This is a genomic window from Novosphingobium sp. Chol11, assembly GCF_900218065.1.
Lineage (GTDB): Bacteria > Pseudomonadota > Alphaproteobacteria > Sphingomonadales > Sphingomonadaceae > Sphingobium > Sphingobium agri.
Genome location: NZ_OBMU01000001.1, coordinates 2380785 through 2433735 on the forward strand (window position 1 = coordinate 2380785; position 52951 = coordinate 2433735).

General features: G+C 61.1%; 45 protein-coding genes and 2 tRNA genes. 19 read left to right on the top strand and 28 right to left on the bottom strand.

Features of this window, described 5'->3' with window-relative positions; genetic code table 11:
- Positions 1-331: 331 nt before the first annotated feature.
- From aroC to NCHOL11_RS11875, 4 genes are read right to left on the bottom strand one after another with little or no spacing between them, the layout of a single operon-like run.
- Positions 332-1405 (bottom strand): chorismate synthase, encoded by a 1074-nt coding sequence (aroC, locus tag NCHOL11_RS11860; protein WP_097092481.1) that lies wholly within the window; start codon positions 1403-1405, stop codon positions 332-334.
- A gap of 22 nt (positions 1406-1427) precedes the next feature.
- On the bottom strand, positions 1428-2237 hold the full coding sequence (gene fabI / locus NCHOL11_RS11865) for an enoyl-ACP reductase FabI (protein WP_097092482.1): 810 nt from the start codon (positions 2235-2237) through the stop codon (positions 1428-1430).
- Entirely contained in the window at positions 2234-3205 is a 972-nt protein-coding gene (locus NCHOL11_RS11870; RefSeq protein WP_097092483.1) for a YihY/virulence factor BrkB family protein, read from the bottom strand. The genes fabI and NCHOL11_RS11870 overlap by 4 nt, the downstream gene beginning before the upstream one ends.
- A 15-nt stretch (positions 3206-3220) precedes the next feature.
- A complete protein-coding gene (locus NCHOL11_RS11875; RefSeq protein WP_097092484.1) occupies positions 3221-4147 on the bottom strand; it encodes a DnaJ C-terminal domain-containing protein in 927 nt (308 codons plus the stop codon).
- A 118-nt stretch (positions 4148-4265) separates the two neighbouring features.
- Here NCHOL11_RS11875 and pdxH point away from each other — a divergent pair, with 118 nt between their 5' ends.
- From pdxH to NCHOL11_RS11890, 3 genes are all read left to right on the top strand, one after another.
- Positions 4266-4841: a pyridoxamine 5'-phosphate oxidase gene (gene pdxH / locus NCHOL11_RS11880; protein WP_097092485.1), complete on the top strand. Its 576-nt coding sequence runs from the start codon at positions 4266-4268 to the stop codon at positions 4839-4841.
- A 135-nt stretch (positions 4842-4976) separates the two neighbouring features.
- A complete protein-coding gene (locus NCHOL11_RS11885; protein WP_097092486.1) occupies positions 4977-6308 on the top strand; it encodes a dicarboxylate/amino acid:cation symporter in 1332 nt (443 codons plus the stop codon).
- A 166-nt stretch (positions 6309-6474) separates the two neighbouring features.
- Positions 6475-7791, top strand: a complete 1317-nt coding sequence (locus tag NCHOL11_RS11890) for a dicarboxylate/amino acid:cation symporter (RefSeq protein WP_255254780.1) — start codon at positions 6475-6477, stop codon at positions 7789-7791.
- Here NCHOL11_RS11890 and NCHOL11_RS11895 read toward each other — a convergent pair.
- The 6 genes from NCHOL11_RS11895 to NCHOL11_RS11920 all read right to left on the bottom strand — a co-directional run bounded on the left by NCHOL11_RS11895 (position 7754) and on the right by NCHOL11_RS11920 (position 14197).
- A complete protein-coding gene (locus NCHOL11_RS11895) occupies positions 7754-8323 on the bottom strand; it encodes an NADPH-dependent FMN reductase (protein WP_097092488.1) in 570 nt (189 codons plus the stop codon). The two genes, NCHOL11_RS11890 and NCHOL11_RS11895, sit on opposite strands and share 38 nt — an antisense overlap.
- Positions 8324-8508: 185 nt before the next feature.
- Positions 8509-8691 carry a hypothetical protein gene (locus tag NCHOL11_RS11900; protein ID WP_021245469.1) on the bottom strand — a complete coding sequence of 61 codons (183 nt, stop codon included), beginning with the start codon at positions 8689-8691 and terminating at the stop codon, positions 8509-8511.
- Positions 8692-8696: 5 nt separating this feature from the next.
- A complete protein-coding gene (locus NCHOL11_RS11905) occupies positions 8697-9986 on the bottom strand; it encodes an adenylosuccinate synthase (RefSeq protein WP_097092489.1) in 1290 nt (429 codons plus the stop codon).
- Positions 9987-10117: 131 nt separating this feature from the next.
- Entirely contained in the window at positions 10118-11248 is a 1131-nt protein-coding gene (locus NCHOL11_RS11910; protein WP_097092490.1) for an ATP phosphoribosyltransferase regulatory subunit, read from the bottom strand.
- 87 nt (positions 11249-11335) lie between these two features.
- On the bottom strand, positions 11336-12916 hold the full coding sequence (serA, locus tag NCHOL11_RS11915) for a phosphoglycerate dehydrogenase (protein WP_097092491.1): 1581 nt from the start codon (positions 12914-12916) through the stop codon (positions 11336-11338).
- A gap of 120 nt (positions 12917-13036) precedes the next feature.
- Positions 13037-14197 (bottom strand): phosphoserine transaminase, encoded by a 1161-nt coding sequence (locus NCHOL11_RS11920; RefSeq protein WP_097092492.1) that lies wholly within the window; start codon positions 14195-14197, stop codon positions 13037-13039.
- A gap of 175 nt (positions 14198-14372) precedes the next feature.
- On the opposite strand from NCHOL11_RS11920, the gene NCHOL11_RS11925 reads away from it, so the two are divergent.
- The 6 genes from NCHOL11_RS11925 to NCHOL11_RS11950 all read left to right on the top strand — a co-directional run bounded on the left by NCHOL11_RS11925 (position 14373) and on the right by NCHOL11_RS11950 (position 19998).
- Positions 14373-15080 carry an extensin family protein gene (locus tag NCHOL11_RS11925; RefSeq protein ID WP_097092919.1) on the top strand — a complete coding sequence of 236 codons (708 nt, stop codon included), beginning with the start codon at positions 14373-14375 and terminating at the stop codon, positions 15078-15080.
- 19 nt (positions 15081-15099) lie between these two features.
- On the top strand, positions 15100-15975 hold the full coding sequence (locus NCHOL11_RS11930) for an LOG family protein (RefSeq protein ID WP_097092493.1): 876 nt from the start codon (positions 15100-15102) through the stop codon (positions 15973-15975).
- A gap of 212 nt (positions 15976-16187) precedes the next feature.
- Positions 16188-16859, top strand: a complete 672-nt coding sequence (locus NCHOL11_RS11935) for a pyrimidine 5'-nucleotidase (protein ID WP_097092494.1) — start codon at positions 16188-16190, stop codon at positions 16857-16859.
- A complete protein-coding gene (gene dapD / locus NCHOL11_RS11940; protein WP_097092495.1) occupies positions 16856-17707 on the top strand; it encodes a 2,3,4,5-tetrahydropyridine-2,6-dicarboxylate N-succinyltransferase in 852 nt (283 codons plus the stop codon). The genes NCHOL11_RS11935 and dapD overlap by 4 nt, the downstream gene beginning before the upstream one ends.
- 141 nt (positions 17708-17848) lie before the next feature.
- Positions 17849-19708, top strand: a complete 1860-nt coding sequence (locus tag NCHOL11_RS11945; RefSeq protein WP_097092496.1) for an ABCB family ABC transporter ATP-binding protein/permease — start codon at positions 17849-17851, stop codon at positions 19706-19708.
- Positions 19709-19719: 11 nt separating this feature from the next.
- On the top strand, positions 19720-19998 hold the full coding sequence (locus tag NCHOL11_RS11950) for a hypothetical protein (protein ID WP_097092497.1): 279 nt from the start codon (positions 19720-19722) through the stop codon (positions 19996-19998).
- Positions 19999-20050: 52 nt separating this feature from the next.
- On the opposite strand, the gene NCHOL11_RS11955 is transcribed toward NCHOL11_RS11950, so the two are convergent.
- The 3 genes from NCHOL11_RS11955 to NCHOL11_RS11965 all read right to left on the bottom strand — a co-directional run bounded on the left by NCHOL11_RS11955 (position 20051) and on the right by NCHOL11_RS11965 (position 23289).
- Entirely contained in the window at positions 20051-20662 is a 612-nt protein-coding gene (locus NCHOL11_RS11955) for a hypothetical protein (RefSeq protein ID WP_097092498.1), read from the bottom strand.
- An 89-nt stretch (positions 20663-20751) separates the two neighbouring features.
- Positions 20752-21150 (bottom strand): acyl-CoA thioesterase, encoded by a 399-nt coding sequence (locus NCHOL11_RS11960; protein WP_097092499.1) that lies wholly within the window; start codon positions 21148-21150, stop codon positions 20752-20754.
- Between the two features lie 78 nt (positions 21151-21228).
- Positions 21229-23289, bottom strand: a complete 2061-nt coding sequence (locus NCHOL11_RS11965; RefSeq protein WP_097092500.1) for a S9 family peptidase — start codon at positions 23287-23289, stop codon at positions 21229-21231.
- Between the two features lie 106 nt (positions 23290-23395).
- Between NCHOL11_RS11965 and NCHOL11_RS11970 the strand changes: the two genes are divergently transcribed.
- Positions 23396-25177: an aminopeptidase P family protein gene (locus NCHOL11_RS11970; RefSeq protein ID WP_097092920.1), complete on the top strand. Its 1782-nt coding sequence runs from the start codon at positions 23396-23398 to the stop codon at positions 25175-25177.
- A gap of 8 nt (positions 25178-25185) precedes the next feature.
- Here NCHOL11_RS11970 and NCHOL11_RS18205 read toward each other — a convergent pair whose 3' ends face one another.
- Positions 25186-25359 (bottom strand): hypothetical protein, encoded by a 174-nt coding sequence (locus NCHOL11_RS18205; protein WP_217991068.1) that lies wholly within the window; start codon positions 25357-25359, stop codon positions 25186-25188.
- An 86-nt stretch (positions 25360-25445) separates the two neighbouring features.
- Here NCHOL11_RS18205 and NCHOL11_RS11975 point away from each other — a divergent pair.
- Together NCHOL11_RS11975 and NCHOL11_RS11980 are read left to right on the top strand one after the other, a co-directional pair.
- Positions 25446-25520: transfer RNA gene (locus NCHOL11_RS11975), tRNA-Thr, on the top strand.
- Between the two features lie 112 nt (positions 25521-25632).
- A complete protein-coding gene (locus NCHOL11_RS11980) occupies positions 25633-26613 on the top strand; it encodes a GGDEF domain-containing protein (RefSeq protein WP_097092501.1) in 981 nt (326 codons plus the stop codon).
- Between the two features lie 48 nt (positions 26614-26661).
- Here NCHOL11_RS11980 and NCHOL11_RS11985 read toward each other — a convergent pair whose 3' ends face one another.
- From NCHOL11_RS11985 to paoA, 5 genes are all read right to left on the bottom strand, one after another.
- Positions 26662-27423, bottom strand: coding sequence for a Crp/Fnr family transcriptional regulator (locus NCHOL11_RS11985; protein ID WP_097092502.1), 762 nt, complete (start codon positions 27421-27423; stop codon positions 26662-26664).
- Positions 27424-27504: 81 nt separating this feature from the next.
- Positions 27505-29517 (bottom strand): TonB-dependent receptor, encoded by a 2013-nt coding sequence (locus NCHOL11_RS11990; RefSeq protein WP_097092921.1) that lies wholly within the window; start codon positions 29515-29517, stop codon positions 27505-27507.
- 56 nt (positions 29518-29573) lie between these two features.
- On the bottom strand, positions 29574-31790 hold the full coding sequence (gene paoC, locus NCHOL11_RS11995) for an aldehyde oxidoreductase molybdenum-binding subunit PaoC (RefSeq protein ID WP_097092503.1): 2217 nt from the start codon (positions 31788-31790) through the stop codon (positions 29574-29576).
- The gene (locus tag NCHOL11_RS12000; RefSeq protein WP_097092504.1) at positions 31787-32737 is read right to left on the bottom strand and encodes an FAD binding domain-containing protein; all 951 of its coding nucleotides are present in this window, start codon (positions 32735-32737) and stop codon (positions 31787-31789) included. The genes paoC and NCHOL11_RS12000 overlap by 4 nt, the downstream gene beginning before the upstream one ends.
- Positions 32734-33369 carry an aldehyde dehydrogenase iron-sulfur subunit PaoA gene (paoA, locus tag NCHOL11_RS12005; RefSeq protein WP_097092922.1) on the bottom strand — a complete coding sequence of 212 codons (636 nt, stop codon included), beginning with the start codon at positions 33367-33369 and terminating at the stop codon, positions 32734-32736. The genes NCHOL11_RS12000 and paoA overlap by 4 nt, the downstream gene beginning before the upstream one ends.
- A 249-nt stretch (positions 33370-33618) precedes the next feature.
- On the opposite strand from paoA, the gene NCHOL11_RS12010 reads away from it, so the two are divergent.
- A tRNA-Gly gene (locus NCHOL11_RS12010) sits at positions 33619-33693 on the top strand.
- Positions 33694-33783: 90 nt separating this feature from the next.
- Here NCHOL11_RS12010 and NCHOL11_RS12015 read toward each other — a convergent pair.
- The gene (locus NCHOL11_RS12015; RefSeq protein ID WP_097092505.1) at positions 33784-34065 is read right to left on the bottom strand and encodes a hypothetical protein; all 282 of its coding nucleotides are present in this window, start codon (positions 34063-34065) and stop codon (positions 33784-33786) included.
- A gap of 48 nt (positions 34066-34113) precedes the next feature.
- Positions 34114-35433: an Hsp70 family protein gene (locus NCHOL11_RS12020; RefSeq protein WP_097092506.1), complete on the bottom strand. Its 1320-nt coding sequence runs from the start codon at positions 35431-35433 to the stop codon at positions 34114-34116.
- A 161-nt stretch (positions 35434-35594) separates the two neighbouring features.
- On the opposite strand from NCHOL11_RS12020, the gene NCHOL11_RS12025 reads away from it, so the two are divergent.
- The gene (locus NCHOL11_RS12025) at positions 35595-36050 is read left to right on the top strand and encodes a YaiI/YqxD family protein (RefSeq protein ID WP_097092923.1); all 456 of its coding nucleotides are present in this window, start codon (positions 35595-35597) and stop codon (positions 36048-36050) included.
- Between the two features lie 58 nt (positions 36051-36108).
- On the opposite strand, the gene NCHOL11_RS12030 is transcribed toward NCHOL11_RS12025, so the two are convergent.
- The 5 genes from NCHOL11_RS12030 to NCHOL11_RS12050 all read right to left on the bottom strand — a co-directional run bounded on the left by NCHOL11_RS12030 (position 36109) and on the right by NCHOL11_RS12050 (position 42441).
- Positions 36109-36492, bottom strand: coding sequence for a hypothetical protein (locus NCHOL11_RS12030; RefSeq protein ID WP_097092507.1), 384 nt, complete (start codon positions 36490-36492; stop codon positions 36109-36111).
- 86 nt (positions 36493-36578) lie between these two features.
- Complete coding sequence (locus NCHOL11_RS12035) at positions 36579-37205, bottom strand: glutathione S-transferase family protein (protein WP_097092508.1); 627 nt, start codon at positions 37203-37205, stop codon at positions 36579-36581.
- A gap of 321 nt (positions 37206-37526) precedes the next feature.
- Positions 37527-39074 (bottom strand): hypothetical protein, encoded by a 1548-nt coding sequence (locus NCHOL11_RS12040; RefSeq protein WP_141397855.1) that lies wholly within the window; start codon positions 39072-39074, stop codon positions 37527-37529.
- A 240-nt stretch (positions 39075-39314) separates the two neighbouring features.
- Positions 39315-40373, bottom strand: coding sequence for a hypothetical protein (locus tag NCHOL11_RS12045; protein ID WP_097092510.1), 1059 nt, complete (start codon positions 40371-40373; stop codon positions 39315-39317).
- Between the two features lie 85 nt (positions 40374-40458).
- Positions 40459-42441, bottom strand: a complete 1983-nt coding sequence (locus tag NCHOL11_RS12050) for a flavin-containing monooxygenase (RefSeq protein WP_097092511.1) — start codon at positions 42439-42441, stop codon at positions 40459-40461.
- Between the two features lie 122 nt (positions 42442-42563).
- Here NCHOL11_RS12050 and NCHOL11_RS12055 point away from each other — a divergent pair, with 122 nt between their 5' ends.
- Positions 42564-43190, top strand: a complete 627-nt coding sequence (locus tag NCHOL11_RS12055; RefSeq protein WP_097092512.1) for a TetR/AcrR family transcriptional regulator — start codon at positions 42564-42566, stop codon at positions 43188-43190.
- 570 nt (positions 43191-43760) lie between these two features.
- Here the strand turns inward: NCHOL11_RS12055 and NCHOL11_RS12060 are convergent.
- Entirely contained in the window at positions 43761-46535 is a 2775-nt protein-coding gene (locus NCHOL11_RS12060; protein WP_097092513.1) for an NACHT domain-containing protein, read from the bottom strand.
- A gap of 109 nt (positions 46536-46644) precedes the next feature.
- Between NCHOL11_RS12060 and NCHOL11_RS12065 the strand changes: the two genes are divergently transcribed.
- The 4 genes from NCHOL11_RS12065 (at position 46645) to NCHOL11_RS12080 (ending at position 50877) form a co-directional block, all read left to right on the top strand.
- Positions 46645-47301 carry a recombinase family protein gene (locus NCHOL11_RS12065; RefSeq protein ID WP_255254781.1) on the top strand — a complete coding sequence of 219 codons (657 nt, stop codon included), beginning with the start codon at positions 46645-46647 and terminating at the stop codon, positions 47299-47301.
- Positions 47302-47935: 634 nt separating this feature from the next.
- Entirely contained in the window at positions 47936-49027 is a 1092-nt protein-coding gene (locus NCHOL11_RS12070) for an NADH:flavin oxidoreductase (RefSeq protein WP_097092514.1), read from the top strand.
- Between the two features lie 224 nt (positions 49028-49251).
- Positions 49252-50142 carry a DMT family transporter gene (locus NCHOL11_RS12075; protein ID WP_097092515.1) on the top strand — a complete coding sequence of 297 codons (891 nt, stop codon included), beginning with the start codon at positions 49252-49254 and terminating at the stop codon, positions 50140-50142.
- Positions 50143-50523: 381 nt separating this feature from the next.
- Entirely contained in the window at positions 50524-50877 is a 354-nt protein-coding gene (locus NCHOL11_RS12080) for a hypothetical protein (RefSeq protein WP_097092516.1), read from the top strand.
- 1674 nt (positions 50878-52551) lie between these two features.
- Here the strand turns inward: NCHOL11_RS12080 and NCHOL11_RS18210 are convergent.
- The coding region (locus tag NCHOL11_RS18210) for a hypothetical protein (protein ID WP_176502240.1) at positions 52552-52951 on the bottom strand (400 nt) is incomplete at its 5' end.

Sequence of the window (52951 nt, forward strand, 5' to 3'; positions counted from 1 at the left end):
CCTTCGCTGGCATGACGATGAGCAGGGGTGGAGACGATTGCCCGTCAGGCATGTCAAATCGCTGGCGTGGCCGCCGCATTGGGCGATGGAGCCAGCTTTACTGACTTGAGGTACAAACGAAATGGGCCAGCCACATGCATGGCTGGCCCGTGTTCGCGGCTTGAGGGGACGTTTTGACCGTCAGGCCATGCTCTGCATGGTGACGCTCCCCAGGCTTACGCACTGCCGCTCGCCCTCCCGCGGGCGATCGATGGTGCAATGTTAAAGCAGATTTACTGAGTCGTCTCGCCTTTAGATGGCTTTCAACGGGAAATGCGCTCGGTTCAGCCGGTTAGACGCTGCCACATTGCGCGCGGTGGAGCAGTTTCTGGTCGGCCAGCACCAGCGCCATCATGGCTTCCACTACCGGCACGCCGCGAATGCCGACGCAGGGATCGTGACGGCCCTTGGTGATGATGTCCGATGCCTCACCCTCCCGAGTGACGGTTTCCACTGGGATGAGAATCGAGCTGGTCGGCTTGAAGGCGACGCGCAGCTTGACGGGCTGGCCGGTCGAGATGCCTCCCGCGATCCCGCCCGCGTGATTGGCGAGGAAGGCAGGACCATCTTCGCCGGGCCGCATGGGATCGGCATTTTCCTCACCGCGCAGCCGGGCTGCCGCGAAGCCATCGCCGATTTCGACGCCCTTGACCGCGTTGATGCTCATCATGGCGGCGGCCAGTTCGCTGTCGAGCTTGGCATAAAGCGGCGCGCCCCAGCCCGCAGGTACGCCGGAGGCCACGCATTCCACCACGGCCCCCAAGGATGAGCCGTCCTTGCGCGCGTCGTCCACCAGTTGCTCCCAACGCTGTGCAGCTTCCCGGTCAGGGCAGAAGAAGGGATTGTTGCCGATCTCCGCAGCGTCGAACCGGGCGTAGTCGATCGCGTCGCCGCCGATTTCGCTGACATAGGCGAAGATGTCGACTTCCGGCAGCACCAGGCGGGCGACAGCGCCAGCCGCGACGCGGGACGCGGTCTCGCGCGCCGACGAACGGCCGCCGCCGCGATAGTCGCGAAATCCATATTTGGCGTCATAGGCATAGTCGGCATGGCCGGGGCGATACGCCTTGGCGACATCCGAATAATCCTTTGACCGCTGGTCGGTATTTTCGATCATCAGGCTGATCGGCGTGCCCGTGGTGCGGCCTTCGAACACGCCCGACAGGATGCGCACTTCGTCAGGCTCACGGCGCTGGGTCGTGAATTTGGAAGTGCCGGGCTTGCGCTTGTCGAGGAACGGCTGGATGTCGGCTTCGCTCAATGGCAGCCCGGGAGGACAGCCGTCCACGACCGCGCCGATGGCTGGGCCGTGGCTTTCACCCCAGGTGGAAAAGCGGAAGACGCGGCCGAATGTGTTGAAGCTCATGCCCTGCCTTTTGGTCCGCGGATCAGCCCTTGTCGAGTGCGATGTCGGGGGCGTCTTCGGCCTTCATGCCAATGACGTTGTAGCCCGCGTCGACATGGTGAACTTCGCCCGTCACGCCCGACGCGAGGTCGGACAGCAGATAAAGCGCAGCGCCGCCGACATCTTCGATCGTCACGTTGCGGCGGAGCGGGCTGTTCAGTTCGTTCCACTTCATGATGTAGCGGAAGTCGCCGATGCCGCTGGCGGCCAATGTCTTGATGGGCCCGGCCGAGATCGCGTTGACGCGGATATTTTCGGGGCCCAAATCCATCGCCAGATATTTGACGCTGGTTTCCAGCGCCGCCTTGGCAACGCCCATGACGTTATAGTGAGGGATGACCTTTTCCGCGCCATAATAGGAAAGGGTGAGCAGGCTGCCGCCCTCCGCCATCAATTCGCGCGCGCGTTTCGCGACGGCGACGAAGCTGTAGGCCGAGATGTTCATCGTCATCAGGAAATTTTCGAGGCTGGTGTCGACATATTTGCCGCGCAGCTCATTCTTGTCGGAAAAGCCGATCGCGTGCACGACGAAGTCGAGCTTGCCCCAGCGCGCCTTCACCTCGTCGAAAGCCGTGTCGAGCTTTGCCATGTCCGACACGTCGCAATCGAGCAGGAAGTCCGATCCCAGTTCCTGCGCAAGCGGCCGCACGCGCTTTGCCAGCGCTTCGCCCTGATAGGAAAAGGCAAGCTCCGCCCCCTGTGCGCGCAGTGCCTTTGAAATGCCCCATGCAAGCGACTTGTCATTGGCGAGGCCCATGATGAGACCCCGCTTCCCCGCCATCAAGCCCGTCATTCTGATGTCCCGTTCCCTTTGCTGTCTGCGGCGGCCTGCTCCAGTTCCTCTTCGGGAAATTCAGCAAGCGCCGCATTGAGTTCCGCGCCAATTACCACGCCAAGGCCGACGAGGAAGAAAAAAATCAGCGTGATCATCACACCGGCCAAGCTGCCATAGGTGCGATCATAGCCGCCAAGCAGCGAAAGCGTGGGCGGCAGCAGCATGGTGACGCCATACCACCATAATGCCGTGGCAACCGCGCCGGGCCATTTGGGGAAGCGTTTGTCCTTGTAGGCGCTCGGCGTCAGGGAGAAATAAAGATAGTAGAGGGCAAAGCACAGGATCAGCATCGGCAGCACGCGGGTGAGGCTGACGATCTGGATCGCCTGGTCGGCAAAGGGCAGGATCTGGTGCAGGAACTGGTCTATGCCTGTGATGATGATCTGAAGCGAGAAGGCGAACATCACGGCGAAGACGCTGACCAGGGTGATGCCGATGGCGGTCAGGCGGTAATGCCAGAAGGGGCGCGTGCTTTTCGTGCCATAGGCGCGGCGCAGGATGTCGCGGATCGTTTCAATGAGGCTGCCGACCGTCCAGAGGCCCACGAGGCCGCCGAGCCAGAGCAGCGGTCCGGTGCGGGCGTTGAGCACGTCGATGATCGGTTGCTTGACGACGCTCGCCACGCCAGGCGGCACCGTTTCGAGGAATGCGCCCACTGCCGCGAGCCCGTCCTGCGACCGGCCGAAGATGCTGGCAACCGCCGCCGCCACGATGAAGAAGGGGAACAGCGTCATCAGCGAGAGATAGGCAAGGTTGCCCGCATGGATGAAGCCGTCGCTGTAGGTGCCGACGGCCACGCGCTTCATGATTTCGAAGGCATGGCTGCCGGGCCGAACCTTGGCCATGCCCCGGTCGAAGCGGGCACGGGCGTCATGGGCAAGCTTTTTACGACGCGATTCAGGCGAATAGGGTGAAGGCTGCGGCATCCCTCCCCTAACGTCCTAGACGCCGAGATGGGCGCGAACGGCCCGGCTGTCCTGCCAGCCTTCGACGAAGGACTTGAGCGCCGCATCGTCGCCGGGCAAGTCGATGAGCAGACGGACGAGCTGATCACCCCGCTCGCCGCCCTTGTGCGTGAAGCCCTTGCCGCGCAGACGCAGTGTCTTGCCCGAGGTCGTACCAGCCGGGATGCCAAGCATCACGGGGCCGTCGACGGTCGGCACCTTCACCTTGCCACCCTTCACCGCTTCGTCGAGCGAGATGGGAAGATCGAGAAGGACATTGTCGCCATCGCGGGTGAAGAAGGGATGCGGTTTGATTTCGATCGTGACGATCGCGTCCCCCGCCCCGGCCGGGCCTGCCTGGCCCTTGCCCGACAGGCGCATCTGCGTGCCGCTTTCGACGCCCGCGGGGAGCTTCAGGTCAATGGTCTTTCCGTCCTGAAGCGTGATGCGCTGCGGGGCAAGCGTGGCGGCGTCGACGAAGGCGACGGCGAGCCGGTAAGAGACGTTCGCGCCCTTCTGCGGCGGCGCGCCCCGGCCGAAACCGCCAAAGCCGCCGCCGCGCTGGCGCGCGCCGCCACCACCGAACAGTCCTTCGAAGATATCGCCAAAGTCGCCGCCTTCGCTGAACTCGAAGCCGCCGCCCGCGCCGGGGCGGCCGCGAAAGCCGCCACCATTGCCGCCAAAGCCGAACGGCGCGGTCGGATTGCCGTCGCCGTCTATTTCGCCCCGGTCGAAACGGGCGCGCTTGTCCTTGTCCGACAAAAGATCGTAGGCGCTGGTGACGGCCGAGAATTTCTCCGCCGCTTTTGGGTTATCCTGGTTCCGGTCCGGGTGAAGCTCCTTCGCGAGCTTGCGATAGGCCGACTTGATCTCTGCCTCGCTCGCGCCGCGCGCGACGCCAAGTGTGGAGTAGGGATCCGCCATTGCCGATTGTCTATCCTTGTTCGTGAAAGCTGATTTGCAGCATATGTGGCGAAACTGTCACGATCGTTCAAGCGGCGCGACCATCGACATCGGCCAAATCGAGCCCTAGACCAGCGGCATGACCGATCCCTTCACCCTGTTCGACCAATGGTATGGCGAGGCCCGCGAGGCCGAGATCAACGACAGCAACGCGATGGCGGTGGCGACCGCCGACGCGCGCGGGCGGCCTTCGGTGCGGATGGTGCTGCTGAAAGGGCACGGGCCGGACGGCTTTGTCTTCTACACCAATTTCGAAGGACGCAAGGCCGAGGAGTTGCTTGCCAATCCGCATGCGGCCCTGCTGTTCCATTGGAAAAGCCTGCGGCGGCAGATCCGGATCGAGGGGCCGACGGAAACGGTGGAAGAAGCCGCCGCCGACGCCTATTTCGCGACGCGCAGCCGCGACAGCCAACTGGGGGCATGGGCGTCGGATCAATCAAGGCCCCTGCCCTCGCGCGATGTCTTCATGAGCCGCTATGCCGATGCCGTCGCCCGGTTCGAGGGCGGGCCGGTCCCTCGCCCGCCACACTGGTCGGGATTTCGCGTCGTGCCGCAGCGCATCGAGTTCTGGCAAGACCGCGAACATCGCCTGCATGAGCGGCGTTTGTTCGTCCGCGATGGAGAGGGATGGAGCGAGGGGCTGCTATATCCTTGAAACGAACATCCCCCCTCCCCGAGAAGATCAGGGCCTTGCCTTGGGCGAGGAAAGCGGGGCTCCGTTCGTTCAAAAGGTTAGGCGTCCGGGCGGGCGCTTGCTAGATGTGCGGCCAGCACGGCAAAGAGGGACTGCATGCGGAATAGACTGACGGCCTTCATCCTTGCCGGCATGATCCTGGGCGTGGCGACAGGCTTCGCCGCCAATCTGTGGGTCGGCGGCGACAAGGCATTGGCGAAGGACGTCGCGGGCTATTTCCACCTGTTGGCCGACATATTCCTGCACCTGATCAAGATGATTATTGCGCCGCTGGTGTTTTCCACGCTGGTCGCGGGCATCGCCCATATGGGGGACAGCGCGGCGCTGGGGCGGATCGGCGGGCGTGCTCTTGCCTGGTTCATCATCGCGAGCCTGATCTCGCTGACGCTCGGCCTTATCTTCGTCAATTTCTTCGCGCCGGGCGAAGGATTGAACTTGGTTCGATCCGGCGCCGAGTCGGGCGTCAACACCGAAGCGCTCAATTTCAGGGATTTCGTGCTGCACGTGTTCCCCACCTCCATGGTGGGGGCGATGGCGGAAAATTCGATCCTGCAGATCGTCGTCTTTTCCCTGTTCATCGGTGTCGCGCTGACGGCGATCGGAGAGAAGGGCAAGCCGATCATCACCGTCATCGAGGCGATGGTCGAATTGATGCTGCAGGTGACCAGCTATGTGATGCGGGTGGCGCCCCTCGCCGTGTTCGGCGCGCTGGCTTCCGCGATCACGACCGAGGGGCTGGGCGTTCTCAAGACCTTCGGCGAACTGGTCGGCGAATTCTATTTGTCGTTGCTGGCACTATGGCTGCTGCTGTGCTGCGCGGGCGCGATCTTCCTCGGGCGGCGGATGATCAAGCTGCTCAAATATGTGCGCGAGCCACTGCTCCTCGCCTTCTCGACCGCATCGTCCGAAGCGGCCTATCCCAAGATGCTGGAGCAGCTGGACCGCTTCGGGGTTCCGCGTCGGATCTACAGCTTCGTCCTGCCGCTCGGCTATTCCTTCAACCTGGACGGGTCGATGATGTATTCGACCTTCGCCACGATCTTCATAGCACAGGCCTATGGCATCGATCTGCCGATCGCGACGCAGATCACCATCCTGCTGGTGCTGATGGTGACGAGCAAGGGCATCGCCGCCGTACCGCGCGCCTCCCTTGTCGTGGTCGCGGCAACGCTGGGGCAGTTCGACCTTCCGGTCGAGGGAATCGCGTTCATCCTGGCGGTCGACCACTTCATGGACATGGGCCGCACCGCGACCAACGTGCTGGGCAACGCCATCGCAACGTCGGTCATCACCAAATGGGAAGGCATGCTGGAAGTCGAGGAGCCGGACTATGTTCCGCATCCCAAGGCGCCAGCCCATACACCGGCGCACGGTCGTGCCGGGCTGGAGCTGGCGCCGGACATGGTAGAAGAGGACCATCGGCGATGAGCCTTGGAAGGCCGCGCAACTGACGGATTGAGCCACGGGGAGCCTCATCCCCGACCTATGGCAACAGGACGACTTATCGCGCAGCACATCGCCGCAGGGCTGCGCAGCCTGCAACATTACGCTGCGTCAACGGTTCTTAGTGCATGCGCGTCCTGGCAAGCATGAGATGACGATAGCGGGCAGACGAGCCCTGTCACTTCAGTGGCAGATGCTGGCCGGATTCCTGATCGGACTGATCCTGGGGCTGATCGTCCATGCCAGCGCGCCTGAAGCGGCCTGGGTCGATCAAGTCACCACCTATGTCACCGGGCCGATTGGCCAACTGTTCCTGCGACTGCTGTTCATGCTGGTGATCCCGCTGCTCGTGTCCGCTCTGATCGTAGGCATCGCCGAGATGGGCGAGATGCGCACGCTGCGCCGGGTGGGGATCAAGACCCTGCTCTACACGCTGCTGGTATCGAGCATCGCCGTCCTCATCAGCCTGGCCGCCGTCAACATCCTGCGCCCTGGCGACGGGGTCGATCCTGTTCAGGCGCGAGCGATGCTGGACGATGCCGGCGCGGGCGCCCGCGCCATCCTGGCCCGGGGCGGCGAAGCACCTCACGGGATCGACGCCCTGATCGCGATGGTGCCAGACAACATCGTCAAGGCGATGGCGAACAACGACATATTGGCGGTGATGGTCTTTGCCCTTTTCTTCGGCATAGGCCTGGTGCTGGTCCGAACGGAACAGAGCCGCCTGCTGCTATCGGCGATGGAGGGGTTGTTCGAAGTCACCATGCGGCTGATGGGATTGGTCATTCGGCTGGCGCCTATCGCCATCACATGCTTCATGTTCAACCTGGCAGCGCAGTTCGGATGGGAATTGCTGGAGCGGTTGTCCGCCTATGTCGGTGTTGTCGTGCTGGCACTGCTGTTTCAAATGGTCGTGGTCTATTCGCTGCTGCTCGCCATTTTCGCACGACGATCGCCGACCGCCTTTTTCGCAGGGGCGCAGGAGGCGATGGTGATGGCCTTCGCCACAGCATCGTCCAACGCGACGCTGCCCACCGCGATTCGCGTGGCCGAGGAACAACTGGGCCTGCCCCGCCGGATCGCGCGGTTCGTTCTGACGATCGGTGCGACGGCGAACCAAAACGGCACGGCCATGTTCGAGGGGATCACCGTCTTGTTCCTCGCCCAGTTCTTCGGCATCGAACTGGATTTGGCCCAGCAGTTGATGGTCATGCTGGTGTGCATATTGGGCGGGGTAGGAACGGCGGGTGTGCCAGCCGGATCACTGCCCGTGATCGCGTTGATCCTGGGCATGGTGGGCGTGCCGCCAGAGGGGATCGCATTGGTGTTGGGCGTCGATCGCTTGCTCGATATGTGCCGCACTACGCTGAACGTCACCGGCGATCTGGTCGCCGCAGCCGTCATCTCGGCAGGCGAACCGGCAGAAGCGGTCAGCGAGCCGTCTTCGCCGCCTCCGCCCACCAAATGAGACTGTCGGCAAAGCCGTTGAATCCGCGCGCGAGCGCCGCGCCACCATCACCTTGCGGCTGGCCCTGCTCGTCAAGCGTCTGGCCGATCTGGCCGACGCTCAGGCGTTCGGGAATGACCGCCATGCCCATGGCGGAGAGCGTCACCGTCCATGCAGCGTGGCTGTTCACCCCGGCATAGCGGCCAGCCGAATAGCTGGCGATGCCTGCCGGGCGCTTGTCGAACTCCTTGAGATAATGATCGACGAGGTTCTTGAGGCCCGGTTGGACGCCGCGATTATATTCGCCCGCGACGAAGACGAATGCGTCGGCGGCAGTGAGGCGGTCGGCGAGCGCCGCCATGGCAGTGGGCGCTTCGCCGGGCGGATAGTCGCTGTAGCGCTGGTCGAGCATGGGGAGACCGGCGTGCATGGCGTCGATCAGTTCCGCTTCGTGGCCGAGTTGCTGGAATCCGTTGATGAGATAGTCGGCAAGGCGGATGCCCATGCGGCCGCGGCGGTAGGAGCCGTAGAGGACGAGGATGTTGAGAGACATGCGGCCATTGTCGCAGACGGTGGAGGCTGCGTCCAGGGTTTGCAGATGGCCTTCGGCAGCGGTGGGAGGGTGAGGGCTAGCGGGCCACCCTCATCCAACTTCGCCTAGCCAGCACGCTGCAAGGCTGCGTATCCTTCTCCCGACAGCGGGAGAAGGAGCAGGTGCGTCTTGTTCCGTTGGCGGCCTTAACGCAGCTTGGCGATGGAGAGGCCGTCCTGCTTGGCGCGAGCCTTTACCGACTCCTCGCTGCGCGTCAGGGCCTTGGCGATCGCCTTCAGCGCCATGCCCTTCTTCGCCAGCGTATGGAGCTTTTGCAGCTCGTCGGCGGTCCAGGGCTGCTTGTGCCGTTCAAAGCGATCGCCTGCCATGCTACTTAGTCCGCGAAAGGATCACGCACGAGGATGGTGTCCTCACGCTCGGGACTGGTGGAGACGAGCGTGACAGGGCAACCAATCAGCTCTTCGATGCGGCGGATATATTTGATCGCCTGAGCCGGGAGGTCGGCCCAGCTGCGCGCGCCCGCCGTTGTGTCCTGCCAACCTTCGATATCCTCGTAGATCGGCTCCGCCTTCGCCTGGTCCTGCGCATGGGCGGGGAGATAGTCGAAGGTCTGGTCGCCGATCTTGTAGCCGACGCAGATCTTGAGCGTGTCGAAGCCATCGAGGACGTCGAGCTTGGTGAGCGCAATGCCGGTGACGCCCGAGACGGCAACCGACTGGCGCACCAGCACGGCGTCAAACCAGCCGCAGCGGCGCTTGCGCCCCGTCACGGTGCCGAATTCATGGCCGCGTTCGCCAAGGCGCTGGCCGACGTCATTTTCCTGCTCGGTTGGGAAGGGACCGGAGCCGACGCGGGTGGTGTAGGCCTTGACGATGCCGAGCACGAAGCCCGCACCGTTGGGGCCAAGGCCGGTGCCGCTCGCCGCCGTGCCCGCGACCGTGTTGGACGAGGTGACGAAGGGGTAGGTGCCGTGGTCGATGTCGAGGAGCGTCCCCTGCGCGCCTTCGAACAGGATGCGCTGGCCCGCTGCCTTTGCCTTGTTGAGCGTCAGCCAGACGGGCTTTACGAAGGGCAGGATGAACTGGGCGATGTCGCGCAGATCCGCCATCAGCGCGTCGCGATCGATCGGAGCTTCGTTGAAGCCGGCGCGCAGGGCGTCATGGTGGGCGGTCAGGCGGTCAAGCTGAGGACCAAGGTCGTCGAGATGAGCGAGGTCGCAGACGCGGATGGCGCGACGGCCGACCTTGTCCTCATAAGCCGGGCCGATGCCGCGGCGGGTGGTGCCGATCTTGCCCGCGCCCGATGCGTCTTCGCGCAGGCCGTCGAGGTCGCGGTGGAAGGGGAGGATCAGCGGGCAGGTTTCGGCGATCTGCAGGTTTTCGGGGGTGATCTCGACGCCCTGCCCCTTCAGCTTCGCGACTTCATCGCGGAAGTGCCAGGGATCGAGGACTACGCCATTGCCGATGACCGACAACGTGCCGCGCACGATGCCCGAGGGGAGCAGCGAGAGCTTATAGACCTTCTCGCCCACGACCAGCGTGTGGCCGGCATTATGGCCGCCCTGGAAGCGGGCAACGACGTCTGCGCGCTCCGACAGCCAGTCGACGATCTTGCCCTTGCCTTCGTCGCCCCATTGAGCGCCGATCACGGTCACATTTGCCACAGATACAGTCCTCCGCCCGCCGCGCGGACCGGCCATGCCCTTCGACGGGACTCGGCATGCCGGTGGGATAGGATGGGCGCTTCACGCCCTATGCGGGGCGCGCGTTAGCCGTGCGCCATCCTTGGGTCAAGTCAGTAGGTGCGCGGCTCGTCGCCATCCAGCCAATGGCTGCAGCGCAGCGCTTCGCCATTTTCTTGCGCCGTGAGGGCGGCAACGGTCTGCCAGCCATCTGCACGAAGTTGCGCGGCGCGACTTTGGTCGTGGTGGAGGGGAAGAAATAGGCGCTTCGGACTACCCGCGCCGAAACCGGCATCGATCAGGGGATCGGGGTAGAGCGAGAAGCCCATGGCCGGTTCTTCCGATCCGTCCGCACGGGTGATGGCGTAGCTGCCGCCCCGGCCGATCTCTCCAATGAAACCTTCCGCGAAAATGGAGAAGCCGAACCAGTTCTGATATTCGAAACCGTGGCGCTCGGTTGGGTCCAGCGTCAGCGTAATGTCCCAACCGATCGGCTTGGCGATGGCGCGCAGCCCCGCAATGCGGCTGTCGATCGCGCCGCCCAGCTTGGCATTGAGCGCTTCGAGCTTTTCCATGGCAGGGTGGAAAGGGCCGGTCGCTTCCATCAACGGGAGATAGGCGGCGGCGGCGGGGCTGATCGCAGCGAGCGCGCCAGCATCCTTGGCGTCGAGTTCAGCGCGGACCGCTTCTATCTCGTCGCGCGCGAGCGGGAGCGGCCCGGCGGCGAGGCTATCGATCAGGTCCGGCAAAGTGAAATCGATGGTGATGCCGGTTACGCCTGCCGCCTGGAGTGCTTCGATCGCGACGTTCACGATCTCGACCGCTGCGGCGACGCTGTCGCTGCCGATGAGTTCGGCGCCGACCTGCAGCTTTTCGCGTTCCGGGCGGAGCTGGTTCGCCTTGAGGCGGATCACGGGACCGCCGTAGGAAAGGCGGAGCGGCCGGAGCGCGCTGGCGAGGCGCGTGGCGGCGATGCGGCCGACCTGTGCGGTCATGTCGGGGCGAAGCGCCAGGCTGCGCTGCGAGACCGGATCGATCGCACGGACGAGGTCCTGCGCGCGCATGGATTTCAAGCGGCTGACCAGCGTTTCTTCAAATTCGGCGAGAGGAGGCATGACGCGCTCATAGCCGTGCGATGCGACCGTATCGAGCACGCGGCGCGCGAGGCGCGCGGAGGCTTCGGCCTGCGGCGGCAGGCGGTCGGACAGTCCTTCGGGGAGGAGGCCGGGAGGGATCGTGGTCATGCGCTGGCCTTTAGCAAGATCGGCCAGATTATCCAGCCTCCGTTCGGTTCTGGACAAGCTCGAACCGAACGGAGGCTGGAGAGCAGATCAGGCGAACTTGAGCAGCTTCACCGTCTTCACGCCTGCAAGCTTGCAGATGTCGTTCAGCACTTCTTCGCTGACCGCGCCGTCGACCGACAGCAGCAGCACGGCTTCGCCACCCTGGCTGCGACGGCCGAGATGGAAGGTGCCGATGTTGACGCCGGCCTCGCCCAGGGTCGAGCCGAGACGGCCGATGAAGCCGGGCGCGTCCTGGTTGACGATGTAGAGCATATGGCCTTCGAGGTCGGCTTCGACCTTGATGCCGAACAGCTCGACAAGGCGCGGACTGCCATGGCCGAACAGGGTGCCTGCGACCGACTTATCGCCGCCCTCGGTCTTCACCGTGACGCGGACGAGGGTCTGGTAGTCGCCTTCGCGGTCGTGGCGCACTTCGCGCACGTCGAGGCCACGTTCCTTCGCAAGGAAGGGCGCGTTGACCATGTTCACCGTGTCCGAATAGACGCGCATCAGGCCAGCAAGGACGGCCGCCGTGATCGGCTTCTGGTTGAGTTCGGCGGCATGGCCTTCGACCTCGACCGAAACGCCCTGGATGCGGTCGCCTTCCAGCTGGCCGACGAGGCTGCCCAGTTCTTCGGCCAGAGCCATATAGGGCTTGAGCTTGGGCGCTTCTTCAGCGGACAGGCTCGGCACGTTCAGCGCGTTGGTGATGCCGCCGTCGAGCAGATAGTCGCTGAGCTGCTCAGCCACCTGAAGCGCTACGTTTACCTGCGCTTCGTCGGTCGATGCGCCGAGGTGCGGGGTGCAGATGAAGTTGGGCGTGCCGAACAGCGGCGATTCCTTGGCCGGTTCCTGAACGAACACGTCGAGCGCGGCGCCAGCGACATGGCCCGAATCCATGGCTTCCTTGAGTGCGGCTTCATCGACCAGACCGCCACGCGCGCAGTTGATGATTCGCACGCCCTTCTTGGTCTTGGCGAGATTTTCCTTGCTCAGGATGTTGCGGGTCTGATCGGTCAGCGGCGTGTGCAGCGTGATGAAGTCCGCCTTCGCCAGCAGCGTGTCGAGATCGGCCTTCTCCACGCCCATTTCCACGGCGCGTTCGGGGGTGAGGAAGGGATCGAAGGCGACGACCTTCATCTTGAGACCCAGCGCGCGGCTGGCGACGATCGAACCGATATTGCCCGCGCCGATCAGGCCCAGCGTCTTGCCGGTGACTTCGACGCCCATGAAGCCATTTTTCGGCCACAGGCCCTGCTGGGTCTGGGCGTTGGCTTCGGGCAGCTGGCGAGCGAGCGCGAACATCAGCGCGATGGCATGTTCGGCGGTGGTGATGGAGTTGCCGAACGGAGTGTTCATGACGATCACGCCCTTGGCCGAGGCGGCCGGGATGTCGACATTGTCGACGCCGATGCCCGCGCGGCCGATCACCTTGAGGTTGGTCGCGTGGTCGAGAATGTCCTTCGTGACCTTGGTCGAGCTGCGGATGGCGAGGCCGTCATATTGGCCGATGATCGCCTTCAGTTCGTCGGGTGTCTTGCCGGTGATTTCGTCGACCTCGACGCCACGCTCACGGAAGATCGCGGCGGCGCGGGGGTCCATCTTGTCGGAAATAAGTACCTTGGGCATGTAGAATTCCTATGTTTCCTCGTCACCCCGGACTTGATCCGGGGTCCCGCTTATCTGCGGGCGGACATGAAGAAGAAGCGGGACCCCGGCTCAAGGCCGGGGTGACGCGGTTAAGCTAAATCAGCCAGCCTTGGCGGTCGCGTAGGCCCAGTCGAGCCAGGGACCGAGCGCCTCGATATCGGCGGTTTCGACGGTAGCGCCGCACCAGATGCGCAGGCCGGCCGGGGCGTCGCGATAACCCGCGACGTCGTAAGCGGCGCCTTCCTTCTCCAGCAGGCCAGCCATGCTCTTGATGAAGGCTTCGTCAGCGCCCTCGACCGTCAGGCAGACGCTGGTGGTCGAGCGGGTGGCGGGATCGGCGGCGAGATGGCCGAGCCAATCGCGTTCCTCGACGATCTTGTTGAGCGCCGCCGCATTGGCGTTGCTGCGCGCGATCAGGCCCTGAAGGCCGCCCAGCGACTTGCCCCATTCCAGCGCGAAGATCGCGTCTTCGACCGCCAGCATGGAGGGCGTGTTGATCGTCTCGCCCTTGAAGATGCCTTCGGCGAGCTTGCCCTTCGCCATCAGGCGGAAGACCTTCGGCAGCGGCCAGGCGGGGGTGTGGGTTTCAAGGCGCTCGACCGCGCGGGGACCGAGGATCAGCACGCCATGGCCGCCCTCGCCGCCTAGCACCTTCTGCCAGGAGAAGGTGGCGACGTCGATCTTGCTCCAGTCGATCTCGTAGGCGAACACGCCGCTGGTGGCGTCGGCAAAGGTCAGACCTTCGCGGTCGGCGGGGATCCAGTCGGCGTTGGGCACGCGCACGCCCGACGTGGTGCCGTTCCAGGTGAACAGGACGTCGTGAGCGAAGTTCACACCGTTCAGGTCGGGCAGCTGACCATAGTCGGCGCGGATAACCGTCGGGTCGAGCTTCAGCTGCTTGGCGGCGTCCGTCACCCAGCCCTCACCGAAGCTTTCCCAGGCGAGCGTCGTCACCGGACGGGCGCCCAGCATGGTCCACATCGCCATTTCGAAGGCGCCGGTGTCCGAACCGGGCACGATGCCGATGCGGTGCGTCTCGGGCAGGTTCAGCAGCTCGCGCATCAGGTCGATGCAGTAAGCAAGGCGGGTCTTGCCGATCTTGGCACGGTGCGAGCGGCCGAGGGATTCAGCGCTCAGCTTTTCGGCGCTCCAGCCCGGAGGCTTGGCGCAGGGACCGGAGGAGAAATAGGGGCGAGCCGGCTTGGTAGCGGGCTTGGCCGCGGGCGCAATGGTGGCGTCGGCGGCATTCAAATCAGTCATGTACGCTTCTCCTTGCAGAGAGCTCGCGCGGCGTTGGGACCGCGTGGCCCGCTGGCCGCCCTAAAGATCGCGGGCGAAGAGTCAAGCGGCCAATGAGTCAAGACGAAGGGCTGGATGCGATGAACCGATGCACTCGTTAACCCACAAAGCCGCAGATCGTGGTAAATGGATGAGCATGAACGAGCGGGTTTGGGGGACAGCGGCCAGAGAAGCGGTGAGGCGTCGCGCGGGTCAGGCGGCCTTGCTGGCGCTTTGCGTGGCATTGGCATCCTGCGGCGGCGACATCGTGCCGCGCGGGCGGGTGGAGCGTCCGTCGAAACCAGTGAAGAGCGCCCGTCCGGCCGCGCCGCCTCCAATGGAGTTGCGCCAGTGCCTGGTGAAGCTGCAATCGCAATCCGTGCTGTTCCAGCCCCTGCCCGACCAGAATTTTGGCGGCGGATGTTCAGCGATGGGCAGCGTCAAACTGCTCGACATCGGCGTGCCTGCCACCAATCTAGGCGCGATGACATGCGGCCTCGCCGCAAACTTCGCGGCCTGGGCCCGCTATGGGGTGCAGCCTGCCGCGCGGCTGATCCTGGGCGCGGAGATCGAGAAGATCGAGACGTTCGGCACCTATAACTGCCGCCCGATCGCGGGGAGCGGCAAACTGTCCGAACATGCGCACAGCAATGCCGTTGATGTGTCGGCCTTTGTCCTGTCGGACGGGCGGCGGATCACCATCGAGCAGGGCTGGAATGGCGACCGGCAGACGCGGCAGTTTCTGGAAGTGGTGCGGGCAAGCGCCTGCAAGCGGTTCCGTACAGTGCTGAGCCCCGATTATAATGTCGCCCATCGCGATCATTTTCATTTCGATATGGGGGGACGGGGTGGCTTTTGCCGCTGACCTTCCTAAGTTGGGTTGAATGACAAGAAAAGAAATCGAAGAACGTAAATTCCGCCCCGCCCGTCAGGAAGCCGTCGATGCCCAGAAGGCGGTGGGCACCCCCCAGACCAGCAGCGCCGCCTATCGCCTGGCGTTCCAGGACACCGAATTCCTGCTGCGGGAGGATTTGCGGCCGGTGCGGTTCCAGCTGGAGCTACTGAAGCCGCAATTATTGATGGACGAGGCGAAGATTGAATCGACGTTCGTCTTCTACGGGTCGGCGCGTATCCCGGAGCCAAGCCAAGTGCAGGCGCGGATCGACGCTGCCACGACGCCGGATCAACGGCGGATCGCCGAGAATTTGGGGAAGAAGGCGCGCTATTATGAGGAAGCGCGCAAGCTGGCGCGGATAGCGGCGCAATATCCGGTGAACGAAGCGGGGTGCCGTCACTTCGTGGTGTGTTCGGGCGGTGGCCCTTCGATCATGGAAGCGGCCAATCGCGGCGCGGACGATGTCGGCGCGCAGACGATCGGCATGAACATCGTGCTGCCGCATGAGCAGGCGCCCAATCGGTTCGTGACGCCGGAGCTTTCTTTCCAGTTTCATTATTTCGCGCTGAGGAAGATGCACTTTCTGCTGCGCGCGCGGGCGCTGGCGGTGTTTCCGGGCGGATTCGGCACGTTCGACGAGATGTTCGAACTGTTGACCCTGATCCAGACCGGGAAGATGAAGCCCATTCCGGTGCTGCTGTTCGGGAAGGAGTTCTGGACGCGGGTCGTGGATTTCGAGGCGCTGGCCGATGAGGGCGTGATTTCGCCTTCGGACTTGAACCTGCTGACTTGGGTGGAGACGGCGGAAGAGGCTTGGAAAGCGGTGCAGACTTTTTACCAGGATAGCGAAGCGCCGGGTTGTTGATGCCTATCCTCTCTCCTTCAGGGGAGAGGATGTGGAGATTTGGCGGCTGTGCCGCCTAGTCGGAGCTGGAGAGGGGCGAGGCACGCGTCTGGCCCCTTCCCCTCATCCAACTTCGCCTAGGCCCATTTGGGCCAAGGCTGCGTATCCTTCTCCCCCGAGGGGAGAAGGGTTAGGCGCTTGCTTCGTGGGGCTGTGAAGACTAGGGCGCGGCCATGCTTGCGGCGCTTGATCATGTCGATTGCTGGATCTTCGATCTGGACAATACGCTGTACCCGGCGAAGGCGGACCTGTTCGCGCTGATCGACGTGAAGATGGGCGAGTTCATCCAGGGGCTGCTCGGGTGCGATGCCGACGTGGCGAAGGCGACGCAGAAGCGCTACTTCATGGAGCACGGCACGACGTTGTCGGGGCTGATGCACCATCATGGCATCGAGCCGCGCGCATTTCTGGACTATGTGCACGACATTTCCATGGATCGGCTGGAAGTGGATGAGGCGCTCAACGCCCATATCACCGCGCTGCCGGGGAGGCGGCTGATCTTCACCAATGGCGACGCGGCCTATGCCGGGCGGGTGCTGGAAAAGCTGGGGCTTTCCGGCGCGTTCGAGCTGATCCACGACATCCATGCCTGCCAATATGTGCCCAAGCCCGATCCATCGGGCTATGCGGAGCTGTGCCGCGTGCATGGCGTCGATCCGGCGCGCGCCGCCTTTTTCGAGGATATGGCACGCAACCTGAAGCCCGCCAAGGCGATCGGCATGAGCACTATCTGGGTGAACAATGGCTCTGAAGCGGGCGATCACGAGCATCATCCGGACTTTATCGATTTCGAGACTGACCATCTGACGCCATTTCTGGCCGACATCATTGGGGAAAGACCATGAGCCAAGACCTGATCGCCACCATCGACGCCGCCTGGGAAGACCGGGCCAATGTGAGCCTGACGACGCAGAGCGAGGTCCGCCAGGCGGTCGACAAGGCGCTGGCGATGCTGGATAAGGGCGAACTGCGCGTGGCCGAGCCTACCGGCGCTGAAGGATCGGGGGGCTGGCAGGTCAATCAGTGGGCGAAGAAGGCGGTGTTGCTGTCGTTCCGCCTCAACGACAATGCCATGATCGACAATGGCCCGGGCGCTGGCCATTGGTGGGACAAGGTGCCGAGCAAGTTCGCAGGCTGGGACGAGGCGGCTTTCCGCGCCGCTGGTTTCCGTGCGGTGCCGGGCAGCTTCGCGCGGGCGGGTTCGCACATTGCCAGGAACGTCATCCTGATGCCGAGCTTCGTCAATATCGGCGCTTTCGTCGATGAAGGCACCATGGTCGACACTTGGGTGACGGTCGGCAGCTGCGCGCAGATCGGCAAGAATGTCCACCTGTCGGGCGGCGTCGGCATCGGCGGCGTGTTGGAGCCGTTGCAGGCCGATCCGGTGATCATCGAGGATGACTGCTTCATCGGCGCACGGTCGGAAGTCGTGGAAGGCGTGCGCATCGGCAAGGGATCGGTGCTGTCGATGGGCGTGTTCATCGGCCAGTCGACCAAGATCGTGGATCGCACCACGGGCGAAGTCTTCATGGGCGAAGTGCCGCCCTATTCGGTGGTCGTGCCGGGATCGCTGCCGGGCAAGCCGCTGCCTGACGGCACGCCGGGGCCGAGCCTCTATTGCGCGGTGATCGTGAAGCGGGTGGATGCGCAGACGCGCTCGAAGACCGGGATCAACGAGTTGCTGCGGGACTAAAAAATCCTCCCCTAGAAGGGGAGGTGGCAGCCCATGGGGCTGACGGAGGGGTAGCGGCGCCAGAGTTGCGCCAATACCCCTCCACCGCTCCGCGGTCCCCCTCCCCTTTCAGGGGAGGACCGGATGGCCTACATAGCGCCTATGCCGCCATCGACACCTGACAACACGCCTCTTCCGCCTGTCTGGGCGACGCTGCGGCGGTTTCTTCCCTATCTCTGGCCCGCTGATGCGCCTGCGCTGCGGCGGCGGGTGGCCATTGCCATGCTGCTGGTGGTGCTGGCCAAGGTCATCAGCCTGGTGATGCCCTTTGCCTACAAGGCCGCGATCGATCGCATGGCGCCGGGGCTGGAGCCGGGCGTGGCGCTCGCCATCGCGCTGGTTGTAGCCTATGCAGGCGCGCGGTTCGGCAGCGTGCTGTTCGACAATTTGCGCAATGCGGTGTTCGAACGGGTGGGGCAGGAGGCCGGACGTCGGCTGTCCGATGATGTGTTCGTCCATCTGCACCGCCTGTCGTTGCGCTTTCACCTTGATCGCCGCACGGGCGCAGTCACCAAGATCGTCGAGCGGGGCACCAAGAGCATCGACACGATGCTCTATTTCCTCCTGTTCAACATCGCGCCGACGGTACTGGAACTGGCGGCGGTCTGCGTCATATTCTTCGTTAAGTTCGGGCCGGGGCTGGTCGCCGCGACATTGGTGATGGTAGGGCTTTACATCTGGTTCACCCGCATGATCACGGAATGGCGCAACCAGCTTCGCCGCGACATGGTGGACATGGACACCAATGCTGTCGCCCATGCCGTCGACAGCCTGCTCAATTTCGAGACCGTCAAATATTTTGGCGCCGAAGAGCGTGAGGCTGCGCGTTACGGCACGGCGATGCGCCGCTATGCCGAGGCGGCGGTGAAGTCCGAGAACAGCCTGGCGTGGCTCAACATCGGGCAGTCGCTCATCACCAACCTGATGATGGCAGGTGCGATGGGCTACACGGTGTGGGGGTGGAGCAAGGGCAGCTTCACCACCGGCGACGTGGTTCTCGTCAATACATTGCTTAGCCAACTATTCAGGCCGCTGGACCTGCTCGGCATGGTCTATCGCACGATCCGGCAGGGCCTGATCGACATGGAGGCGATGTACAAGCTGATCGATACGGAGGCGGAGATTGCCGATGGACCGGGGGCTCCAGCGCTCAAGGTCAGGGCTGGCGAAGTTCGGTTCGACCATGTCCGCTTTGGCTATGATCCAGACCGCGAAATCCTGCACGATGTCAGTTTCGCCGTGCCGGCGGGCAAAACGCTGGCGATCGTGGGGCCTTCGGGCGCGGGCAAATCCACGATCGCGCGGACGCTGTTCCGCTTCTATGACATTCAAACCGGCCGTATCCTGATCGACGGGCAGGATATTGCCGAGGTGACGCAATCGTCGCTGCGCGCGGCGATCGGCATCGTGCCGCAGGACATGGTGCTGTTCAACGACACGGTCGGCTATAATATCGGCTATGGCCGGGCAGGCGCGAGCCAGCAGGAGATTGAGGCGGCGGCCAAGGCGGCGTCGATACATGACTTCATCATGCGGATGCCACAGGGCTATGACACACGGGTTGGCGAGAGAGGCCTCAAGCTTTCGGGCGGCGAGAAGCAGCGGGTGGCGATCGCCCGCACCTTGTTGAAAGACCCGCCGGTGCTGGTGCTGGACGAAGCGACGAGCGCGCTCGACAGCAGGACGGAAACGGAAATCCAGGATGTGTTGCGCAGCATTTCGCGCAAGCGCACCACGCTGGTGGTCGCGCATCGGCTTTCGACGGTGGTGGACGCGGACGAGATCATCGTGCTGGACCAAGGTAGGATCGTGGAGCGCGGCCGCCATGCGGATCTGGTGCGGTCCAATGGTCTCTATGCTACCATGTGGGCACGGCAGGCCGCGGAGCGGGAGGACATGCCCGTCGAGCCTGTGATCGAAGATGATTTTGCAGGGTCGCAGCCTGCATTGTCGGTCCGGTAAGGAGCTTGGGGATGACGCAGACGATCCGGAACAACTGGCGGATCGCGCCTTGGGTGGTGATCGCCATTATGTTGGCTGTGCCACTGGTGGCGATGCAATTCACCGACGAGGTGCGCTGGACCGGGTGGGACTTCCTTGCGGCAGGTGCGCTTCTGGGCGGCGCTGCGCTCGTCTATGAGCGGGGCGTGCGACGGATTACTGGGCGCTGGCAGCGGATCGCGGCAGCGGGCGCGCTTGTCTTGGCGGTCGCACTGCTGTGGGCGGCGGGCGCGGTCGGCATCTTTTCCTGACGGTGAGGGAAGCGGCCCCGGCGCGAGACCGGAGGCCGCTTCCCTGAAATGATCAGCGGTTGGTGACGGTGGTCGTCGTCTTTTCAACGACTGTTGCCGGTGCAGCGGTCGTCTTGCGTACAACCTTGCGCTTCACCGGCGCTGCCTTGCGCACCGTGGCTGCGGGCGCAGTCTTCACGGTTTCGGTCGTGACTGTGGTGGCGGCGGGAACCGTCGCGGCAGCGGCGCGAGCGGCTTGCGCGTCGGCAGCAGCGGATGCGGCAGCGCGCTCGGCGGCATCGGCACGCGCGTTCGCGGCGGCGGCATCCTGCTGCGCGGCCGCTGCGGTCGAAGCCTGGACCTGAGCATCCGTCTTCACGCTTGCCTGGCTCTGGCCGATGGCTGTGTCAGCGAAGCCTTGCGCCTCCACGGCGGCCTTGATGGCGTCCTGTTCCTTGCCGCTCTTCAGCCGTTCCTGGGCGAGGCGGAGCGACGCCTGGGCGCGGGCGAGTACCGCCGGGTCGAACTGGCCAGCCTGCAATTTGGAGGCAGCGTCGATCTTGCCCTGGGCCTGTGCGATCGCCTTGAGCGCCTGTTCCTCGTCGCCAGCGAGCGCGGGGCCGCTCGCGAGGAAAAGCGCCGAAGCCGCGGCAAGAGCGCGCAGGGAATAGCCGAATTTACGCATATTCTCTCCTGTCAATGTTGAGAGCCGGGTAACGTACCGAAACGAACCGGGTTCCAGATGCGCCGTTGCTGGAGAGGGGTGAGCAGCCGTCAGTCCGGCAGAAAGCGCGCGGCGACTTCGGCGGGGACGCGCAGGATGCGGCCGCTTGTCCGGTCGATGATAGCCCAGGTCGATCTCGCGCTGACCTTGACCTTGCCGTCAGGGCCGATGAACTCCATGTGGCGGTCGAACCGTGCACCCCTTGGCCCTTCCGGAATCCAGGTGCGGGCGGTTACGGTCTCTCCCTCCCGCACATTGCCGCGATAGTCGATCTCGTGCCGGGTCACGACCCACACATAGGCGTCGAGATGCTCCGGCGCGGCGTCGCGGGTCCAATGTTCGGTCGCGACCTGCTCCATCCACCGCACCCAGACCGCGTTGTTCACATGGCCGAGCATGTCGATATGCTCGGGGCCTGCCGTGATCTGGGTGGTGTAGGTGGAGGACATTTTACCGATGCTCCGTTGATGGCTCACTGCGCTCGCACCCTCCCCCAGCCCCTCCCGTAAAAGGGAAGGGAGACTGGCTTATTGGGACACGCCCAGCTGCCAGAGGATGAAGGCGAATTCCTCTGCGGTTTCCTGCAGGCTTTCGAAGCGGCCCGATTTTCCGCCATGGCCCGCGCCCATATTGGTCTTGAGCAGCAGGATATTCTGGTCGGTCTTGGTTGCGCGCAGCTTTGCCACCCATTTCGCCGGTTCCCAATAGGTAACGCGCGGGTCGTTGAGACCGGCGGTGACAAGCAGCGGCGGATAGGATTGCGGCTTCACATTGTTGTACGGGTCATAGGCAAGGATGGTTTCGAACGCCGCCTTGTCCTCGATCGGGTTGCCCCATTCCGGCCATTCGCCGGGCGTCAGCGGCAGGCTTTCGTCCAGCATGGTGTTGAGTACATCGACGAAGGGGACATGCGCGACGACCGCGCCCCAGAGTTCAGGATCGGAATTGATCACCGCCCCCATCAGTTCACCGCCAGCCGAGCCGCCGGAAATGCTGATCCGGCCCTTTGACGTATAGCCGCGCTCGATCAGTCCCTTTGCCACATCGACAAAGTCGTTGAAGGTATTGGTGCGCTTGTCGAGCTTGCCGTCGAGATACCATTGCTGGCCAAGGTCATCGCCGCCCCGGATATGGGCAAGGGCAAAGGCGAAACCCCGGTCGAGCAGCGACAGGCGGCTCGTTGAAAAGCCAGGCTCCATGGCGATACCATAGGCGCCATAGCCGTAGAGGTGGAGCGGCGCGCTGCCGTCGCGGGGCAGGTCCTTGGGATAGACGATCGACACCGGGATCGGCGTGCCGTCCCGCGCCGGGATGGTCAGCCGCTCGGTCGCGTAGCGGGTCGCGTCGTATCCTGAAGGAATTTCCTGGACCTTCAGAACCTCAAGCTCGCCCGTGGCGAGATGATAGTCGTAGATGGTGTCGGGCGTGACCATGGATTCATAGCCGATGCGCAGCTTCGTCACGTCATATTCGGGATTGTCGTCAAGGCTGGCCGAATAGCTGGCCTCCGGGAACGGAAGCCGCTTGGCCGCGTGGGTCGCGTAATCGCGCAGTTCGATCTGGTCGAGGCCGTCCTGCCGTCCTTCGGTGACGTAGAAGCTTTTGAACAGGGTGAAGTCGGTAAGGTAGAAATGCGGATCGGCAGGGATCACCTCCGACCATTCGCCCGGAGCCTCCAGCGACGCCTTCACCAGCCGGAAATTGGGGTGCGTGTCGTTGGTGCGGATGTAGAGCGTGCCTCCATGCTCATCGACATCATATTCGCGCCCCGGCTTGCGTGGCGAGACGAGCAGCGGCTCGGCCAGGGGATTGTCAGCAGGAAGCAGCCAGCTTTCGGTGGTGACATGGTCGCCCGTCGCGATGACGATCCATTTTTCCGATGAGGTGAGGCCGACGGACACGCGGAAGCCGTCGTCATCCTCATGGAAAAGCTCGACATCGCTTTCGATCGGCTGACCCAGCCAGTGCAGCCGCGCATTGTCGGTGCGCCATTGATCGTTGGCGATGCCGTAGAGCAGCCCCTTGCTGTCGCTGGTCCAGACGAGCGAGGACAGCGTGTCGGGGATGACTTCGGGCAGGATTTCTCCGGTAAACAGGTCCTTGATCCGCGCCTCGAACCGTTCGGATCCATTATTGTCGATCGCATAGGCGAGATAGCGGCCGTCCGGGCTGACCGACAGTGCGCCGAGGCGAAAATATTCATGCCCCTCCGCCAGCGCAGGCTCATCAAGGATCAATTGATCTTCGCCGCCCGCCACGGGACGGCGATACCATTTGCGATATTGCGCACCGGTTTCGAACGCCCGCCAATAGACATAATCGCCGTCCTTTTGCGGCACGGAGCTGTCATCTTCCTTGATGCGGCCCTTCATCTCCGCAAATAGCGCGTCGGTCAGCGGCTTGCGGGGCTGCATGGCGCTTTCGAAGAAGGCATTTTCTGCCTCAAGGTAGGCGAGGACATCCTTGTCCTTCACGTCCGGATAACCCGGATCGCGCAGCCACGCCCAGGGGTCTTCCACCGTGATCCCATGGCGCGTGAAGCTGTGCGGGCGGCGGGCGGCCGAAGGAGGCATGCTGTTTACGGTCATTCAGGGTCCTGATTCTTGTGCCGGAGGCACGCTGGCATAAGCGGCTTTGCCTGCTTATGTTGGCGGCGGCATGCCCTGCGCAAGGGTTCTCGATCAAGGAAATGCGATGTCCGCTTATGAAGACCGTCTGAAAGCCCTGCGTGAACAACTGGTGCGCGAGCGGCTGGACGGCTTTGTCGTACCGCTGACCGATGAGCATATGAGCGAATATGTCGGCGAATATGCGCAGCGCCTTGCCTGGCTGACCGGCTTTCAGGGATCGGCGGGAAGCGCGGTGGTGCTGCCGGAGGAAGCTGCGATCTTCGTCGATGGGCGATATACGCTGCAAGTGCGCGAGCAGGTGGATGCCGCCTATTGGCAGTTCGAAAGCGTGCCGCAGACCTCCGTCGCGGCCTGGCTTGGCGTTCACGCGCCGCAGGGCGGGCGGATCGGCTATGATCCCTGGCTGCACACCCGCGCATGGGTGAAGGCGGCAAGCGAGGCGCTGGCGGAACGCGGGGCGGAGCTGGTGGCGGTGGAAACCAATCCGGTGGACGCCGTGTGGCCCGACCGCCCCGCGCCCAGCGACGCGCGGCTGGTGGTGCATGAGGACCGCTATGCCGGCCAGAGCGCTGCGGAAAAGCGGCAGGCGATGGGCGACTGGCTGACGGAGAAGAAGGCGGATGGCGTCGTGCTGTCGGCGCTTGATTCCATCGCCTGGACCTTCAACATTCGGGGCAAGGACGTCTCGCGCACGCCGGTCGCGCTGGCCTATGCGATCGTGCATGATGATGCGACGGCGGATCTCTTTGTCGCGCCCGAGAAGATCGATGAAGCGGTCGTGCAGCATCTGGGCAATGCGGTGCGGGTGCGTTCGCGCGCGGACTTCGCCGGAGCGCTGCGGGATATGGCCGGCAAGACGGTGGCAGCCGATCCCGAACGCGCGGTGGCGGCGATCTTCGAGGCTCTGGACGCGGGCGGCGCGACGATTTTGCCGGTTCGCGATCCGGCCGTGCTGCCCAAGGCGATCAAGAACCCGGTCGAAATAGCCGGGCACAAGGCAGCGCAGGCGCGTGACGGGGCTGCCTTGTCACGCTTTCTCCACTGGATCGCGGTCGAAACGCCCAAGGGCGGTGTCGATGAGCTTTCCGCCGCCGCTCGGCTGGAAGCGTTCCGCAAGGAGACAGGGCTGCTGGAGGACCTGTCCTTCGACACGATCAGCGGGGCGGGGCCCAATGGCGCGGTGGTGCATTACCGGGTCGAGGAAAAGACCAACCGGACGATCGAACAGGGTTCCTTTTACCTGGTCGATTCAGGCGGCCAATATCGCGACGGCACGACTGATGTGACCCGGACCATCGCGATCGGCAAGCCCAGCGAGGAGATGAAACGCCGCTTCACTCTGGTGCTGAAGGGCCATATCGCGCTTGCCCGGGCGCAGTTTCCCATAGGCACGCGGGGTAGCCAGCTTGATGTGCTCGCGCGCCAGTTCCTGTGGGCCGAGGGATTGGATTATGCGCATGGCACAGGCCATGGCGTCGGCAGCTTCCTGTCGGTGCATGAAGGGCCGCAGCGCATTGCGACGGCGGGCGGCAATGACGAGCCGCTGCAACCGGGCATGATCCTTTCGAACGAGCCCGGCTATTACAGGACCGGCGAATATGGCATCCGCATCGAAAATCTGGTGCTGGTCGAACGGCGCGATGTACCCGGAGCCGAGCGGGAGATGCTGGGTTTCGAGACTCTCACCTTCGCGCCGATCGACCGCAATGCCATCGCTGTCGACATATTGACGGCAGAAGAGCGGGCGTGGGTAGACGCCTATCACGCCAATGTCGTCGGGATTGTCGGCCCGCAACTGGATGGTGACGCGCTCTTATGGTTGGAGCAGGCCTGCGCGCCTTTGTGATCGCCGCTTCAGTCGTCGCGCCGACCCACCTCGCCTGAAGAGGGCGGCGCTTCACGGCTGCCCGCCTCTTCTCTCGCCTGCGCCTTGCGGCGGCGCAGATTGTCCCGCAGCGCCTGGGCCAGCCTTGCCTTGCGATCATCTTGTCCACTGCTCATCTCCAGGCCATAAGCAAATTGCCACATCCACCGCAACCCGCCTTGACAAGCGGGACGCGCGCGGCCATAGGCCCGGCTCCGCAAGCCGAAAGGCATTGCGCGATGGTGAAAGTGCTGCCGTAGCTCAGTGGTAGAGCGCATCCTTGGTAAGGCTGAGGTCGCGAGTTCAATCCTCGCCGGCAGCACCATTTCCCAGCAGGCTAAAGTAGATCAGCCGAGCTATATTTTCCCTTTATTGATCGTTGTTGCGGCAACTAATCTATATTATTTGATTTACCTTGGAATCGGGGGATTCGGGGGATGAAGGTGCGTGAGCAACAGTCCGTTGCGCATGAGGTTTTGACTTTTCTTCAGTGTCAAAGTCTTGCGCCCACACCGCAAAATTATGCGATGGGCTATGTGCTGAAAAGCGGCTCCAATGAAGCGCTGTCCAAAGCCGTCAATGACGCGACTGACGGCGGCATTCGGATGAGCCAGCAGCAGGCGGACGATATCTTCATGCGCTGTGTCGGCAGCCTGGGCGGCGCTGGGGGCGCGCATGCGACCGACGCATTGAGGAACCAGACGCGCCATCAACTGCTTCGCCTGGCAGAGGTGGCAAGCAGCGCCGCCGAGCGGACCGGGGATTTCAACCGCGACCTCAGCACAGGCTATGAGAAGCTGGCCGACAAGGATGCGGCCGGGATCGGACTGATAATCTCCGACATGATCGAGCGTTCATTGCGGGCCGAGCAGGACCTTGCAGCCGCCGCGAGGGAGGTTGAGGTTCTTCGGCAGGAACTGGACACCGCACGCCATGACGCCAACCTCGATGCCTTGACCGGCCTGCCCAACCGACGGGCGCTGGAAGCAGCGATGGACCGGCTGCAGAAGGGAAAGCTGCCCCATGCCGTGGCGATTTGCGACGTTGACCATTTCAAGCGTGTGAACGATCGATATGGCCATGCGGTCGGTGACCGGGTGCTCAAGATGGTCGCCACTTCCCTGGTGGAAAGCTGCGGCGGGCAACTGGTGGGCCGCTGGGGTGGCGAGGAATTTCTGGTGGTCGTACAGGGACATGCGCTCGACGACACGGTCGAACTGTTGGATGACGCCCGCCGCGCGCTCGGGCAACGCGCCTTCAAGCTGCGCGAGACCGACGAGCCGATGGGGGCGATCACCTTCTCGGCCGGGGTTGCGCTCGTCGATGAAGGCGCAGAGTGGAGCAACGCGCTCAATTCAGCCGATGCGGCACTGTACCGGGCCAAGGCTCAAGGACGGAACATGGTTCTGAGGGGATAAGCGCGGCTGCTGTCCGGCTTATCTCCCTTCCAGCAAAGCTCCGCCCCCTCAGGGGAGCGGCTTTGGCAACCAGCTTAAATCCTGCGCCAGCGTACGGGACGGCACGCCGCTGAGCTTACGCAAGGCCGGCATATCGAGCAGTTCGATCATGTGGCCGTCCCGCAGGATCAGTTTCTTGTCCTCAAGCGTCCGGAAAACGCGGTTCACGTGAACGGCGGTCAGGCCGATGACGTCGCCGATCTGCTCCTGCGTCAAAGGATGTTCGAAACGTGGGCCGATGCCCGGCTGTATCACGTTCAAACGGCTGTGCAGGTGAACCAGAAAATCGGCAAGACGGCATTCGGCAGAGGTCCGGCCGATCGAGCAGAGCCGGTCCATCAGCATCACGCGCTCCTGCTGCACGCTGAGGAACATGAGAGCCGCCATATGTGGCGCGCGCGTGAAAAGGCTGCCGAATGCCGACAAGCTGACTGAGCGCAGCTTGACGGGCGTGAGCGCAGTCAAGGTTTCCGCGGCCTTGTCTAGCGCCATGCTGGGCGTGCCCAGGATATCGCCGGGCAAATGCACCTTCAATATCTGCCTGCCGCCATCGGCCAGCGTCATGCTGCTGAGCGCCCAGCCGTCCAGCAGCAGATAGACCGACTGTGGAGCGTCTCCTTCGCGCCGGATCGTCCGATTGCGCGCGATCTGCTGAACCGGGCCAGCCAGGCTGGAAAAGATTTCGAGCTCTGCCGGGCTTGGCGAGCGGAATTCAGCCAGTCGGGCCTGCGAGAAAACTAGCGGAGAAGAGTCGTCTGGAACTGCGCGCACGGAACCTCGGAACGGATCAATCCGGCCGCTCTAGCAAAGCGCAGCCCCCCTCTCTTTAAAATGGAGCAAGAAGCGCGAGATTCAGCGCGAAACGGTGAGGCCGATCCACAAGGTTCGGGGCGTGCCGAGATCCTCCGAGACGCCCGTGCTGCCGGTGACACGGCGGGTCAGCACCTCCTGGTCGAAGAGGTTCTCACCCCGCGCGATCAACTCCAGGCCCCGCCCGATCGGCAGGCGCGCGACAGCATCGACGGTGAGCGCGCACGCCAAGCGATCGGCATGCAGATCATCTTCATATTGGGCCGAGACATAATGCAGGGTTGCGGACAGGCGTGGCCCCTGCCGCAGCTGCCAGGCCACGGTGGCGCTGGCGGCATGGCGCGGAGTTTGCGCCGGGGACAAGCCGTCGAACAGATTGCCCGGCGCGCGAACCGTGCTGTGGCTGTAAGCATAGGATGCGGACAGGGACATCGCGCCCAAACGGCCGCTGGCGGTCAGTTCGACCCCTTTTGCGACGATGGCGTCCACATTGTCGCGCCTGCGGAGGTTGGTGCCAATGGTGACATTGGCGATGGCGTTGTCCAGCCTGTTGTAGAAGGCGGTGGCCGAGAGCGAGAGCCCTTTCAAGGGATTGAGATCGGCACCGGCCTCCACCCCTTTCAGCTTTTCGGGTTCCAGCGCGGGGTTCGCTTGCGTCGTGACGGGGAAAATGACGAAAGGCCGGTACAGCTCGTTCAGGGTCGGCAGGCGGAAGCCGGTATAAGCCGCCGCGCGCAAGGCGACATCCTTGTCGACATGGAGCAAAGCGCCTGCGCGTGCTGAAGTCTCCCAGCCGGAACGGTTTTTGAAATCGGCACTGTTTGCAGGAGAGCCCGCCACGCGGAAAAAGCCATCGCTGATCGTCCAGCGGTCCGCCCGCACACCGCCGGTCAGAACAAGACTGCCGAGGGTCCAATCGTCTTGGGCGAACATGCCGATCGTCTGCTGCCGTCCCCCGGCGTGGCGGCGTGCGGTCACCAATCCGGTCGCGGCGCTATAGGCATCCTCGAACATGTCGCCCATGGCAAAGCGGCTATCGACGCCAACACGCAACAGATGATCCTGCCCCACCGGCGGCCGCAGTTCGATCTTGCCGCCGATGCCGGTCGAGGGGGTGCTGCGCTGATCGAGCGTCTTGCGGAAGGGCGGGTTGGACGAGATAACGATGTTCGAAAAGTTGCGGGCCTGAACATAGGCGAGGGCATCGACCTGCCACCGGCCGCGCGACACATAGCGGATGCTGGCATCCTGCCCTCCGCTCAGGCTGTCAGCGCCGCGAAAGCGCAGCGTTCGCTCATCATGGAACAGGGTCGTGCGGAATTGCAGCTCTTCGCTCGCGGAAATCGGAACAACAGCCCGCAGATTGGCCGACCAGCCATCATAGGCAGCAGGAACCGTCGCTGACACGCGCTGGTCCCGAGGCGTCGTTTGAAAGCCGTCGCCCCTGTCCCAGCGGCCAGAGAGGGACAGGAAGCCTCCGCCAAGGTCCGGGGTGAGGCTGGCGGATAATTCGGTCACGTCCCGGCTGCCGTAAAGCGCCGTGGCGGAAAGCATGGGCAACTGATCACGCGTGGCGCTCGCCAGTTCGATGGTCCCGGCCACCGCACCCGCGCCGAATGCGCCGACGCCCCCGCCACGGGTGACCCGCGCGGCGGAAAGCCGCTCCGGAACCAGCGCGCTGAAGGGGATATAGCCGAAAAAGGGGTCAGCCTTCGGCACCCCATCCAGGAGCACCAGCGTACGGCTGGACGCGTTGCCGCCCAAAGCCCGCAAGCTCGCCCCTTGCGCGGACGGGTTCGCCGAACGGCTGTCCGATCGCCGGAACTGCTGGAACCCTGCCACATCGGTCAGGACGGTCTCGATACGCCCGGAGGCACTATCGAGGAGACGATCCCGTTCGATCTGTACCGACCCATAGGCGGGAGTGCCCGGCGGCAAGGGTAAACCGGTGCCGGTGATGACGATGCGCGCCTGGGCGCTGCCGCCGTCGTCCTGCTGAGCCAGTGCGGCGGATGGCAGCAGGGCGGGCAACAGCCAGAGAGAGCCAGCTTTCATGACCACGCCCATAGCCATGCCCCCTCACCCTGACAATGAGGGGACAATTTGCGAACTCAGGCCAGGGCCGATCCTTCGCGTTGCGCCAGAAGCTTGTCGATCGTGAGCGGATAGTCGCGCAGGCGGATCCCGGTGGCGTTGTAGATCGCGTTCGCAACCGCCGCGCCTGCGCCGCAAATGCCGAGTTCCCCTACGCCCTTGGCCTTCATCGGCGAACTTTTGTCATCCAGTTCGTCAAGGAAGAGCACATCCTGTTCGGGAATGTCGGCATGCACGGGGACGAGATATTCCGCCATGTCGTGATTGACGAAGAAGCCGAAGCGCTTGTCGACATGCAGTTCCTCCATCAGCGCCGCGCCGACGCCCATGGTCATCGCCCCGATGACCTGGCTGCGCGCGGATTTCGGGTTGAGGATGCGTCCCGCAGCGAAGGCGCCGCCCATGCGCCGCACCCGGACTTCGGCCGTATCGACATCCACCCCGACCTCGCAAAAATGAGCGCCGAAGGTCGCTTGCGCATAATCCTGCGTCAACTTGCCGAATTCGATCCGATCCTCCGCCCACATGCCCTCTTCGCCTGCCAGCGCGCCGATCGGTTGCGATTGATTGCCGAGCCGCACAAGCCCGTCTTCGAACACGGTTTGGTTCGCGGGGAAGCCTGCTTTGGCGGCAAGCTTCTCACGCAGGGCGACGCACGCGGCATAAAGGCCCGCCGTCGCGCTGTTCGCGCCGAACTGCCCGCCCGATCCCGCCGATTTGGGGAAGAGGCTGTCGCCCAGGCGCACCGTGACTGCCTCAATCGGCACCCCCAGCATTTCCGCGGCGGTCTGCGCCAGGATGGTGTAGCTGCCCGTGCCGATATCGGTCATGTCGGTTTCGACCACGACATGGCCACGCCCGTCGATGCCGACCCGCGCGCCCGACTTCGCAACGAGATTGTTGCGGAAGGCCGCGGCCATGCCCATGCCGACCAGCCAGCGGCCGTCCCTGACCTGGCCGGGCTGCGGCACGCGCCGTTCCCAGCCGAAGCGCTCTGCACCCTGACGCAGGCATTCGACGAACTTGCGGCTGGAAAAGGGACGCTGCGGCCCGGCTTCGGGATCATATTGCACATCGTTGCGGATGCGCAGTTCGACCGGATCGACGCCAGTCGCCTCCGCCAGTTCATCCATCGCGATTTCCAGCGCCAGCAGGCCCACCGCTTCCCCCGGCGCGCGCATGGCATTGGCTTCCGGCAAGTCGAGTTCTGCCAGACGATGGGCGGTGAGCCGATCGGTCCCGCGATAGAGCAGCCGCGTCTGCTGTGCCGCCACCTCCGGCCCGCCGCCGGGCAGATCACCCGACCAGACTTCATGGCCGATAGCGCCGATGATGCCGTCGCGATCCGCGCCGATGCGGATGCGCTGGATGGTCGCGGCGCGATGGGTCGTGTTGTTCGGGATTTGCGGGCGGGCAAGCGCCACCTTGACGGGTCGTCCCGCCGCGCGCGCGCCGAGCGCGGCAAGCAGGGCATCTGCCCGCAGGAACAGCTTTCCACCAAAGCCGCCGCCGATATAGGGGGTGACGATGCGGATCTTGTCCTTGGGGATCTTTAGCGTGGCCGCCATGTCCTCGACTGCCCAGGCCACCATCTGATTGGATGTCCACAAGGTCAGGCTGTCGCCATCCCAGGCCGCCGTTGTGGCATGCGGCTCCATCATCGCATGGCTCTGGTCTGGCGTCGTGTAGCTTTGGTCCACCTTCACCGCGGCCTTTGCGAAACCGGCTTCGAAGTTTCCGGCGGCTGTGTCGGCAGGGCCGCCAAAGCCTTCCTTTGGAACGGTGGCATGGCCGCGTTCGGCGGCAAGGTCGTAGCGGCCCTTCTCCGGGCTGTAATCGATCCGCAAAAGGCGCGCCGCGTCCCGCGCATTTTCGAAACTGTCCGCGATCACCAGCGCGACCGCCTGGTCATAATGTTCGATGATCGGGCCGCCCAGCAGATGGGCGGTGTTCCTGGCGCCCTTGCCCAGAGGTCCCGCAGTCTGGTGCGTGACGATGGCAAGCACGCCCGGCGCGGATTGCGCCGCTCGCAGGTCCATGGCGTCGATCTTACCCTTGGCGATCGCCGATCCGACGATCCAGCCATAGGCGGCCTGAGGCGCGGCGTCATGGCGCTCATAGGCGTAGGGCGCAGTTCCGGTGACCTTGGCAGGCCCGTCGATCCGGTCGTGTGCCACGCCGACAACCCGGCCGCGATCGATCGGGTTGGTGGTCGCAGGCGTGTCGAACTTCATGGCCGCGCCTCCTTTTGCCGGAAGAGAGATGTAAGGGTGCTGGCAACAAGCTGTTGCTTGAAGGCGTTTTGCGCCGTCGGCCGGGCATCGGCCAGCGCCGCCTGCGCGACTGCTCCCGCCCCTGCCGCGGCAGCTGCATCAGCCGCCGCAACCCGCCATGGCTTGGGCGCGATGCCGCCGAAGGCGAAGCGGGAGCCGCCCTGGCCGTCGAACACTGCCGCAACCGAGACGAGCGCGAACGCATAGGAGCTGCGATCCCGGACCTTGCGATAGACATGGGTGCCGCCAAGGGGGTTGGGCAGCGTCACCGACGTGATGAGCTCGCCCGGCTTCAGCTGGTTTTCAATGTGCGGGGTATCACCCGGCAGCAGATGGAAGTCGGCAATGGGTATGGAGCGACGCGTACCGTCCGCCGCCACCGTATCCACGGCCGCATCCAGCACCCGCATCGCCACGGCCATGTCGGATGGATGCTGCGCGATACAGGCGTCACTGGTGCCGACGATCGCCAGGCTTCGACTGCCCCCCTTCAGCGCTCCGCACCCGCTGCCGGGCTTCCTCTTGTTGCAGGGCATGCGCGTGTCATAGAAATAGGGGCAACGGGTGCGCTGAAGCAGATTTCCCGCGGTCGTCGCCTTGTTGCGCAGCTGGCCCGATGCTCCGGCAAGCAGCGCCCGGCTGAGCACCGCATAGTCGCGCCGGACATCCGGGTGCGCGGCCAGCGCGGTGTTGCGGACCATGGCGCCGATCCGCAAGCCGCCTTCGGGTGTGCGCTCGATCCGGTCCAGCTCCAGATGGTTGACATCGATAAGGTGCGAAGGCGTTTCGATCTGGAGCTTCATAAGGTCCAGCAAATTGGTCCCGCCCGCGATGAAGCGCCCGCCGGAAGAAGCGGCAGCCACGGCATCCTCGACGCTGGCGGCGCGGCTGTAGGTGAAGGGCTTCATGCCTCGTCCCCCGCTGCGACTTCGCGGATCGCCGCGATGATATTGGGATAGGCGGCGCAGCGGCAGATATTCCCGCTCATCCTTTCGCGCAATTCCGCATCGGACAGGACGACATGCTCCAGATCCTCCGTCGCATGGCTGGGAATGCCTGCCTCGATCTCCCCCAGGACAGCGACAGCCGAACAGATCTGGCCGGGCGTGCAATAACCGCATTGATAGCCATCATGCGTGACGAAGGCGCGCTGCATCGGATGCAGGTTTTTCGGCGTTCCCAGCCCTTCTATCGTGGTAACGGAGTCCCCTTCATGCATGACGGCCAGCGTCAGGCAGCTGTTGATCCGCTGGCCCTCGACAAGGACCGTGCAAGCGCCGCATTGGCCGTGATCGCACCCCTTCTTCGTACCTGTGAGTTGCAGATGCTCGCGCAGGGCGTCCAGCAATGTGGTGCGCGGATCCAGCTGAAGCTGAACGCGATCGCCGTTCACGGTGAACTCGACGGTGGACATGTCTCTTCCCCTGTTCGATTCCGGGGACAGCATCGCCCCCGTTTCAGCGCCCGCTACGCCCGGCAACGCCATGGCCGCTCCCCCGCCCTGCAAAACCGCACGGCGAGTCACATGATCTGGCGCCATAAGGTTGTTCCTCCTGCCATGCCCAATACGAAGCAGGATCATGGACGATCCCGCTGCGGACCAGAAAAGGTGCAGCAGCAGAGATAGGGCGAGAGCTTGCCCCAGCCAAGCCGCATTCCGGCGGCAGGGCCGCGTGCGGTCGCTGGCGGGATAAATTTCAGCCAAGGGCAAATTCTCCCTTGCCGACCTCACCAACCGCTGCTAGTTGCCCGCCTCACCCGCCGAGAGGGACTTCCTCCGGCCGCCAGAGCGGGCGTAGCTCAGGGGTAGAGCACAACCTTGCCAAGGTTGGGGTCGAGGGTTCGAATCCCTTCGCCCGCTCCAGTTTTCTCGACAAATTAAGGCGTTTACGACGGACCGCCTTGGGCGGACTTTTCGTTTTCGGCTTTCTGAGGCCGAATTGGGGTGCAGACTTCAGGATTGATGATTTGCCCTCCGCCGTCTCCGCACCCATTGGGCGACGTCCGCTAGCTGGCGTACTCGCCACAAGCGACAGGCTGGGGTCGTCGCGAGCGTCTCCACAATTGCCTCTTCGATCGCGTCCAGCGCCGCGACGATGTCGGGAGACGGGCCGCCGATCTGGTCGGCCGCATCATCATCGTCGATCCTTCCGCCTCTCAGATCATCGGCATTCTGAGTCGGCAGGACGTGCTGAAGGTTCGCCATGTCCACCTGGGCTCTGAGCAGCTTAGGCACTGACCACGATCCTTGATGACGTTCGGCCTCTCAGGTCCGTTTTCCCAATCAGACCTGTTCTGCTTCATCGTTACTCGCCGTCCATTCGGCGATACTGTCCTGCTGGCCGATAAGCGCCAGGCCATGGGCGATGGAGGTCAACTCATCACCGCTCGCAATATGGCTGGTGGGGAAGCGCGCCTCGAACAAGCGACGCACGGCAGGGATCAACGAAGAGCCGCCGGTCAGAAAGACATGATCTATCGCGTTCGCCCTGATCCCAGCCCGATCCAGCGCCACGTCCACCGTCGTCGCGATGCGTGCGAGGTCGGGGGCGATCCAGCTTTCGAAATCGGCGCGACTGACATCCGCCTCGACTTGCACCCCGGCGCTGTCGAAATGGAAATGCGCGTGCTCGTCGGTCGAAAGCGCCCGCTTCAACCGGCCGACCGCGTCATAGAGCGGATAGCCAAGCTCATTTTCCACCACGGCGATCATCCGGCCAATTGCCGCAGGATCGCCCGCCGCCCGCTTCAGCTTCTCCAGCTCGGCCAGGGTGCGCCGGTTGTGCATCAGCGCCAGCCGGGCCCAGTCGCCGAAATCGGCGAAATGACCCGCCGGTATCTCCAGCACCTTGCCCATGGACGTATAGGTGCCGCCCTTGCCTAGCATCGGCAGGATCAGCTTATCCATGATGCGATAATCGAAGCGATCACCCGCTATGCCGATACCTGCGGAACCAAGCGGCGTGCAGCGTCGCGCGGCCCCCGGCGCTTCGATCCGCACGACGGAAAAATCGCTGGTGCCGCCGCCAAAATCAGCGACCAACAGTGTGGCGGGCTCGTCCAACCGGGCGGCGAAACTGAAGGCGGCACCCAGCGGCTCATAGACATAATGGACTTCCCGTTCGAGGGCGGCGAACATGAGGTCGTATCGCTGGCGGGCAAGCGCGCTGTCCGGGCGCTGGCCCGCATAGCGCACCGGGCGGCCCACGACGACGCGCGACGGCAGATCCTTCAATGCGTCGGCGGCATGCGCCCGCAAGCGATCAAGAAACACATGACCCAGTTCCTCGAAACGCAGCCGCTTTTCAAAGATAGTGGCATGTTCGAACGCCTTGCTCGCCGCGACGGATTTGAAGGATTGCAGGAAGCGGCTGCCTTTGGGAAATTCCAGGAATTCGGCGATGGCCCACGGCCCGGCTTCCTTTGCGACGCCACCGGCCGCAGCATCATCCTCCCAGAAGCACAGGGCGGAGCGGAAGATGGAGCCGCTGTTGCCAGGCGCCGGATAGCCGACCACGGTCGCCTCGCCATCCACGCCGCCCAGTGCAACAACCGAGTTGGTGGTGCCGAAATCGATACCGGCCGACCGAGCGAGCGAAGTCATGATTGCTGTCCATGCGATAGTAGGGATGAAGCGGGCGGGCGGCTATTGCAGGCATGGGCGCGCGGCGCAACCAGCCGTCTGCACAGGTGCCTTCATCGGCAACGTTTCAGACATTGTCGAAGGCTCTCCCTTTTTCAGGCGATCGCCTCTACATCCGCTGGATGCCCCAGATCCTCATTGATGCTGATGCTTGTCCGGTAAAGGATGAGACCTACAAAGTCGCGTGGCGATACGACGTGCCTGTCATCGTCGTCAGCAACAGTCCCATTCGCATACCGGCACATCCGCTCATCTCGCGCGTGGTGGTGAGTGACGGATTTGATGCAGCGGACGATTGGATCGTGGAGCATGTGGATGCAGGCTCTGTTGTGATAACCGCAGACATATTGCTGGCCGACCGATGTCTGAAGGCCGGATGCGGAGCGGTGATCGCGCCAACAGGAAGGCCATTCACCAGCGCTTCTATCGGCAATGCCGTTGCGACGCGGGCCATCATGGCGGATTTACGCGCGGGAGCGATGGGTGATGGTCTTGGTGGACCAGCGCCGTTCGCGAAGGCGGATCGGTCTCGCTTTCTCTCCATCCTGGATCAGACGGTGGTCCGGCTCAAGCGGTGAACCTAGGCGCTGACCAACAATTTATCGAACGCGAGCGGCCCACATCCATCGCACTGGTTCACAGAGTTTGAACAAGTTCTACAGCGACGCCCTGATCCGTGCTTATCACCGCCATGCGGACTCCGGCATCGACATAGTCTTTCGCCTCCATAATGACCGTCGCATGCGCTGCTGTTGCTGCCACGACGGCCTCATCAACATTGATCCCCGCGATCTGGATGGTCGCTCCCGTAGCAACATTTGACCGGTCGCAAAGCTGAATGAATTTCAGCATCTGTCCTTTCCGACCGCCCAAGGTCATGACAATTTCCTCGAACGCATCACCCGGCTTGCCACCATAACGATGTATCACCTCAAAGCCGAAGACGGTGCCGAAGAAAGACTCGCACGCTGAAAGGTTTGACGTCTGCAACTTCACGGCCGTCAGTGCGGGCTCGTTCATGATGCTCCCCTCCTTATTATCACATCTCTCATCTCGCGGCTGGCAGATCACCCTGATCCCTATGCTCGTCAGGCCATCTCCGGCGGCTACGCACCTGGAGGAACCACCGGGCCACCCAGAGCGACCGCCTTCTGATAGGCAGGCCTCGCCTTGAACCGGGCCACATAATCGCGCAGCTGCGGATATTCGGCAAGCAGACCGGCTGAGTCCGCCAGTTCGATGAGATATGCAAGATGGATGTCGGCGATGGTGAACTCCGCGCCCAGCAGCCAGGGACCATCACCTATCCGTTCCGCGATGTAGGCCAGTGTCTTGGCACGTTCAGGAATGACAAACCTCGATAGGCCCTCCTGCAGCCCTCCCACCATCCCGCCAATCAGCGTGAGCATGATCGGGAAGGCCGCGGATCCTTCGACATAATGCAGCCACTCGTCGTGCAACGCGCGCGCGTCGGTGCCCGGCACCGGCGCCAGGCGCCCTCCTCCATGGCGGTCGTTGAGATGAGCCAGTATCGCTCCGGATTCAGCAATCGTCAGACCATCGTCCACCAAGACCGGTGCTTTGCCAAGCGGATGCACCGCGGCCAGCTCCGGCGGTGCACGAAAGCTATCATCCCTCTGGTACATGATTATTTCGTAGGGGATGCCTAGCTCTTCGAGAGCCCAGAGAATGCGGGTTGAACGGGAATAAGCCAAATGATGGAGCGTGATCATAGACAAACCTCAATCGCAGCAGACTATTGGATTAAACTCATGTCTACGGCTTAGCCATGGTATTCAGATCGCGATCAGTTTCCGCTAGGCCAAGGCGGAGGCGCGCTGAAGGTTGGCGAAGGCAACGGAGCGGTCGTGAATGAACAAGGCAAGAAAATTCCGGGCCTGTATGCCGCGGGCCGAACGGCTGGGGGCGTCTGTTCCAACATATGTCAGCGGATGTCGGTTGCAGACTGTGTCTGTTCCGGAAGGTACGCCGCGCGATCGATTGTTCACCTCGCGCGGCGCGCCAGCACCAAGATCTTCTTCGTCAGTTTTAATTTAGCTACTGCTGCATCGCGTACGAGCGACGATCTGACGGCACACATCCCCTGGGGTAACCTCTTCGAGCCATTCCTGCAGCATGTTCTCGATCCAGATCACCGCACTATAAAAGCCGCTTTCCAGCAGGCGAGGATCAGTTCGGCATTCAAGTGATGCCAAATATTCCTCGGGAAAATAGTCCAGTGCATCCGAAAGGATGGTGACGAACATGAAAATAGCCGTCGAAAAAATCGATGCCTTATATTGGAAATACAGTTCTTCTTTGTCGATCGGCGGGCACCCTTGGGCGGCGCATTCCTCTATGAAGATTTCGATCACGCGCTTGACCAAGCCGAGATGCTTGTCAGGCTCTGGCATCATGAGCATGCCGCTCAGCGCTTGAGCGATGCTCGCCTGCCCTGCCCCGCCCCAATCGAGTATTCCTGCTTGAAGCAGGCCGTTCTCATCGCGCCAAAACCAAGCGTTATCGATGTTCAGGTTGATGTGACACAGACCGGTATAGTCGGGATTGGACAGCATATAGGCGAGCAACTTGTCCTTATGCTCCAGTCCAAACAGCACGTCTTCGCGCCACTTCTTAAGTAATTCCGGCTTTGTCACCGCCGGTGAAAAGATCTGGGGGGCAACGCGTCCGATAAAGTCGATCAGTCGATCAAGCCGCGGTTCGGGATTCTCGATGCGCTGGAAATCCGGCGCAGCCTTGCCGAAGGGAAAGATGGCCTCGATATCATATCCCAGGCCGCCTCGTTTATGTGCGGCGACCAGACGGGCGAGGTTGCGCGTCAGAACTTCATAATGTTCCTCCACGCTGGGCACCTCATGGTCATACCCCTTGCGATATGCAGGCTCCACAGGATCGATCCCGAAGGGAACCCGCTCGGTTATCAGAATATAGTTGCCGGTGTAGGAGCTGTAGTCGCCGAAATAATAACGGGTAACAGTAACGGGGAGCTGCCGTTCCCGGGAAAGGCGTCCTAATTCGATTTCGCCATTGGACAGCCGAAGCAACCCATATTTATGATGCACGTCACTTGGGGGAAATTTCACGAATAGTTCGGTCTGCAAGCCCGGCTCGTCGCGCGCATAGGACACGGTCAGGAGGCCGTTTTCCGAGGCGCCACGAATATCCAACTTGTCGAGAGCGACGATAGCGGTGACCTGATTGTCCCGCGACAAGACTTCGGCAACGTGGAACGCGGCAGTCAGGAAGGCGGGGCCAGCCTTGCGCAGTCCCGCTAGATCGATGGGGAATTCCAAGCCATAATGGTCACCCGGCGTGATGTACAGATGCCGTTCAAGAAAGTCATCATAACTTAAGGCTGTCTTCGAGAAAGGCACGGCGGCACCAAGCGCCTCGGCATCCACCCAACCATTGGGGCTGGCGATGCGGACCCGCTCCCTTCCGCTATCGTCTTTCGACTTCTCCGCGCAGACAACCATCGTGCCAAGAGGCAGATGATGAAGCTGGGCGCTATCATGCGCTGCATGTGCTGTGACTACTGCGCCGTCATTAGCCACAATCGGGCATCGCGCGCCAAGCGACACTGCAATCTCGTGAACAGTCGGCACACTTCTCTCCAAGCTTCGTCCGCAGCCACCATGTGATGCTCACCATATTACAGTAAACCGTGCATTTAAGCAAAGTAGCCGATAAGACAGATCAATTGCCACCGCCGAGGCGCCCACCTTTGGTAGCGAGAAGTTCGACAATCACGACCTGACAAAACCCCTGAAGCCGTCCGCGATCGCTTCCTTGTTGAGCCGGTCGAACCGGGGAAGCCGCCCTCAGGCGGCTTCGTCCATGGCTTCAGCTGGGATGTTGGTGGGGCCGCCAATGTCATAGACGCGGGCGAGCAGGCCTACGAAGCTGTTGTCGTTCATCGGATCGGTCGGGACCTCGAACTGGACGCCACGCTTCTTCATGTCGTCGATCAGCATGTTGATTGCCAGTTCATGCGTGATGTCGTCACGATGATCATAGGTCAGCCGGAAATCATCCATGTCCTTGAACAGGCGTGCGCCCCAATGGACCAGGAAGCGCATTTCCTGCTCAGGCACCTTCTGGTTGACCTCTCCAAAGGTTTCGATCTGCCAGCCGGTCGGGTCCTGCGGGTCGGCGCCAAAGGTCGAGCTGATGTCCATGCCCTGCGGCTTGCGCAGTGCGACGGGGCCCGTAGCCTGACCGTGATGGAACATCATTTCGTTCTCCACGACCACCGCGCGGCCCCACATCGGCGCGTTGATCTGGAACGGCTCGCCGCTCGGGCCATTGGGCCAGCAGTTGAAGCCGCCGCCAATCTTGCCATTATAATACCAGGCGATGACCTGGCCTTTCTTCGAACGCCAGCGATCGAACAGGCAGGACTTCGCCATGGTCAGCAGCAGCCACAGCGGGGTATTCTCCATCGTCAGGCCACGGAAAACCGTGCCGTCCAGATGCGGAGGGCCGCCGATTGGGGTCGGACCCTGAATATTGAAGAGGAAAGTTTCCGGCTCCGCATACTGGCAGTCCCAATAGTTGCGGACCAGCTCAAGGAAGCGGGAATTATAGTAGCAATCCTCGATCTCCGGGTAGAAACAGGTGCCGCCCTTGGCCAGATAGCCGCGAAATACCGGATTGAGGCCGATCATGTCCCAGGTCAGCTTGACACCTTCGGGAATGGTGCCGGATGTCGTCGCGATCACCTCTTCTGGCGTTTTGAAGTTTTCGGCCATGATCAGCGGCCAGGGACCATTATCCCGCACGACCTGCAAAAGTCTTGCGTGCTGATCGTTGCTATAGGCGTCGTCGATCAGCTGGGGCGGAGCGACCGGACGGAAGTTTTCGGCGAGATCGCGAAGCATAATCTGTGTCTCCAATTTCTTGCAACTGTCATCGCATAGGAATGAGGGTGGCCAGCCTGTAGGCACCAAAGCCACCCTAAGCGGATCAAATCGTCAGCATTTCCATTTCACGCTGTGTGGCCGGAGCGTCGCCGTCCTTGCGCGTCACGTTGAAATCCTCTTCACGTGGGCTACGCAGATCGTGCCAGATGCGCGAGTTATGGCGTGGGATCGCGAGGATGACCTTCTTTTGCCCGTCACCGCCCGTGTCCCGATAATAGCCATGGGCGCTGCCACATTGCACCCAGGCGGTCTTCGCCAAGTTTGTATCGACATCGTCTATGAAGGCGTCCGTTGCCTGCTGAGAAACGTCAAAGGACGACAGATGATCGTCCACCATCCATTGCAGCAGTTCGACGATGTAATGGACCTGCTGTTCACTGACGACCGCATGGTTGGCGACCAGATAGCTGTAGGGAGCGCCCATGAAGACGAAATTGGGGAAACCGGTGATCAACATGCCTTCATAGGAGAAGGGATGCGGATCGAACGCGTCCTTCAACGTCTTCCCGCCAGCGCCGCGAATGTCGAACTGCCGCCCGAAATGCAGGTTGTAGCCGGTCGAGAGCAGCAGCACGTCGCATTCGATCCGCGTACCATCCGCCAGGATGACCGCGTTCGCATCGGCCTCCGCCAATTCGCCGCGCACGATCGACACATTGGGCTTCTTCAGCGTATCGTAAAATCCGCAATCCAGGATCGGACGCTTGGCGAAGACCGGGCAGTTGGGCGTCAGCAGTTCCACCATTTCCGGATCGTCGGGGAAATGGCTCTTCAGATAGCCTTCGCACATCATCCGCATGCCATCGTTGATCGGACCGAAGCCGCCGGTCTTCGCGGCATAGTCCTCGTCCTTCATGATCATGCCATGCATGTCGCGCATCTGGCTGTGCAGGCTCTGCAACCGCTTCCACTGCGCCACGAAGGGCACATGCTCCATGGCCCAACGCTCCAGTTCCGCCACCGGCGCATGCGCCTGCGGATTAGGGATGATGTGTTCGGGCTGGCGCTGGACGATGATCAACTCGCCGACCTTGTCGGCGATCGCGGTCGCCACCTGCACGCCGGAACAGCCGGTGCCGACCAGCACGACCTTCTTGCCGGTAAGGTCGATGCTATGATTCCAGGCGGCCGAATGGATCACGGGACCCTTGAACGAGTCTAGATTCTTGACCTTGGGATAGTTGGGATTGTTGTTCGGCCCCACCGCCATGATGAGGACGTTGCACTCATAAGTTTCGGGCTTGCCGTTCCGTACCGCCTTCACGATCCAGATCTTGCGCGCCTCATCCCACTCCGCGCCTTCGACCCAGGTTCCGAACTGGATACGATCACGCAGATTATATTTGTCGGTGACGCGGTCGAGGTAAGACAGGAATTCGGGGCCACGCGGATAGAATTGGGTCCAGGACGCATTGGGTTCGAAGGAAAAGGAATAGATGCGGCTCGGCGTATCGACCGCAGCGCCCGGATAGGTGTTGGTCAACCAGTTGCCGCCCACCGTGTCCATCGCTTCCAGCACCGTGAAGTCGAAACCTGCCTGCTGCAGCTTGATCGCGGCGTTGATACCCATCATTCCCGCGCCGACCACGATCACCTTGAAATCGGCAGGCGGCACGTCCGCCGCCTTGCGCACGCGCGTGTCGGTGGTGAAGCCGGCATGCTGGAAAGCAACATCCACGGACATTTCCGGCAGGTCCTGACCCAGCAGCAGACGGCTCATCCGCTTGAACATCGGCCGGTCCAGCTGCGGCATGACCGGCGGCTTGCCCGACTTCACCGCGAGGCGCAGGCGATCGCGAATTTCGGCGGCGATCGCCGGATCAATGGTCGGCCGCTCTTCATGCGCGTGGATATCCACGAACGTCTCGATCAGCTCTTCCTGTCGTCCGTCGATCGCATCCCAATAATGATGCAGCAACGTACGGTCGCCGGTGATCTGGATCAGCGCCATCAGCGCCATGGTGGGGTCAAGCGCGTCGATCGCGGCATGTATCCGAGAATCATTATTAGTGGCCGGGGCGTGCATCCTGTCTCTCCTGAATGTCCTCGTTCGCAGAACTCAATTTAAATTGAATTACACTTCCATGTGTAAATCGTCAATGGTGGCAGGCTTGCTATTTGCGCCTTTGCTGCGCAACGAGGCTGGATATGGACGGACAGAGCATCAAGAGGCGGGCAGGCCGCCCAACGCCAGAGGTGGCCGAACAGAAGCGCAACAACCTGATCCTGGTTGCGCTCAATGAATTTGCACGGACTGGATTTCATGCTGCGTCGCTGCGCGACATTGCCGAAAAGGCTCAGGTGTCGAGCCGCACGCTCTACAATCACTTCCCTGACAAGCTCGCCCTGTTCGAAGCCTGCCTCGAACATTCTGGTGCGCAGATCCGGCCGGAACTCCCCGATCTGAAGGGCGACCTCCACACGCAGCTCATCACCTACGCCACCGAAATGCAGCGGCAGCTATTTTCGACGCAAAGCACTCAAATGGCACGGCTGATTTACCGGGAGAGCAGCGAATTCGACGAACTGCGCAAGATCGCTCGCCTGCAGTTTGAACGGCATCAGGTCAGCCCTGTCGCTCGACTCCTGGAGGCGGAAGGCGTCGATCCGGCAGAGAGCCACCCTTTGGCCAAGCAATTCGTCGTCATGGCTCTTGGCGAGTGGCAGAGGCGATTGCTGTTCGGGGGAGAGTTGATGACGGATGAAGAAATGGCTGGGCACGCAAAGCTCGTAACCAACATATTCTTAAACGGTATCACAAGTCGCATCTCGTAATTGGCTGGCGTCCGGCCTAGGCAGGCTTGGGAAAATTGACTGCTTCCGCTTCTATGCAGGCGCTGAACAAGCCAAGCTTATCTGTAAAATGATTATAGAGCGTCCCGACTTGTTGATATCGCCGCGGTCTTCCACTTCCTTGTTCTTGGTCGGTTGCATCTCCCCAAGCTGGTAATGGCGGACACATTCAAGGCACTGGCGCAGCGCCGATAGCGGCTTCAACAGAGCGAGATTTGCATTTTGAAGCGCCGCAATCTAACGCTCCTTGCCATAAAGAAACTCAAGACCGCCTTTTAGACGGTTTGCTGGCGTTTCAGGGCATTAGGAACAAATGGTGCCCGGGGACGGAGTCGAACCGCCGACACTGCGATTTTCAGTCTAAAGCATGGGTTTTCCGGCGGATGCCGAACAATTCCCTTTGTCTGTATTTTTCAGGTACTTACGGGCAGGGTTCCATATTAGAGGGGCCGTAGGACTCCGGCTTATTCCGGCTATTTCCCTGCACGATTACACCGGAATTACACACGTTTCTTGTACGCAATCAATTTCCCTAATCTCAGGAGTCAACTTCTACACGTCGCCAACTAGTCCGGTATGGATCACATGAGGCACAGCTTGAAATAACATCATGCGGCGCTTCAAATCCTCGCATACCTGCGCAAAGTCGCCTTTACTTGGAGCCATAATCGATGCTCCATCCTTCAAGAATTCCTCAGAAACTCCTCTAGCCGAGAGAAACGTAAGGGGTGAAAAAAGTAGATTTCTTTCGACCGGCGTATCGAAGTTAGCTCCTCTCACCGAGGAGGCATGAAATTTCATGCCTTTCATAGAAGTGCCAAAGAAATTAGCCGAGTTAATGCTACACAAATAAAATCGGCAGCCGTCCATTATCGCATAATTGAATCTCCCGCTCAAATCACATGCTACAAAGGTAGCGTCTTCCAAGTTTGACGATCTAAAATCGATATTATGAGCCCTTATCTCTTCAAAATGTTGGCCGGACGCATCAAGAAGCGAAAGACAGCTAAATATCACTGTGGACCCTGTTTTATCTTTTACTCGTTTGATTACGCTGCAAAGCTCATCTTCATCGTTCCATTCGATCTCTATAATTGCTTTACCAGAACACTCGGCCTCATCGAGCGCCGTAGCGCATGAGTTGGCTACCATCCAGAGAGCGCACTCAGCGTTTGCCTGTTCGACTTCCATCGACCGCCATGTCCCGCCACCGGAAATCGGGAAGCCCTCATCGGACGCCTTTTTGATGAGGTTCTGAAAACCTTCCTTTAGCTTAATTGCATTTGCGATTTCTTCCTGCTTCTTGCCTCCGGCAAGCTTCAGTCGAATTTCATCCCGAAGGAAGTGCAGCATCTCAATTGATGGTTCGCCCGTCCGGGTCGCCCGCATCCAATCGCGCATCGCATTATCAATGCGGCGCAAATTCTGAGCGATAACATCTTCAGCCACAGATAATAGAGCTTTAGCCGCCAGGTATTCTCCAAAACTTTTATGAGTAAACTCAAATCCACGCTGCGATCTCTCAGATGATTTAAGGTAGAAATTCATGGCCAAGTTCGTGACATCCTGTCCATTATCAGCAGTGAACTTTTTCCAAGCGTCTTCTGCTTCCGTAATCTCAAGCGCTTCATCGAATTTTTCTTCGCTGGCAACGCGAGCGTCTCCTCCAAGCCACGCCGCAAGCGCGATCGTCTCCATGAGTTTCAGGAAGTCGGGCTTGGACAGTGTTTTGCCTGCGCCAAGCCTTTTATGTACTCCATCACCCCAGCCGCGTTCGTATATCGACTCGACAAGAGCCGAATAAATCCGGTTTCGATTGTCAGCGGCCAATTCCCAGTGTTGGTTTGCGTATCCGGCGAGCGCCAAAAGATAGCAAAGTAAAGGCTCGTGAGTGATACCCTCGAGCCGTTTATTAGAAAAAGCTTCAGGGATATCGGGCGTCTCGCCTTTGAGCGCAGCGTATTGAGTCCACCATTGTTTTCTCTGATCTTCTGACCAAAGAGGGTTATCGCTGCCGTCGCTTTCTTCGCCTGCATCGTGCACGCGCACTGGCAGGAACCCATATGCTTCAAGGGCACCATTGCGCGGCGTCGGCAAGTACCTGCTTGCTGCTTGAAACGCGGGCATCCGCCCGCTTACGATGACACGAATTTTGCGGTTGTTGCCGCCTGTTAGGGTGGAAACAAGACTGTTAAGGCGGTTTGCAAAGGTGCCAACTACATCTTTGGCAGCTTCCCCAGGAGCCACTAATTCATCTAGACCATCGAAGATTAGCAAAAGCGGAGCGCCATCCTCGACAGAGGCGCGTGCGAGCGGAGGCTGATTGAAGGGACTGTCAGTGGTTTCTGTGAAATGACGATTGATAGCCTCTCTCAGGTCTTGGTCCGTCCCGATGTGTTGCAAGGGAATGAAGAGCGGACGGACCCCATCCTTCTTCGCGGCTCGGCTGGCTAACGCCTTCAATGTTGTAGATTTACCGCTGCCCGGGCCCCCGCCAACCAAACGCAGCCAATCGCTGAGGCTTTCACTCTCCACCCATGTGTCAAGTTCACTATCTATGCGAACCATTTCATGAGATGAAATTATGTTATATCCTTCAGAGTCTATGTCATCATCATCTTTACTGAAAATACCTCGCAATGGTACATATAATTGGCTCAGCGATATTCTTTCTATTTCCTGACCAAATAGCGGTCTCACTTCAAAGTCATAGATCAATTTCGCTCTATACGACTGCCACGACGTAGATATATCGGCCGCCAAAGCTCCAGGAATTTTGAGGGAAGAGAACAGCGGCTCGTAGTAATCCGGTCGGGCGGAAAAAATCTCGAAGACCGCCCTATTGAAAGCTGCATCGATTTTGTATCGCAAATTAGCTTTATTTTCCGTCGAATATGCATCATTATCGAAGAGATGTTCAAGAATTTCATTATAAATTTGCAGCTTTGTAGGCCGATCAAAAAAATTAATTGGTACGAATATTCCGTCTATGCCACACTTGGCTCTAGCAGTATCGATGGCGTGTCTAAAGTGCTTCACAAGCTCATCCGTCTTGTCAGAGGGAAAGGCTTTAGACTGATCGAGAGACCACGCAGTTGCGCTAATTGCAAAAACCCAGGCCAAGTAACCAGCTGATGGCTTGATTTTGAAAGAGGTGGCGAATTTAACTAACCCACTTATGCCGGTCGAAACCCCATCTCCGGTGGATTTCAAGAAAAGGTCGCTTATGGCCCCACCTACTGACCCGAGGAAGTCCTTCCACTCGCTTTCCACCGAGATGTCGAGCGGGAGATGAACCCCAACTTCGGCCCCAATAACATTGTGCATTCACGCCTCCCTTTGCGCCATCGTATTCAACAGGACAGTGGTCGTCAAAGTATGACAGCGAAATCATCGGCCTAATCGCAAACGTCCGTTTCCGATACACGCTACCAACATGTATCGAAAATTAGACTCCACATATATTCGTTACCTTGATAGTTTCGTTACACAGATTCGATACAAGGATTACAAAATGAGCCGAGCCTTTGCATATTGCCGCGTTTCAACGGGGGACCAGACTACCGACAATCAAGTTAGAGAGATTGAAGCGGCTGGCTTTGCGGTCGATCCCAAGCGCATCATTGTTGAGACTGTTTCTGGTTCGGTTGCCGCTTTGGAGCGCAAGGGCTTTGCTAAGTTGGTGGATCGGCTGGAAGCCGGTGACATTCTCATCGTGACAAAGCTGGATCGGCTAGGCCGTAACGCTATGGACGTAAGGGGCACAGTCGAACGGCTGGAAGCAGAAGGTGTGAAGGTCCATTGCCTTGCCCTTGGTGGTGTGGACCTCACCAGCGCAGCCGGAAAGATGACGATGGCTGTTATCTCTGCCGTTGCTGAGTTCGAGCGTGATCTACTGATCGAACGAACCCAATCAGGCTTGAAGCGGGCGAAGGCAGAGGGAAAGACCTTGGGCCGTCCGCAATCCCTTACTGATGATCAGCAGCGCACCATTCTTGGAAAGCGGAAGGAAGGCATTTCCCTTGGAGCATTGGCCAAGGAATATCAGGTTAGCCGCGCCGCCATACAGCGGGTGGAAAAACGGGCCTCTTAAGATCATGATGAAGCAGCGATAGGGGCAAGGTGCGACATGTCTGACATTCGACCATTCCGCCAGGAACGGGCTTGAAGTCATTGGATGAATGCGAAGGTCCACGCCTACGCTTCATGCCATTGTCCAGTGAGGCGATCAGCCCCTACCTCATTGTTCCTATCGGGCTGACGATAGGAAACGGTACGGGATACCTTCTTTTATTCTGATGCGATCGACAGGCTGCCCGTCAGCCGTTGCAATCTCAACGGAATGCCCTGCCATTTTGGTGGGGTATTTTTTTGCCTGCGTCAGAAAGGCGAAGTCTTAACTCAGAGGCTATATTGGGCACAGAAATTGATTCACACGGGCCTTATCGGATTAGCTGTCCTCACACGATAGAAACGCGAAGGGGGCAAGGAAGCAGCCGATCCGTAAACGACCACTAGTTGACGCTGAAAGGATCGATTTAACTTCCCAAATGCGGTCGTTCGTTCAGCGTGATCTTTCCCGTTTCTTCACTTCTAACCAGCAGTTTCGACAATTGGTTTTTGGAACTGGGGCGACTGTGCCAATGCGGGGCACCGCGCCTGACCGATTGACACCCTCGTATGCTTAAATAGAAGGCCAGCTGGCTGCCTATCGATCAAGGGATCACATGACCGACCTGTTCTCTCCGCTCGCCTTCTCGCGCGGCCCTACCATGAAGAACCGCCTCATGCTTGCTCCGCTGACTAACCAGCAGAGCTACCCGGACGGCCGACTTTCAGACGAGGAATATGGCTGGTTGATCATGCGTGCAACGGGCGGGTTCGGTCTAGTGATGACCTGTGCCTCTCATGTGCAGCCAGTCGGCCAGGGCTTTCCAGGACAACTTGGCATCTTCGGTGATGAACACCTCGAAGGGCTCACCCGATTGGCAGCCGGCATCAAGGAAGGGGGGGCCCTATCCTCGGTGCAACTTCACCATGCCGGCTACCGCGCACCCCAAGAGCTGGTGGGCACGCCGGTCTGCCCCTCTGACAATCCCGAAACCGGTGCGCGCGGTCTAACTCTGGATGAGGTCGAGAGGCTTCGCGACGACTTCATCGCGGCGGCCGTGCGCGCCGAGAAGGCAGGTTTTGACGGTGTAGAAGTGCATGGCGCGCATGGCTATGTGCTCGCCGAATTCCTTTCCCCTGAAGTCAACCAGCGCACCGATCGCTACGGCGGTAACTCCGAAAATCGCGCTCGCCTTCTATTCGAGATAGTTGACGGTATTCGAGCCGCCTGCCGCGCGGATTTCCAGGTGGGCTTGCGGCTTTCGCCGGAGCGCTATGCACAAGACCTTCAGGAAGTTGTCGCAGTTGCGGGCGAGGTGATGCGCAATGACAAGATCGACTATCTTGACCTTTCATTGTGGGATGTCACCAAAGAGCCAGAAGACGAACGCTACAAAGGACGGACCTTGCTGAGCTGCTTCACCGAGCTGCCGCGGGGCAATACACGTCTGGGCGCGGCGGGCAAGGTCATGAACGGCCGAACCGCAGCGAGCGTCATTGCAGCTGGCTGCGATTTCGTCTCGATTGGACGTGCCGCGATCCTGCGGCACGATTTCCCCGAATGCGTGCGCTGCGATGCCGACTTCGAATCGCCTTCGCTCCCCGTGTCGCCCGAGCATCTTCGCAGTGAGGGTGTCGCTGAACCGTTCCTCAACTACATAACCTCGACCTGGCCTAACTTCGTTGAAGACGAAACGGCAAAGGCGTGAGAGCGCCGGATTTCAAATTTGTGCGCCACAACCTGTGTTCGATGGTTGCATGAAGCTAATAACGGAACAGCGAAGGTCGTTCTGTCGGCCTAACCACCCTTACTCTTGGTCAATAAGTGGAGCGAAATGCGCGGACCTGTGCCTGACGGTTGCCGGGGGTGAGTAGGCAAGTCGCCGGTACGGAGGCGCCACCATCGTTCCCCACCGCGGAGTTGAGCCGTCCGGTGGAGAACCGCGCACGCGGCATCGGCTTGCGCGTAGGTGCGGTAAGCACCTTTGCCGCGATGATGGCCGCTCTGAAATACGCGACTGTTCATGGGGCTGGTCCGGTAGAGGTGCTGTTCTTCCGCAACTTGTTCGCGCTGCCCACGATCATCGCGTGGGTGGCGGTTAGTGGGGGTTTGGCAGCGGTGCGCACCCGCCGTCCAAGTGCTCACCTGACGCGCAGCGCCCTTGGCCTTTGTGTCATGTTCTGCACCTTTCTCGCGCTATCCAAACTGCCGCTAGCGGAAGCAACGGTCATCAGCTTCTCGGCACCACTCTTTGCGACCATGCTGTCGGCGCTCATCCTCCGTGAGAAGGTCTTTTGGCACCGGTGGACGGCAATCGTGTTGGGTTTCGTCGGCGTGCTGGTAGCGGTAAATCCCGTTGGCTCGACGCTGCCACTGATGGGCGTCATCATTGCCCTCATTGCGGCGCTCGGTACGGCCCTAGTGGTGATCACACTTCGACAAATCGGCGAAACCGAGAGTGCGACGGCTACGGTTTTCTGGTTCAATGTGGCAAGCGTTGTGGTCACTCTGATCCCCATGCCGTTTGTCTACAACTCGCACAGCGGTGACGTATGGCTCGCGCTGATGATAGGCGGAATTTTCGGAGGAGTGGCGCAAATCATGATGACAGCGGCGGTGCGCTTTGCGCCGGTGTCAGTGCTAGCGCCGTTTGATTACCTGCAACTCGTCTGGGCGACCTTGTGGGGCGTAGTTCTATTCGAGGTCGCACCGACGATCAACGGCGCTGTGGGGGGAGTCCTAATCGCAGGCGCCGGGTGCTATGTGGTGTGGCGCGAGCGGCGACAGCGCAAGATTACCGTGACTGCGGGTAATGAGCTTTGACACGCCGAGCCTTGTAAACCGCGGGTAAACCTCTCACAAAAAAATGCCGGAGTTCTAAACCGCCTGCTCGGCAAGTGTCGGCGCCGCTCTAAGGCAAATTTTTGGGGTCTCGACGGACGAGCATTCAATTTTCTTTGTCCGCTTATCCGGGTTGCCGCCTGAAAGCTGCCGTTCCGCTTACCACCCGCCATCGTCGCTGGCTACAGTGGGGCCTCGCCACGCGCCAATAACCTGCTGGTCCGCTTCGGGATTGCAAAGCTGCTCGGCGGCAGGCGACCATTTTTTGCCATTCGTCCCCCTTCAATCGTTGTCCACTAGCGGACAGTGCGGGCGTCGCATATTGATCTCATCATGAAGGGGCGGACAGCGATCGTTTGCGTAATGGCTGCGAGCATCGGTGGTGCAGCAGGCTGGATACTCAATGACCAAGCTGAAGGCCGCCGCTGCAATTATTTGGCGAATGGCTATGAATTACTTCCAATCAGAACTGAACGCCTCTCCCGATCCGAACTTGAGCATGTGCCTGAACATGTCCTGGGTGACATACAAAGGTGCTGGGCGGCAAACCCCTATGGAGGGCCTCAGCACAGCCTGGCATTGACCGATGCCAGAAAACTGTCTGCGGCGCGCTATTATGTCGCCTTCGAACCACTCGGGATAACCGATGTTCAAATAGTGTTCCTGGTCGACCGCAAAGATGGCGTGATCGGTGCATTTCAGCGCAGCACCCAGTAACGTGCCGCACCCTCTATAAGCGCTAGGCGGCTAAAACGACCATGGCGGGCATTTACGATGCTGTAGCATCCTGCCAAAATCAGACTTCACGGAGGGGAGCACGGCCGCGTTATGTTCCGACTTTTGTTTGGCGAAACGGTACGGACAGTGATGTTACCACTCCTTCCATTTCAATTTCTGATCGTTGCCCTCAACCTCGCGGGGTACGTGGAGAACGAAACGTTTATATCGTCGATGAGGATGATAGCGTTCGCGTACGTCATCTCCGTCATTTTGGAAGCGGTGTACGGCGTACGGAAATGATGAGATTACTCATCGGTGCTCGTCATGGCACTTTACGCTTTCGTAAGGCGACGGTGAACACCCGACCAATTTCAGCCTTGGGTGAGGTTGATCGCTCTGCTCGGACGCGGACATCACCGACGTGATGAAGGCTTTCGTATCCACAGCCTTACGGATCGAGGCAGAAAGTAGGCGCAGCCAAGAATGCTGACCGCCGTAACGCCAAGTAGGGTATTGGTAGCTGCCTCGCTCTCGGAAATTGTGGCATGGCCTAGGGTTGCCAACATCAGGGATGTTGCAAATCCGGCGAGTGATAGAGTCGTGCCTGCATGAACATGCTTTCTATTCATGCTGAATTATTACGGTTGGCATAGGCCAATGGGCAAGAGGTGATCCGAAACCGGACCGTCGCCTAATCACCCTGCATCGTTGCTACCGGCCTGCAAAGCAGCCTTAGCCGCGCCAACCTGCTGGTCAGGTTCAGAATTAGAAAGCAGCCCAGCGGCGAGCGACCACAAACTGCCATTCAGAAGTGCATCCGCTGCACCTGGTTGCTGACGTTGACGCCGACGCTATGCTCTACATCATCCTGCTGCAGTCAGCGCGGGCACAAGAAGCGCGGGGGTAACAATGTCTTCAAAACGAGGATGCATGGTAGCCAGCGCCTCAATAGGCATTCTGCTGCTAGCTTTCCTGCTCTGGCCCTATCGATCGGAAAAAATAGATAGCGTCGTTTCAGCAAACGAAACGGGGTGCGCCATTTACACCACCAGCAACGGCGGCTGGCGCGAAGAGGCAGGGGCTTCTCGGGTAGCTTACCCCCTGGATATACGTGTTTTCGTTGAAAGTTGCGCCGGTGTGCCACAGGGGCGACCATATGCCGCAACGCTTGTGTCCGCTCGCTCCGGGAAAGTCATTGCGTCAGGATTGTCCTGTTCCGGGAACAGACTTGCCGAAGGGTATCCTTGTAGGCTTGAATTGCCACCACTCAACACACTATCTGGGCAGGATCACTTTCGCGTTCGCGTTGTGGTGGCCAAGAGACAAAAGTTGCGCTCTGCTGAGTTGCACCTGTTCCTCAAACGCGAATGGCGTAGCGTTGTGATCGACACGATTATGTCGGTCTAGCGCGTCGGCGTTCGCCTCTGCCCTGCAGTATCAAATAATGCTCACCGCGGCGTCAGCTATCACCGATCCTCCACCTGAAAGCCGACAGTCCGCCGCCCACCCGCTATCGTCGATTCCCGCCTGCAAAGCCGCCTGCGCCGCCTATATCCTGCTGGTCCGCTTTGAGCTTGGTAAGCCGTCCATCGGCAGACGACCAATTCTGCCATATGTTCGGGGCGCATTCATCCCATCAAGCATCCGCATGGGCGGGCAAGCAGCGTGACGTTAGGGATAACAATATTGATAATTGAACTTGGCAGCACCCACATCATATTCGACAATGATGGCCGGACATGTGGGATCATGCCGCTCGAAGAGCGCCCATGGAAGTTCATCGTTGGCGACGATATTGATCGGCTTTAAAGGCAAACTTCGTATAGCGTCTGGCATCGCAACTGACAGCAGTCGTGTTGGGTGATCCCATAGTGTACCTTTGATCAATTTTCGACCTTCGGCAAACGTTCCAGTGTAGAACCTTATTCGCTTTCTTAAGGACTTTCCATTTCTATGAAGCGTAATTTCGCGCTCAAGCTTGCGAATTATTATTTCATCGGGCTTACATTCTTTGTTGATACTTTTAGCCTGCAAGGCATGGTTGATAGCGGGCGTGCCGAGGGAACTGTGT

What these genes read in the sequence shown, in the direction of transcription:
- aroC (WP_097092481.1), bottom strand. Translation starts at nt 1,405, where the DNA reads ATGAGCTTCAACACATTCGGCCGCGTCTTCCGCTTTTCCACCTGGGGT.
- fabI (WP_097092482.1), bottom strand. Translation starts at nt 2,237, where the DNA reads ATGACGGGCTTGATGGCGGGGAAGCGGGGTCTCATCATGGGCCTCGCC.
- NCHOL11_RS11870 (WP_097092483.1), bottom strand. Translation starts at nt 3,205, where the DNA reads ATGCCGCAGCCTTCACCCTATTCGCCTGAATCGCGTCGTAAAAAGCTT.
- NCHOL11_RS11875 (WP_097092484.1), bottom strand. Translation starts at nt 4,147, where the DNA reads ATGGCGGATCCCTACTCCACACTTGGCGTCGCGCGCGGCGCGAGCGAG.
- pdxH (WP_097092485.1), top strand. Translation starts at nt 4,266, where the DNA reads ATGACCGATCCCTTCACCCTGTTCGACCAATGGTATGGCGAGGCCCGC.
- NCHOL11_RS11885 (WP_097092486.1), top strand. Translation starts at nt 4,977, where the DNA reads ATGCGGAATAGACTGACGGCCTTCATCCTTGCCGGCATGATCCTGGGC.
- NCHOL11_RS11890 (WP_255254780.1), top strand. Translation starts at nt 6,475, where the DNA reads ATGACGATAGCGGGCAGACGAGCCCTGTCACTTCAGTGGCAGATGCTG.
- NCHOL11_RS11895 (WP_097092488.1), bottom strand. Translation starts at nt 8,323, where the DNA reads ATGTCTCTCAACATCCTCGTCCTCTACGGCTCCTACCGCCGCGGCCGC.
- NCHOL11_RS11900 (WP_021245469.1), bottom strand. Translation starts at nt 8,691, where the DNA reads ATGGCAGGCGATCGCTTTGAACGGCACAAGCAGCCCTGGACCGCCGAC.
- NCHOL11_RS11910 (WP_097092490.1), bottom strand. Translation starts at nt 11,248, where the DNA reads ATGACCACGATCCCTCCCGGCCTCCTCCCCGAAGGACTGTCCGACCGC.
- serA (WP_097092491.1), bottom strand. Translation starts at nt 12,916, where the DNA reads ATGCCCAAGGTACTTATTTCCGACAAGATGGACCCCCGCGCCGCCGCG.
- NCHOL11_RS11920 (WP_097092492.1), bottom strand. Translation starts at nt 14,197, where the DNA reads ATGACTGATTTGAATGCCGCCGACGCCACCATTGCGCCCGCGGCCAAG.
- NCHOL11_RS11925 (WP_097092919.1), top strand. Translation starts at nt 14,373, where the DNA reads ATGAACGAGCGGGTTTGGGGGACAGCGGCCAGAGAAGCGGTGAGGCGT.
- NCHOL11_RS11930 (WP_097092493.1), top strand. Translation starts at nt 15,100, where the DNA reads ATGACAAGAAAAGAAATCGAAGAACGTAAATTCCGCCCCGCCCGTCAG.
- NCHOL11_RS11935 (WP_097092494.1), top strand. Translation starts at nt 16,188, where the DNA reads ATGCTTGCGGCGCTTGATCATGTCGATTGCTGGATCTTCGATCTGGAC.
- dapD (WP_097092495.1), top strand. Translation starts at nt 16,856, where the DNA reads ATGAGCCAAGACCTGATCGCCACCATCGACGCCGCCTGGGAAGACCGG.
- NCHOL11_RS11945 (WP_097092496.1), top strand. Translation starts at nt 17,849, where the DNA reads ATGCCGCCATCGACACCTGACAACACGCCTCTTCCGCCTGTCTGGGCG.
- NCHOL11_RS11950 (WP_097092497.1), top strand. Translation starts at nt 19,720, where the DNA reads ATGACGCAGACGATCCGGAACAACTGGCGGATCGCGCCTTGGGTGGTG.
- NCHOL11_RS11955 (WP_097092498.1), bottom strand. Translation starts at nt 20,662, where the DNA reads ATGCGTAAATTCGGCTATTCCCTGCGCGCTCTTGCCGCGGCTTCGGCG.
- NCHOL11_RS11960 (WP_097092499.1), bottom strand. Translation starts at nt 21,150, where the DNA reads ATGTCCTCCACCTACACCACCCAGATCACGGCAGGCCCCGAGCATATC.
- NCHOL11_RS11965 (WP_097092500.1), bottom strand. Translation starts at nt 23,289, where the DNA reads ATGACCGTAAACAGCATGCCTCCTTCGGCCGCCCGCCGCCCGCACAGC.
- NCHOL11_RS11970 (WP_097092920.1), top strand. Translation starts at nt 23,396, where the DNA reads ATGTCCGCTTATGAAGACCGTCTGAAAGCCCTGCGTGAACAACTGGTG.
- NCHOL11_RS18205 (WP_217991068.1), bottom strand. Translation starts at nt 25,359, where the DNA reads ATGTGGCAATTTGCTTATGGCCTGGAGATGAGCAGTGGACAAGATGAT.
- NCHOL11_RS11980 (WP_097092501.1), top strand. Translation starts at nt 25,633, where the DNA reads ATGAAGGTGCGTGAGCAACAGTCCGTTGCGCATGAGGTTTTGACTTTT.
- NCHOL11_RS11990 (WP_097092921.1), bottom strand. Translation starts at nt 29,517, where the DNA reads ATGAAAGCTGGCTCTCTCTGGCTGTTGCCCGCCCTGCTGCCATCCGCC.
- paoC (WP_097092503.1), bottom strand. Translation starts at nt 31,790, where the DNA reads ATGAAGTTCGACACGCCTGCGACCACCAACCCGATCGATCGCGGCCGG.
- NCHOL11_RS12000 (WP_097092504.1), bottom strand. Translation starts at nt 32,737, where the DNA reads ATGAAGCCCTTCACCTACAGCCGCGCCGCCAGCGTCGAGGATGCCGTG.
- paoA (WP_097092922.1), bottom strand. Translation starts at nt 33,369, where the DNA reads ATGGCGCCAGATCATGTGACTCGCCGTGCGGTTTTGCAGGGCGGGGGA.
- NCHOL11_RS12020 (WP_097092506.1), bottom strand. Translation starts at nt 35,433, where the DNA reads ATGACTTCGCTCGCTCGGTCGGCCGGTATCGATTTCGGCACCACCAAC.
- NCHOL11_RS12025 (WP_097092923.1), top strand. Translation starts at nt 35,595, where the DNA reads ATGCCCCAGATCCTCATTGATGCTGATGCTTGTCCGGTAAAGGATGAG.
- NCHOL11_RS12030 (WP_097092507.1), bottom strand. Translation starts at nt 36,492, where the DNA reads ATGAACGAGCCCGCACTGACGGCCGTGAAGTTGCAGACGTCAAACCTT.
- NCHOL11_RS12035 (WP_097092508.1), bottom strand. Translation starts at nt 37,205, where the DNA reads ATGATCACGCTCCATCATTTGGCTTATTCCCGTTCAACCCGCATTCTC.
- NCHOL11_RS12045 (WP_097092510.1), bottom strand. Translation starts at nt 40,373, where the DNA reads ATGCTTCGCGATCTCGCCGAAAACTTCCGTCCGGTCGCTCCGCCCCAG.
- NCHOL11_RS12050 (WP_097092511.1), bottom strand. Translation starts at nt 42,441, where the DNA reads ATGCACGCCCCGGCCACTAATAATGATTCTCGGATACATGCCGCGATC.
- NCHOL11_RS12055 (WP_097092512.1), top strand. Translation starts at nt 42,564, where the DNA reads ATGGACGGACAGAGCATCAAGAGGCGGGCAGGCCGCCCAACGCCAGAG.
- NCHOL11_RS12060 (WP_097092513.1), bottom strand. Translation starts at nt 46,535, where the DNA reads ATGCACAATGTTATTGGGGCCGAAGTTGGGGTTCATCTCCCGCTCGAC.
- NCHOL11_RS12065 (WP_255254781.1), top strand. Translation starts at nt 46,645, where the DNA reads ATGTATCGAAAATTAGACTCCACATATATTCGTTACCTTGATAGTTTC.
- NCHOL11_RS12070 (WP_097092514.1), top strand. Translation starts at nt 47,936, where the DNA reads ATGACCGACCTGTTCTCTCCGCTCGCCTTCTCGCGCGGCCCTACCATG.
- NCHOL11_RS12080 (WP_097092516.1), top strand. Translation starts at nt 50,524, where the DNA reads ATGGCTGCGAGCATCGGTGGTGCAGCAGGCTGGATACTCAATGACCAA.